The organism is Enterococcus pseudoavium NBRC 100491 (assembly GCF_001544295.1).
GTDB lineage: Bacteria > Bacillota > Bacilli > Lactobacillales > Enterococcaceae > Enterococcus_A > Enterococcus_A pseudoavium.
On record NZ_BCQF01000002.1, the window covers coordinates 1 to 57,671 of the forward strand.

Genomic DNA, 57,671 nt, shown 5'->3' on the forward strand with positions numbered 1-57,671 from the left:
TTGAGGCGAATGATCAAAGTCAAGAGGTGGATGAAACAGAATATGATGCGTTAGGGAATTTGCAATTTCATCATCCAATCAGATATGAAGATTTTACTATAGAGCCACCTACTGCTAGATTTTCTCGAGCAAGTGCAAATACTCAGCATGTGTTCATCAATCAAACCGCACCGTTAGCCAAAAATTTAGCTAACGCCAATGATTTATACGCTTCTGTAATGATTGCTCAAGCAATCGTTGAAAGCGGTTGGGGAAGTAGCGCCCTCTCAAAAGCACCTAATTACAATCTCTTTGGAATAAAGGGAAATTATAATGGACAGTCGGTAACTATGCCAACTTGGGAATATAGCAATAAAGACGGCTGGTACGAGATCATGGCAAAATTTAGAAAATACCCGTCTTTTAAAGAATCTTTGAACGATAATGTCACCATCCTTAAAAAGACGTCATTCTCACCGGGGGTTTACTACTATTCTGGTGCTTGGAAAAGTAAGACGAAATCTTACAAGGATGCGACTGCTTGGTTAACTGGACGATATGCGACGGCTCCAACTTATGCTAGTACACTGAATAATGTGATTGAAACCTATGATTTGACACAATTCGATACTGGTAAAGGTGGAGACGCAACGCCAGCTCTGGTAAAAACAGAGGCAATGTATCGCCTGTATAATCCCAACAGTGGTGAACACTTCTATACAGCAAGTGTTGTTGAGCGTGACTGGGTCAGAAAGGCCGGCTGGCATTATGAAGGTGTGGGGTGGCAAGCGCCAAAAAATGGCACCCCGGTGTATCGTTTATACAACCCAAATGCAGGAGATCACCATTACACGCCTCAGGTATCAGAGAAAAATCATTTAGTAAACGTTGGCTGGCGTTATGAAGGAATCAGTTGGTATTCTGGTGGTAGTCAACCTCTCTATCGATTGTATAATCCAAACGCGAAAGCGGGATCTCATCATTATACATTGCTCCAAAGTGAAAGAAATAATTTGATAAAGCAAGGCTGGCGTAACGAAGGAATTGGATGGTATGGTCAGTAATGCAAAAAGTGGTGTGACAAAAGATTGTCACTCCACTTTTTTTGAATATACAGTATTCCCAACAGAAACTTCTTCTACGATAGCTTTGTATAAAGGGACTACTAAATCTCAATAAATAGAACTAACGAAAGAAAATAAAATGAGCATCTGTAAAAAATTAAAAAAAATTTCAGTCCTAGCAACTTATTTCCTAAAGTTATCCATTTTTCTCACACGCGCTCTTTCCCAACTACATCGGAGATTTCGGAGATGATGAAAAAATTATGAAGATTTTCTATGGCGAGATCATACTTTTTTCCAATTTCACATAGAATCATTTTGTTCGACTCCAGAACAGAATCATTTCCATCATATAAGTTGTCTGTTGGAAGGTGAATTTCGAAAGGTCGTTTGTCATCTAACACCAAAGGTTTCTGAAAGAAATAACCAGCGATCTTTTTCATGAGAATTACTCCTTTACTTATTATTTGTTATATATTACAACAGTAATGTTGATAAAACCAGAAATAAGCTCAATAACCATAGTTATTTAAAAGCACCGTAAAAGTGCGATTCCTAAAATGCCTGTTAGAACAATTTTCATCAGATCATTAGTACGTATACCTACGATGAGAGCAGGTATACAGGCGAGAACTTCAGGCAAGCGAAAGGTAGGGAAATGTCCCGGTTGAAAATTCAAAATGCTTTGCAGTAGTAAGGCAGTTAAAATCGTCATGGGCAAATAACTCAAAAAATTTTCGAGAATCTTTGGCAAAGTGACGGCTTTAGTTAGAACAAATGGCAGGACCCTTGGCAGCCAAGTCACTAGTGCACAACCAAAAATCGTCATTAGATAATAAGAATTACTCATCGTCAATCAACACTCCCGTCAAACAACCTAACAAAGTAGCTAAAATAACAGAAAGCTCTGCCGAAATAAAACGCATCAGCAGAAATAAACTGATAGTCGTGATTCCTAAAATTTTGACTGTCTTGTGTCTCTGAATTTTTAATGGTAATTGAACTTGAAATAGAAATAAGCCTAAAAACATGGCCGTTAAAGCAAAATCAAAGCCCAAAACGGTTGGATCAGGAATAAAGTTACCTACTAATGCTCCGATAACCGTCGATAGAATCCAGACAAGATAAGCTGTAATATTTAAACCGTGCATCCAGTTGCTAGTAACTTTATGATCTTGGGCTAAAGTAGTCATTAATACACCATAGGATTCATCGGTTAATAAAGTGCCAATAGCTATACCGTTTACCAAAGAGTCCTCCTTGAAGTAATGAGCAACGGAAAGGCTCATCAATAAATGGCGTAAATTCACGAGGAAAACGGTAAAGACGATAGAAATAATGGGGGCATGTAATAAGAGAAGCCCACATAAAATAAATTGAGCGCTGCCGGCATAGATCAAGGTAGACATTAGAAAGACTTGCCAAATAGCTAAGTGGGCTGATTTGCCAACGATTCCCATCGCAATTCCGATTCCTAGATAACCCATCACAGTAGGAAGACAGGCCCTAACACCTTCAGAAAAATTAGCAGTTTTTACGATACGATTATCCATCTTTTCTACCTCTCATCTTGTTTTAATTATATTAAAATAAAACTAATGAAAAAACAAGAGGATGGAGACACAAAAAAAGAGCAACAAAACCAACAAAAAGTACTATCTGTTGGTGGGGAAGCTGTTGCTCAATTTATTTTATCATAAAAAACGGTTAAAAAAATAATGAAATTAATTTTTTGAAGTAGTAAACAACAAAAAATAGTATTATTATGTATGATTCTTTTAATTATCTAGAGTATTTGATTTAGGGTATAATTGGTATAAAGGAGGCGTTTTCAATGAGTGGGAGTTATGAGAAAATTCTCGTTGCAGTCGATGGATCAGCTACATCAGCGGATGCATTTAATGAAGCTGTGAGCGTGGCTGAGCGAAACAATGCAAGACTTTTTATTCTTACCGTTGTTGATTTCAAATTTTCGATTGGAGATCCAGCATTTATTAACGATGCATTGAAGTTTCATTTAAACAATGCTGAAATCGAGTTGGAACAGTTAATCGCCAATTCAACAGTAGGCCAAATTGACTATGAAACAAAAATTGATTCAGGCAGTCCCAAACGTAAGATTATCGAGTATGCTCTTGAGAAACAAGCAGATTTAATCATGCTAGGAGCAACTGGACGCGGTGCTGTCGAGCAAGCAATTTTGGGGTCGACAGCTTCATATGTGGTTAATCATGCGAAGTGTAATGTGATGGTTGTTAAACCTTAAAGAAACAAAAAAAGTTTTTGTCCTTAACAAGATAAGGACAAAAACTTTTTTATTGGGATAGTAGGGCTCGAACCTACACTTACCTGATTCAGAGTCAGGCGCCTTACCAGTTTGGCCATATCCCAATGAGAACAGAAAGAATTATAACGCTAGTTTTTCTGTTCTTCAACTATTTTGATTTATTATTTGTTGCTGGCTTGTTTCAAAGCTGCTGAGACTAAATTGCCATCTGCGAAACCGAGATTGATTTTAAGAATTTCTGAGTCGAAATGCAACATTAGACGAATCCCGTTAAGTTTCTTTTTCCCGCTGATTTCTTTGCATTGATAAAGATTATATTTATAAGCTTTTTGTTTACTCAAAGCATAAAGGATATTGCCGGAAATTCCGTAACCGGTCAGACCTTCTTGCTTTTTAACACTTTCATATTTATGAAATCCGATAAAAGAAAAAGAAAAATTTGTTTTGGGAAAAGCTTGCAGGAAATTGTTAAATAAGAGAATTCCCTTTTCCTCATTGGTATTATAGTTAATGCCGTACTTTTTGGTGAATTGATAAAGTTCTTTTGCTGTATTCATGGTAACCTCACTCTTTTTAATATCTTCAGTATAATTGTTTCTTATAATAGAAACAACAGCTTAGCGATTAAAGCGGCGCGTATTAATAAATTCTGAGATAGCCATGGTAATCAATAAGAAACCAAAAATTTGGAAGAGAAGCATTAAACTACTAAAAGGATTGAATAGAAGGAAAAAACCAGCAATAATCATTAAAGCACTATAAATGATTTGACCGGTGACTGGGAAACCATTTCTTTTGGCCTGCCAGCTTTGCAGAAATTGCCCAATCGCAAAAATTAGAATAATAAAACCTAAGAACATCGGCAACAGACTGACGATGCCTTTTGAGAACCACAGAACCACAAAAGCAAGGATGATTCGAATGATCCCGCCAGTCGTTTCAAAACCGACATTTCCAGTGTATTTCTTTGTTTGTAAACCACGAACGACTTGCATGATCCCAAAAACCAATAAATAAAGGAAAACGATGTAAACAATACCGCGGAAAACACTTCGCGGGGAAATCAAGGTTGCAATCCCCAAAATTAAGTAACAGGCACTGCGCAAATAGCCATAACGTTTGATTGAATCGATAAAATTTGACATAGAAATCACTCCTCTGAAATAATTTTACCTGATTTAGTATTTTTTTGCGACTGAAGCGAAGTTTCGATTGTAAACCAATCTATACTTCGGTATAATTGCGAATAACATTGATCCAAAAGCTAGACGAATAAATGAATGTCGATACTGGAGGGCTTACTATGAATGAAGAAGAAATTGAACTTGGAAGAAGTTACCGCTGTCATCCGATTGGGTTTGAGGAGTGCGTAGAAGGCGAAGTCATTTCGAAGATGACAAACTGTGCGGTTGTGCGCATCAATCAATGTGAAAAGGTTGACCAAGAGCAGCGAGATGACAAATCGAACATGGTCGTGGTAAAATACTCTAACTTCATTCCAAGTTAGAAGGCGTTTCTATTGAATATATTTACATTGTTATTGGGAATCTTTACAGTAGTCCTTTATATCTTTTTATTAGTGGCACGCAGAGATGTCGTGATTGCGGTCTTTAAACAACGAAAGCAATATCCGTTTTATCTTTTTTTAACATGCTTGATTTTGTGGATTGGCTTTACTAGCTGGCAGGATTGGAATGGTCGCATTCAGACAGTTTTAGCAGCCCTCGTGATGTTGAGTTTTCTATTGGATAAAAGAGGCTTTACTGAAGATAGTCTAATTTTATTTAGTTTAGATAATCGTGGAATCCCATTGAGTGAGATTGAACGAGTGGTTTTGTTCCAGGAAGAAGATGGGTTTATCAAGCTGAATTATTTTCGTAAGAATCGGCGAGGTCCGATCTTGACCTTTGACTATCCGCTTACAGAATTTGTTGTATTTCTTTCAACACATCTCAATGAAGGCAGTAAATTGGAAATCCTAACAAAAGATGATCAAGATAAAAATGGAAAGTAAGATGGCGGAGACGTCATCTTTTTTTGTAAGAATAAAAAAAGGATGTGACAAAAACTTGTCACATCCTTTTTGATCGCTTTTAAATTAGTGGAATACGCGGAAACGTTCGTCGTCAGCCAAGTATTCTTTTTCGTTAGCTTCAGCTTCTTTAGAACCGAAAACTAATTGAGAGCGTAATTGCCAGTTTGCAGGAATATTCCATTCAGCTGCTACGGCGTCATCGATTACTGGGTTGTAATGTTGTAGGTTAGCTCCTAAGCCAGCAGCAATTAGTGCTGTCCAAGTATTAGCCGTTGCAATCCCATTTGATTGTTCAGCCCAGTCAGGGAAATTGTCGGCGTATAAAGCAAATTGTTCTTGTAAGTTTTTCACTGTGTCGGTTTCTTTGAAGAACATCACTGTTCCTAAAGCATTTCTAAAGCCAGCAATTTTTGCTTGCGTATTAGGGAAAACTTCAGCTGGAGTTAGAGGTTTCAATGCTTCTTCAACGATGTTCCATAATTTTTCGTGAGCTTCACCGAATAGAATAACTGCACGTGGCGATTGGGCGTTAAAAGCAGTTGGACTGTTTTTAACAGCATCCTTGATAATTTCAGTAATTTCTTCTTCTGATATTTTCACGTCGCGTCCTAAAGCATAAAATGAACGACGGTCTTTTAGAGTTTCTAAAAATTGAGACATAATAAATTCCACCTTTTCTTGTATTGTTCTTGTTGACAGTCCTTACTTTAACATCTTACAAAAAGTAAGGAAAGTTATCTGCTCAGCGAAGAGTAATTTTTTTGTAAGGACTCATAATTAACTTTCAATAATCACCGGGGAGTATGATAAACTAATTTTATGAACATGAAAAATGGGGGCAAGTAAATGAACATAAAGGAAGTAGGAAAGACGATTCTTTATTTTTTGATCTTAGCAGCGATTCTAATCGGTCTGCGACATTTTGTTTTTACGCCAGTCGTTGTAAAGGGGGACTCAATGGATCCGACATTGATCGATGGCGAACGGGTCATTGCATTGAAAAATACAGAGGTCAAACGGTTTGATATCGTCACATTTCCGGCGCCGGATGATCCAGGAAAAAATTATATCAAACGTGTTATCGGTCTACCAGGCGACACGGTTGAATATAAAAATGATGAGCTTTATATTAACGGAAAAAAATATGCTGAACCTTATTTAGACGAGTTCAAAGGTCAATTAACCGATCAGCAACCCTTAACTTATGATTTTGACTTGACTGACCTTTATGGTTCGGAGAAAGTTCAGGCTGGGGAGTTATTCGTTTTAGGTGACAATCGGCGCATCTCAAAAGATAGCCGAATCATTGGAACAATTAAAGAAAAAGATATTATGGCAGACGTAAAATTTGTTTTTTGGCCATTGAATCGTTTTGGCACAGTTGACTAGCATAATTGCTAGTCTTTTTTGCATTCTTTGTAAGAATACCAATAAACCAAAAAGAGCTAAATAGTTGGCAGGCAGGCTAGCTAAGACCATGCGTGGTTTTGACTGACCTGTTATAATAAGCAAGTAATAAATATTATAGAAATGAGGGGAAAAGATGCCATTACAATTTTTATTAGGTGCCGGACAGAATGATGCAAAAGAGCGGCTGATTGAAACAGCGCAAGCTTGGTTAGCGCAGAATGCTGAGAATCGGGTATTTTTCTTAGTCCCCAATTACAATAAATTCGAGCAGGAAATCACGCTCCTTTCTACGATGAAACAGCTAACTGGTGAAACAGAGTTTAGTACGCTCCGAACCCAAGTTTTTAGCTTTCAACGATTAGCGTGGTATTTTTTACAACGAGATGGGCAAGTTCCAGGAAATCTTCTGTCTGAAGCCGGCAATGCAATGATTTTGCGAAAAATCTTACAGGAACAACGGGAAGAATTAACGATTTTCCGCGGAGAAGTCAATAAAACCGGCTTCATCCAACAACTAGTAAGCTTTTATCAAGAAATGCAGATAGGCAATGTAACGGTCGATGATTTGTTTGAAACGGGAAATGATCCAGACCAAGCATTGAAATTGCAGGATTTACAAAAAATTTTTGTGGCCTATGAAGCGGCACTACTAACTTATCAAGTAGCCAATCAAGACCCTTTGTTGTTGCTACAAGCCTATTTGAGTCAGCAAGATTTAAGGCGGAATTTGTTTATTGTCAGTGGGTTTGCGCGCTTTAACGCACGGGAGTTAAATGTGCTGAGTGGTTTGATGGCTAGTGGTGAATTGTTAGTCTCATTAGAATTGGATCGAGCGTATCCAAGTGAAGAACCGAATCCGCTAGATCTATTTGCAGATCCGGGAAAAACTTATTTTCAATTGAAGCGAGCAGCCGATAGCCAGCAAATAGCAGTTCGTCCGGATCGCTTTGCCCAGAAAAATGATTCAATCTTCAATCAAGTCGGTGAATTTTGGGCCAATCAAAAAAGGGTGAAACTAAGCGGAACGGATCAACTGCAAATCACCAAATATGCCACAGTGGCTGAAGAAATTCGTAAAGTTGGTGAAGAAATTCGCCGCTTAGTCAGAGAAAAAGGCTATCGCTATCAAGACATTCAGATTTTGTTACGTAATCCGCAAGTCTATAACAGTGTGCTGCCGGATATCTTTCAAAAGTTAGAGATCCCTTTTTATTTGGATGAGACACAGGAGATGGCTGCCCATCCACTGATCGAATTTTTGCAATCTTTGTTTCTGATTGATAGTTATCATTATCGGATCAATGATGTTTTTCGAATGTTACGAACAGAACTGTTTGCCCCTTTTGATTGGACCGCTGATAACTGGTCGACACAACAAAAACAATATCGAGAAATGATTGATCAGGCTGAGAACGTTTGTTTAGCGTATAATTTTCGCGGCAGTGCATGGACGAAAGCAGCAGAGTGGGAATTTGTCGATTATGATTTTGAGACTGATGTCTTTAATGATGCTAAACAACTAGAGGAAATTGCGAATCAAGTTCGCCGTTCTGTTCAGCAAATTTTGCCTAATTTTTTCAAGCAGATTAAACAGGCGAATGATGGACTGGAAGCGGCAACGTTGTTTTATCATTTTTTAGCGGACAGTGGAGTGAAACGGCAACTGCTTTTTTGGCGAGACCAAGAAGTTGAAAAAGGAAATTTGGAAAAAGCCCGTAATCATGAGCAAACGTGGCAAGCCTTGCTGGATCTGTTAGACGAGTATGTCTTGATCTATGGCATGGATTCTTTTGATTGGGCGACCTTCCAAGAAATCTTTTTAGCAGGGTTAATGAATTTAACTTACGGCAAGATTCCAACAGCTATCGACCAAGTCCGAGTCAATGATTTAGAGCTAGCGCGTGTTGATCAAATGAAAGTGACCTTTGCGATTGGTTTGAATAATAATGATTTTCCTGCGCGTTTTGACGATAAGGGATTGCTTTCAGCAGAAGAACGTTCGCTGTTTAATCAGCATTTACCAGAAGGAAAATTTTTGCCGGAGAGCAACAGCTCAAAGGTCAACCGGGAGCCTTTTTTAGCGTATTCAGTTTTCCTTTCGGCGACTGAGCGGCTCTACTTGAGTGTTGCTACAGCAGTAGAAGGCGAAAAAAAATTAGAAGTATCGACTTTTTTACGGCAATTAAGTCAAGGTTTAGGATTGCCGATTAGGGAAAATGAAACCTTGAAATTAACGAGTGAGCCGGAACAACATCTCGGAACGATGCGAACGCTGTTGTCGGATTTGATCGCCCTAAATCGCTTGGCTCAGGATGAAAATCGAGCCTTTTTACCAGCTTGGCGAGAATTGCAAAAATTTATTCAAACCAGCGTCTTAGCTCCGATGGCTCAACGAGTTTTTAAAAGTTTGCAAGAACTCAATGTGCCGCGGGAGTTATTGCCAGAGACGGCGGAATGCTTGTACGGAAAGAATCTTTATGTTTCGGTTTCACGGATCGAAAATTTCTATAATTGCCAATACAAATATTTTGCTAATTTTGGCTTGAGTTTAAAAGAACGGACAGTTTATGGGCTGACACCCGCAGCAGCTGGGGACTTCTATCATGAAGCGTTGGACCATTTTTTCCGTTTGATCAACGAACAGGGCTTGAAATTGGCGGAGTTGCAGGAAGCCGAACGTACCCAATTGGCGGATCAGGTCTTAAAGGCTGTTTTCGGAGAAACGAAATTCGCAATCCTTTCGAGCTCAGCTCGCATGAACTATATTCGCTATCAATTATCACGAACAATTCAAAAGGTGAGTTGGGGATTGGTTCAACAAGGTCAGCGCACAGCCTTCGAGCCACAGCAAACCGAAGTTATTTTTGGCTCGATTGGTGGTCAGAAGGGCATTCCCGGAATTAATCTTCCTTTGTCAAATGGCGGTGAAGTCGCGATTCGTGGGAAGATTGATCGTTTAGACCAACTGCAAAAAGGAGAGCAAGATTGGCTGAGTGTGGTGGACTATAAATCGAGTCCGCATAGTTTCAATGTTTCTGATGCTTATTATGGGATCGCCCTGCAATTGATTACTTATTTGGATGTGGCGGTGACTGATCTTAGTCAAGCACAAGGCAAAGAAATTCGGCCTGCCGGAGCCTATTACTTACATGTTCATAACCCGGTCTTGAAAGAACCAAAAAATATTGAGAAAGATTTATTGAAAGCTTATCAATACGATGGACTATTTGCTAAAGAGCCCGAGCTTTACGATCAACTGGATCAAAGTCTTGGTGAAAAAGAAAGCTCGTTACTCTTTCCGATTAAAAAGGATAAAGATGGACAGACGGTGATTGTTTCGCAGTCCAAAGATAAATTTTATGAACTGGATGAGATCAATCTGTTACGTGAGTACAATCGTGAGAAAATCCGCAGAGCAGGCAATCAGATCATTTCGGGTGAGATCAAATTGAACCCAACGTATAAAGACAATCAACGAATCGCTTGCCAGCATTGTCCGTTTCGCAGTGTCTGCAAATTTGACGCGATGCTGAAGGAAAATAATTATCACCGTTTAGAAAAATTAACTAAAGAAGAAGTCTTGAAACGAATGGAGGAAGAACTGCATGACAAATAAATATCCAATCCCTCCAAAGGCCCCCAATGAAATCTATACTGATTCGCAGTGGCAAGCGATTTATGATCAAGGAACCAATCTTTTGGTCTCGGCTTCTGCTGGTTCAGGAAAAACCGCGGTGCTCGTCAGACGAGTGATCGAAAAAATTAAGCGTCAACAGCTTTCAGTTGATCAACTGTTGGTGGTGACGTTTACGGAAGCGGCCGCTAGCGAAATGAAAGAACGGATCCAAAGCGCCTTGCAAGAAGCGATCAATCAAGAAACGGATCAAGAGTTAAAAAATCATTTCACGCGCCAGTTAGCCTTGTTACCGACTGCGAATATCTCAACACTGCATTCTTTTTGTTCAAAAGTGATCCAACGTTTTTTCTATTTGATTGATTTAGATCCAAGTTATCGAATGTTGACCGATGATACTGAGACGATTTTATTGAAAGAAGATGTTTGGGATGCGTTGCGAGAAACCTTCTATGAAGAGAACCAAGAGATTTTCTACCGTTTGACAGAGAATTTCTCAAATGATCGCAGTGACAGTGGCTTAGAGGATTTGATTTTAGCCATGTATGAATTCGCTCGGGCGAATCCGGAACCCTTTGACTGGTTGGATAGCTTAGTCGAAAACTATCGGGTCAAGGACTTGGCGGAGTCAGCGCTATTTCGACAACTGGTTCAGCCCCAAGTACTAACGACACTCCAAGAAGTCGCTCAGAGCTATCAGTGGTTGATTACTGCCAGTCAAGGAAGCGATGAATTGAAAAAAATTACCATGCTTGGTGAAAATGAACTGTCCCTTATGCGACAGCTTCAGCAAGCCGTAGAAGAAAGAAAAGTAGAAGAGGTATTTCAACTTTTTTCAACGCTGAAATTTCCAGCCTATCCTTCGCCTCGAAAAAAGGAAATCAAAGAACTTTATGGGGATGTGATCGCGGAATGCAAAAATTATCGTGATCAGGCTAAGCAAGCACTGTTGAAGCTCAAAGAACAGTATTTTGCGGTTTCGCCAACAGAACAGATTGAGCGTCTGCAAGCGGCTTTGCCAATCGTTGAAGAATTAGTGCGGGTGGAGAAATCTTTTATTGTTGCTTATTCAGCTAAAAAAAGGGAAAAAGGCATGCTGGATTTCAATGATCTGGAACATTTTACTTTTCAAATTTTACAGAAACAAATCGATGGAAGTAACCCAGCCCAAGAGTACTATCGTCACCGTTTCGCAGAAGTTCTAGTTGATGAATATCAAGATATTAATCAGTTGCAAGAAGCAATTTTGCAGCAACTTAGCAGCGAAACACCTGGGAATTTATTCATGGTGGGGGATGTCAAACAGTCGATTTACGGTTTTCGCTTGGCTGACCCGACATTGTTTATTCAAAAATATCACGAATTTGCGGAAGAAAAAGGTGGTCGGCGGATCATCCTGGCAGAAAATTTTCGCTCTAGAAAAGAAGTATTAGATTTTACCAATTTGGTCTTCTCCCAATTAATGGACCAAACGGTCGGCCAGATCGAATATGATCAGCAAGCTCAGCTGATTAATGGCTTTACGGCTTTTCCTGAAACTGATGATTTTGCTCCGGAGCTTTTGATCTATCAAAAAAATGGCGAGGTTCCTGAATGGATCGAAGATAAATCGATGGGCGAGATTTTTATGACGGCCACTAAGATCCGGCAATTGATCGATCAAGGTTTTGAGATCTACGATAAAAAGAAAAAAGCTTCGCGGCCACTGAAATATGAAGACATCGTCTTATTGACACCAACTCGAAGCCACAATTTGACGATTATGGAAGTCTTTAAGCAATTAGGAATTCCCTTAGCGATCAATGATACTCAAAATTATTTTCAATCAACTGAATTACGAGTAATGATCTCCTTACTGCAGATCATTGATAATCCTTATCAAGATATTCCTTTAGCCGCTGTTTTACGTTCACCAATCGTAGGACTGCAAGAAGAAGAACTGGCACAAGTCCGGCTAGCATTACCGCAAAAGGAATACTATCAAGCGGTTAAGCGTTATTTACAAACAAACGAAGGTAAGACCGCGGAAAAACTGGCGCTTTTTCTCGAACAATTAGACGATTGGCGCGAGTTTGCACGACGGGAAGCTTTAGCGGATTTGCTAGTGAAAATTTACAATGAGACGGCTTACTTGGATTATGTTCTAGGCATGCCAGCTGGCCAACAACGACATGCCAATCTGTTGGCGCTAATCGAACGGGCCAAAGATTATGAACGCAGCAGTTTCCGTGGCTTATATCAATTTATTCGCTTCATTGAAAAAATGCAGGAAAAAGACAAAGATTTAGGTGAGCCACCGACGGAAGAATTGCAAGATGCTGTACGAGTAATGACGATCCATGGAAGTAAAGGCTTGGAATTTCCCGTCGTCTTCTTGTTAGATATGAGTAAAAGTTTCAATGTACAAGATACTCGGAAAAATTATGTGTTTGATGAACGTTTAGGACTAGGGATTCGTTTGTTGACCCCGGATACGCGGATCAGGCAGGATACATTGCTATTTCAAATCATCAAACAGAAAAACCTTAATAAACTATTATCTGAAGAAATGCGCAAACTATATGTCGCTTTGACACGGGCGGAGCAGAAACTATTTTTAGTAGGTTCCTATGATGAGGAAGCAGCGGCCTATAAAGTCTGGAGTAAAGGCGCGTTAAATGAGCAACTTGTTTTAGATGCCGGCCTGCGAAATGGGCAAAATGATAGTTTCTTTGATTGGATTGGGATGACTTTGTTCCGACATCCATTGATGTCAGAATATCAAAAAGAATATGCAATCAATCAACCGGCTATGTTAACACAACATCCTGCTACTTTTAAAGTGGATTTTGTTGATCCTAAGCGAATTACAGCAGCCGTCCAAAACTATCTGCCAGAAATTAAAACATTGGAAATCCCCCAAGGTGTGATCGACATCCAAGCGGTGAAAAAAAGTTTGTTGTTTGAATATCCTTATCCAGAAGCCACCAAAACGACCAGCTATCAATCGGTTTCTGAATTAAAACGATTGTATGATGATCCGGATAATCGGGAGACGTTAGAGCTGACAGCGACTCAGACTCAGTATCGTTTTACGAATGATGAATTAGCTGAGCCAAAATTTTTAAGTACGAAAAAGGAAATTTCAGCAGCTGAGATTGGAACTGCCACTCATTTAGTCATGCAGCTATTACCTCTTAACCAACTTCCACAAAGGTCGGAGATTGAGCGACTCATTGAAGCATTAGTTATACGACGCACTTTGACGGAAGAAATTGCAGAAAAAATTCCGGTTGAGGCTATTTTACAATTTTTAACAACTGAGCTGGGTCAATCTTTGATTCAATCTGCCGATCATCTTTATCGGGAAGAACCCTTTGCGATGCTGTTGCCGGCTGATCAATTATTCAAAGACTATCAAAATCAAGATGAGATCTTAGTTCACGGAATTATCGATGGCTATGTAGAATTCGCCGATCATCTGTTGCTATATGATCTAAAAACGGATTACTATACACCGGAACGGGAAGGCCAATTGATTGATCGCTATCGAGGGCAAATTAATTTGTATAAGACAGCTTTAGAAAAAGCTAAACAAAAACCGGTAACGTCCGCCTACTTAATTTTTTTACAAGGCAATAAAGCCATTAATTTGTTAAAAACTCCTTAGGGCTAGGCAAGTTATACTTATAAAAGGTAAGTGATGTGCTATACTCTCTCTATCGAGGTGAGAATTATGGAACAAGTAGAAGTAATGGACTTTTCGCTCTGTCCGAAATTTGAGAAGGGATTTCAAATTTTAGGAAAAAAATGGAACGGGTTAATTATTGATGTATTGTTAGAACGCGGACCTCAAAGATTTGTCGATATTGCTGCAATGATTCCGGCGGTTAGTGATCGGGTTTTAACCGAGCGTTTAAAAGAATTAGAAGCAGAAGGCATCGTTGGCCGAATGATTGCTTGCGAAAGTCAAAAGCGAATGGATTATTGTCTGACCAAAAAAGGAGAAGCTCTGAGAAATGTGATGAATGAAATACATCAGTGGGGCGAGACTTGGATTACGGATGAAGAATGTAGTTGATAAATTTTTTGATTTCTTGTAGTATTGGGATAGTCAATTGAATAGTTTAAAAAGCGTTGATAGAAAAGAGTAGTCTTTTAAAGTTTGAAGGGAGTGCCTGTCGTTGACTGGGAGCAGGCTAAGCAAGAAAAAGATGAAGTTCACTTCTGGAGCTTGTCGTAAGACCGGCAGAGCCGTTAAAAAAGAGAGAGCGTCAATCAATTTTCAATTGACGAATTAGGATGGTATCGCGAGACCTCGTTCCTTGATAGGAGCGAGGTCTCTTTGTGTTCATTTTATGGGATCTTAAGTGGAATTTTTCACTTTAGCAACAGGGAAAGGAAGAAAACAATGAGTTTACAAGAACAATTAGAAGAGTTAAAAAGTCAAACGTTGGCCAAAATTACGGCAGCGCAAGAACTTGCTGCGGTCGAAACGATTCGGGTAGAGACCTTAGGAAAAAAAGGACCAATCACTGAAGTATTAAGAGGAATGCGGGACCTTTCAGCAGAAGAGCGACCAAAAGTCGGCGCTTTTGCGAACGAAATTCGTGATCTGTTAACAGAAGCGATCGAAGAGCGTAAAGCGACTTTAACAGAAGCCGCGTTAGAAAAACAATTAGCAGCGGAATCATTAGATGTAACTTTGCCAGGAAAACAAGTTTCCCAGGGGACGCGCCACGTATTGACGCAAATCATGGAAGAAATAGAAGATACTTTTATTGGGATGGGTTACCAAGTCATTGAAGGAACAGAGGTTGAATCTGATCATTATAATTTTGAGCGGATGAATTTGCCGAAAGATCATCCCGCCCGTGACATGCAAGATACGTTTTATATCTCTGATGAGATGTTACTACGGACACATACTTCACCGGTCCAAGCGCGAACGATGGAAAAACATGACTTTTCAAAAGGTGCATTGCGCATGATCTCACCAGGAAAAGTTTTCCGCCGCGATACGGATGACGCAACCCATAGTCATCAATTCCACCAAATCGAAGGACTTGTGGTGGATAAAGGCATTACGATGGGCGATTTAAAGGGAACACTGGAAGTCTTATTAAAAGAATTGTTTGGGGCTGACCGTAAGATTCGTCTGCGTCCAAGTTATTTTCCGTTTACTGAACCTTCTGTTGAAGTGGATGTCAGCTGTTTCAAATGTGGGGGTAAAGGTTGTAATGTCTGCAAACATACCGGTTGGATCGAGATTTTAGGTGCTGGGATGGTTCATCCAGATGTCTTGGAAATGTCGGGCATTGATTCTAAAGAATATTCGGGCTTTGCTTTTGGCTTAGGACCGGATCGGATCGCAATGTTGCGTTACGGGGTTAATGATATTCGAAATTTCTATTTAAATGATGTTCGTTTCTTAGAACAATTTAAGGGGGAGTAAGAAGTAATGTTAGTTTCATATAAATGGTTAAATGAGTATGTCAATGTCAAAGATGTGACACCTAAAGAATTAGCCGATCGTCTTTCCTTAACAGGAATCGAGGTTGAAGGTTTAGAATCTCCGGAAGAAGGGTTAAAAAAAATCGTCGTCGGTGATGTGAAAGAATGTATTCCACATCCCGATTCAGATCATTTATCAATCTGCCAAGTGGATATTGGGACAGAAGAATTATCACAGATTGTTTGTGGAGCACCGAATATTAAAGCTGGCGTGAAAGTTATCGTGGCATTGCCGGGTTCGCGGATCGCAGGCAATGTAAAAATTAAAAAAGGTAAAATGCGCGGTCAAGTTTCAAATGGTATGATCTGTTCGTTGCAAGAATTAGGTTATAGTGAATCAGTGATTCCCAAAGAATTTGCTGAAGGCATCTATTATTTGCCTGCAGACGCAAGTGTGGGTGAGCCTGTTTTTCCTTATTTGGAAATGGATGATACGATCATTGATCTTTCAATCACCCCGAACCGTGCAGATGCATTAAGTATTCGAGGGGTCGCTCATGAGGTGGCGGCAATCTACAATAAAAATGTAACTTTTCCAGCTGTGGAATTAACGGAAACGGATCAAAAAGCGAGTGATCGAATCAAGGTATCAGTAACTGATAAAAATGATGCGCCCCACTATGAAATCCGCATTATCGAAGATGTAAAAATTGGGCCTAGTCCTCAATGGTTACAAAATCGCTTGATGAATGAAGGGATTCGACCTATCAGCAATGTGGTCGATGTGACAAATTACATTTTATTATTATTCGGTCAACCATTACATGCCTTTGACTACGATAAATTAGGCAGTCAAGAGATTGTAGTGCGTCGTGGAAAAGAAAATGAAGCTTTCACAACCTTAGATGGGGTGGAACGCAACTTGAATCCAGAAAATATCGTCATTACAAATGGTGAAGTGCCCGTTGCCTTAGCAGGAGTCATGGGTGGTTTGGATTCAGAAATTTCAGCTGAGACAACAACGGTTGCGCTAGAGATGGCGATGTTTGACCATACCTCTGTGCGTCGGACTTCACAAAGTTACAATTTACGCAGTGAATCTTCCATGCGCTTTGAAAAAGGGATCAACCAAGGCGACATTAGTTTAGCTGGTGAAGTAGCCGCAGCGATGATCGCGGAGTTGGCTGATGGAAAAGTTTTACAAGGTGCCGTCAAAGGGAGCGAAATTCAAGCAAAAAATGTGGAAGTAAGCACAACCCTTGAACATGTTAATCGCTTTTTAGGGACGGAGCTGAGTCAAGAACAAGTAAATGATATCTTTAAAGCCCTTGGTTTTGCCACGAGTGTTAACGCAGGTGTGACGACGGTTAGCGTTCCGCCTCGTCGTTGGGATATTACGATTGAAGCAGATTTAATGGAAGAAATTGCCCGCATTTACGGCTACAATAATTTGCCTTCGACATTACCGGAAGGTCAAACCGTTGCTGGCTTTTTAACAGAAGCTCAAAAAGCAACTAGAAAAGTTCGGAATCTTTTAGAAGGTGCGGGTTTGACAGAAGCAATCAGCTACGCGCTTACAACTGAAGCAAAAGCCCAACAGTTTTTATTGGCAGAAAGCAAAGTGACGCGGGTGGCTTGGCCAATGAGCGAAGACCGTTCAACGATGCGTTTGAATTTGATCAGCGGACTTTTGGAAGATTTAGCGTACAACGTTGCTCGGAAAAATAATGATGTAGCTTTTTATGAAATCGGTCATGTGTTCTACCAAGACAACGATCCTAAAAAAGATCTGCCGATCGAACAAAATCATGTTGCTCTTGCCGTGACCGGCAATGCAGTGGGTAAAGCTTGGTCAAATAAAGCGGAAGCTTATGACTATTACACAATTAAAGGCATGGTTGAAGCATTAATTGAAGGATTAGGCTTGACAGAAGAAATTTCTTATCAGGCGCTTCAAATAACTGAAATGCATCCTGGTCAAACGGCAGGAATCTACTTAGACGAAACATTAATCGGTTTTGTTGGTCAAGTCCATCCTAAGATTGCGAAGAGCTATGAATTGAAATCAGCCTTTGTTGCTGAATTGAATTTAGATGCTTTGATCACATTCGAAAAAGCACCGCTAGTTTTTGAAGCTGTTTCAAAATATCCAGCGGTCAGCCGTGACATTGCTATGTTAGTAAATGAAGAAAATACCAATGCGGAAATTGCCGAAGTTATTCAAGCTGCTGCCGGGAAATTTTTAACGAAACTTCAAGTTTTTGATGTTTATCAAGGTGAAAACATCGAAGCGGGTAAAAAATCGATGGCTTACAATTTAACTTTCGCAAATCCTGAAGCAACTTTAACCGATGAAGAAATCAATCGTATGATGACGAAAGTCACAAAGAATTTAACAGAAAAATTACAAGCGGTTATTCGTTAGTAAAAGGACAACATAAAACAACAGCCCACAAAAGTTCTTCTTTTGTGGGCTGTTGTTACTTTTAACTGGCGGCAATTTCACTAGTAACAACCACATCAACACCAGTATTTAACAGGTTTTTGATCGCGATATCACCGATGTTGACCGGAGCTTGTAGTTTCACTTGGTTGATTTCTTCCATCACTTTTAAAACTGAATCTTTTGGGATGGCATCGGCAGTTTTGACCGAACAAACGCGGGCATTTCCACCTTTTACAGAAACCGTTGAAGTCACTACTCGAACGGGATTGGTTGCTTCAGCTTGACCGTATTTTACGCCTTTATTACAACTGTTTCCGCTAACTAGATAATCATGATCTTCATCGACTGTCAAGTGACAGCCTTTTGGACACATGATACAAATAAATTGTTTCATGCTTTTACTACCTCCTCAACACAAATTTCGATTTCACCATTTAGGGCTTTGTCTAAGACTTTTTTTGAAAGCTTGATTTTTTCCATTTCACCAGGCACAATGTAACTTTTTTTCTGTTTAGCTAAGACTTCGCCTTGTGATTTGATTAAAATTTGGCTATCAGCGAAGACTTGATTCACTCGGAAGAAGACTTCAACTTTTCGTTCCACCTGTTCGCTGCGAATTTTTTGCGGAACAACATAAGTCACATGTTGACCATTTTGGACAGTGAGGCAATTGGTGGGTGCTAATTTTTGTTCTAAAATATATTCAGCCGCGGCACTGCCGGCTCGAATGCTTTCGGCAGTCACGAAATCGACTAGATCATGGACGTGTACGACATTCCCGCAGGCAAAAATCCCCGGCACCGAAGTTTCCATATTTTCGTAAACGAAGGGACCGCTCGTTTTACTATCCAAAGCGAGATTAGCATCACGGCTAAGTTCGTTTTCGGGAATCAAGCCCACCGAGAGTAAAATCGTATCGCAATCAAAAGTCTGTTCAGTTCCAGCTATCGGCTGGCGTTTTTCATCGACTTTTGAAACAACGACTTGCTCTACACGGCTTTTACCGCGAATCTCAGTAATCGTGTGAGATAGCAGTAGTGGAATTTCATAATCATCTAGACATTGAACAATATTACGAGTTAGCCCGCCAGAATAAGGCATGACTTCAACGCAGGCTAAAACTTCTGCACCTTCCAATGTCATTCGGCGCGCCATAATTAATCCGATATCACCAGACCCTAAAATAATGACTTTTTTTCCAACTAAATACCCTTCCATATTTACATAGCGCTGAGCGGAGCCTGCGGTATAGACCCCCGCTGGACGGCTGCCGGCAATTCCGATTGCACCGCGAGTTCGCTCGCGACAGCCCATTGCAAAGACCACTGCTTTGGTTTTTAAAATTTGATAACCGCGCTCTTTGTTAACAAGGTGAACTTCTTTTTCTTCAGTAACTTCTAAAACCATTGTATCTAAAAGAACTTGAATATTCGTTGCTTGGATTTTAGTGATAAAGCGGGCAGCATATTCCGGACCAGTTAATTCTTCTTTAAAATAATGTAGCCCAAAGCCATTATGAATACATTGATTTAAAATACCACCAAGTTTTTGGTCACGTTCAATGATTAAAATATCTTTTACACCTTTTTCATAAGCGGCTATTGCGGCTGCTAAGCCAGCGGGACCACCGCCAATTACGATTAAGTCATGCATTCTTAACGGGCTCCTTTCGTTGTCGCGACTAAGATTTGACTACCTTCGCGATCTTGTAAAATTTCTAAAGGCGTTTTATTTAATTCATCAGCTAAAATATCAACGACTCGTGGTCCGCAAAATCCACCTTGACAGCGACCCATACCAGCATTACAGCGGCGCTTGATACCGTCTACTGAAACCGGTGGAATAGGGGAGTGGGCAGCAGCTCTGATTTCACCTTCAGTGATTGTTTCACAGCGACAAATCACTCTACCGTAAGTGCTGTCGTTAGCGATTGCTTCATTTTTTTCTGGAATAGTTAATTCCTGAAAGAAAAGTTTTTCTCGAGAATCAATAAATGCGCTCTTTTGCTCGAACCGCTGACCGATCGAGTGTTCTAATAACTCGATTCCGTAGACAGCGATTGCCGGAGCGGAGGTGAGGCCCGGCGATTTAATGCCAGCTAAATCAATGAATCCAGGGGCTGCCACTTGGATAATGAAGTCGTCTCGAGTACTGTTGGCACGAACACCAGAAAAATTTCGAATGGATTGTCGCAAATTTAGTTCGGCAACTGATTTACGAGCCAATTCTGCTACGTTTCGTAAGCCGGCAGCAGTATTGCCAGTGTCTATTCCACTATCGAGTTCATTACGTTCTAAAGCTTCTGAATTTGGCCCTACAATCAAGTTTCCATGGACAGTCGGGCTGACTAAAACACCTTTTCCGATCTTAGAAGGGCACTGAAAAACCACGTGTTTAACGACAGTTCCTTCAGATTTATCCAATAAATAATATTCGCCGCGATTGGGTGTGATTTCAAAATTGGGTTCAGCAATCAGGTTATGAATATCATCGGAATGAACGCCTGCTGCATTGAAGACGTATTTTGTTTGAAAAACCCCTTGATTTGTTGTGATTTCGTATCCTGCTTCAAATTGTTCGATTTTAAGCACGCGATTATTTAAGGCGATTTCGACGCCATTTTTGACAGCTGTCTCTGCTAAAGCGAGGCAAAATTCCCAAGGATTTACAATCGCGGCAGTCGGGGCATAAAGGGCACCTTGACTTTGTTTTGAAAGATTCGGTTCTTTTTCATGGAGCGCTTGTTGGTCCAATAATTCCAGATCTTTTACGCCATTTTGGATTCCACGCTGATACAGTGTTTGAAGCAGTTCTAATTCTTCTTCAGAAAAAGCGACGACAAGAGAGCCGATTTGATTGTAGTGAACTGAAAGTTTTTGGCATAATTCTTTAGCCCGCTCAGCACCTTCAACATTTAATTTAGCCATCAAAGTCCCAGGTTCAGGATCGTAACCGGCATGCAAGATCGCACTGTTTGCGCGTGTTGCCCCCAAACTGATATCGTTTTCAGCTTCTAAAACAAGTGTTTTTAAATCAAGTTTGCCTAATTCGTAGGCTGTGGCTGCACCAACAATTCCGCAACCGATTACAATTACATCATACATAAATATTCCTCCCGCATAGTTGAGCTATTCCTCATTATATTTTCAGTGAAATGAGTACAATAAAAAAGAGTATAGGAAACAGCCGCCAATGTCTGTTGGCGTTTGTTTGCTATACTCTTTTTATCTCTTCTAGCTAGTATTTAATTATCTGTAGTATAACACCTTTATAAAGCCTCAACAATCATTAAATTGACCAAATGCTACTTTCTGTAGTCGAAACTGCTAGGCTGCCAGCCCCCAAAGCACCCATAATGTCTTCTTTATCACGAATCAAGCCGCCGACAATCAGTGGTTTTTTGGCATGGGTCGCCAGCTCTTTGATGATTTTTGGCGAAACATTAGGCAATACTTCGACTAAGTCAGCTTCCGTAATATTCAACTGGCGATCGATATTTGCTAAAGCAGAAGAATCTAACAAAAAAAAGCGCTGAATCGCTAATAATTGATGTTTTTTTGCCTGTCGAATAATGGCAGGCTTGGTTGAAATGATGCCATCAAAGGCAGTAGCTTGTTTGATATAGTCGATAGCCTTCTCATCGGAGGATAAACCTTTGACTAAATCTGCATGCAAAATTGCTATTTTACCTCTAGCTTTGATTTTCGCGGATAGTTCAGCTAACTCCATTAAATGAGATTGGAGAACAAAAATAACTTCGCTTTCTGAATTAAGTGCAACGTTTAGTTCAGTTTGATTTTTCAACGCTGCAATAACCGGAGCTACTTCTAATTTTTGATATAGTTCATGACTGTTCATCGTTTATAACTCCTTAAATTTACTCACAATTCATTTTACCATGATAAAAAAAGAAGCAAAAGGGGAATCCAGTTTAGCGCGTGCTCCTGAAGGCTATTTTTTAAACTATTTTAAAAGAGCTGAAGCGAAAAAAGGTAGCGCTCTAACAAAAAAATGTGTCTTCGAGTCGTGAAGCGCTTTGGGCAAATTAGGAGCAATAAGTCATGCTTGAGTTTATCCGAAAATTATCTCTGATAAATTAGTAAAAGAACTATTTTATAGGAAAAAGCGCTCGAGTAATCGAGCGCTTTTAGTTTAGTTAAAATAATTGATGCCCATCGCTTGTTTTACTTCACTTAATGTTTTAGCAGCGACTGCTTGGGCTTTTTCACTGCCGCCTTTTAACATTTCCATAATTGCTTCTGGATCTTTGGCATATTCTTCACGCCGAGCGCGAATCGGTCCAAACTCAGCTTCTAAAACGTCAATCAAGTAACGCTTGATTTTGACATCTCCAAGTCCGCCGCGGCGGTAATGTTCTTTTAGTTCAGCGATTTTTTCTTTATCTGTTCCGAAAACGTCTAAATAAGTAAAAACCATATTGCCTTCAACTTGACCAGGATCTTCAACGTGAATATGATTTGGATCGGTATACATACTCATAACTTTCTTCGCCAATACATCAGCTGAATCTGCTAAATAAATACCGTTTCCTAATGACTTACTCATTTTACCATTACCGTCAATGCCAGGTAAACGACCTTGGCCTTTTTCAGGGAAGACCCCTTTTGGCTCTACAAGGACATCTCCATATGTGTGATTGAAACTTTGAACGATTTCTTGCGTCTGTTCTAACATAGGTTTCTGATCTTCACCAACAGGTACAAGATTTGCTTTGAAGGCAGTGATATCAGCGGCTTGAGAAACCGGATAGATAAAGAAGCCCGTAGGAACACTTTCACCGAATTTTTTTTGTTCAATCTCAGATTTTACGGTTGGATTGCGACGAACCCGACCGACACTGACAAGATTTAAATAGTACATCGTCAACTCTGCTAATTCCGGAATTTGTGATTGGATAAAGAGGGTTGAACGTTTAGGATCAAGTCCGACTGCTAAGTAGTCCAAAGCTACTTGTAAAACATTTGAAGAAACTTTTTCCGGATTTTTTGCATTATCGGTTAATGCTTGCATATCAGCAATCATGATAAACAATTCATTTTCAAGATCTGCTTGCATCTTTACACGATTTTTTAACGAACCAACATAGTGGCCTAAGTGTAATTGGCCGGTTGGTCGATCACCGGTTAGAATGATATTTTTCATTAACTCACCTTTTCATAAAAATTCTATCGCTAGTCTCTTCAAATCTTACCTTTTTTTTTCAAACATGACAACTCTTATTACTATTTTTATCAAAAGGAAAAACTGGTCTTGTGTAACAAAACCTAACATAAGGATGAGAAAAATTGAAAGACTTTTTGCTTAGGGCGAGTTTTTTTCTTTACAAATTAAAAAAACTTCGCTTATAATTAAGCTTATATTGGAAAGATTAGAAAATACTAAGGATAATGGGGTGGTTAGACATGCCAATGGTTGAATTTAAGCATGTAGAAAAATACTATGGAAAGTTTCATGCGTTGAAAGATATTAATTTGACTTTCGACAAAGGTGAAGTCGTTGTGGTAATCGGACCATCTGGGTCAGGGAAAAGTACCATGTTACGCTGTATCAATGGTTTAGAAGAGATTACTTCGGGTCAATTATTAGTGAATGGAAAAGATTTACACAGTAAAGAAGTGAAGCTGAAAGAAGTTCGTAAAAATATCGGAATGGTCTTTCAACATTTTAATCTTTACCCGAACAAAACGGCCTTGGAGAACATTACGATGGCACCGATTAAGGTTTTAAAACAATCTCCAGAGGAGGCAACTAAAGCGGCCGAGAAATTATTAGATCGAGTAGATATGTTAGATAAGAAAGATTCTTATCCTTCGATGTTATCCGGTGGTCAGCAGCAGCGGATTGCTATTGCGCGTGGCTTGGCAATGAATCCTGACTTGTTGCTTTTTGATGAGCCAACGTCAGCGCTCGATCCAGAAATGATCGGTGATGTTTTAAATGTTATGAAAAAGATTGCTCGTGACGGAATGTCAATGATTGTGGTAACTCATGAAATGGGCTTTGCAAAAGAAGTTGCCGATCGCATCATTTTCATGGCGGATGGCGAAGTCTTAGAAGAAACAAGAGATGTCAAAGGCTTCTTTGAAAAACCACAAGATGAACGAGCGCAACTGTTTGTCAGCAAAGTAATCAATCACTAGGAGGCGGCTTATGTCGAAGATGAAAAGAATAATCTCTTTGCTATTTCTTCCGTTGCTGCTCATGCTAGTTTTGTCTGGATGTAAAGGAGAGAGCGTTGCCAACGAGAACATAGCGAAACGAATAAAAGAAGAACCCACAATTATTTGGGGAGTAAAATATGATACGCGTTTATTCGGGATGATGGATATTAAAACGCGGCAAGTAGAAGGTTTTGATATCGACATTGCCAAGGCCATCACAAAAGAAATTCTTGGCGAAGAGGGTAAAGCCGAATTTGTTGAAGTAACTTCAAAAACCCGGATTCCCTTGCTGAAAAATGGGAATATCGATGCGATTATCGCGACGATGACGATTACCGAGGATCGGAAAAAACAAGTTGATTTTTCTGACATTTATTTTGATGCTGGTCAATCTTTATTGGTTAAAAAGGGCAGTCCGATCAAAAGTGTCAAAGACTTGACGGCTGATGATACTGTTTTAGCTGTTAAAGGTTCAACCTCCACCATCAATATTCGCAAGCATGCACCAGATGCTAAAATTTTAGAATTAGAAAATTATGCTGAAGCATTCACAGCGTTACAGTCTGGTCAAGGTCAGGCGATGACGACAGATAATGCGATTTTATTAGGAATGGCCTCAGAAAATGATAACTATGAATTAACTGGTGGAACATTTACCAATGAGCCCTATGGGATTGCAATCAATAAGGGGCAAGACGACTTTCTTGAGGAAGTCAATCAAGCCTTGCACAAAATGCATGATAACGGCACCTACAACAAAATTTTTGAGAAATGGTTCCCTAAAGATGCAGAAGGTCGTGCGAAGAAGGGGGCACAGTTCTAATGACAGAATTATTTCAAACCTACTCAGCTGATTTTGTCAGCGGCTTTAAGTTTACGATTTACGCAAGTTTGTTAGCTTTGTTCTTTAGTTTGATTATCGGAACGCTGATGGCAATTTTGCAATTGTCCCATAATCGAATTATCCGCAGTTTGGCAAAAGCCTATGTTGCATTTTTCCGAAACATTCCATTACTGATTATTGTGATGTTTTTCTACGTTGTAGCACCGCTGTATTTCTACAGCTTCGACGGGTTTCAAGCCGGAACAATTGGTTTGACGATTTACACGTCAGCCTTTATCGCAGAAACGGTGCGTTCAGGGATTCAAACAGTCCCTAAAGGGCAAATGGAAGCGGGGCTGTCTTCGGGCTTTTCTTACAGCGAAACATTACGTTATATTGTTTTGCCGCAAGCTTTTAAAATTGTCGTACCGCCATTAGGGAATCAATTTATCAACTTGATCAAAAACTCCTCAATTTTGGCGATGGTAGCCGGATTAGATTTGATGTATCAAGGGGATTTAATTGCCAGCAATACATTCAATACATTTGATACGTACATTATCGTCGGCCTGTTTTATTTGATCTTGACACTGCCATTATCTTATCTAATGAATTATTTGGATAAGAATTGGGCCAATGCCTAAAGAAAGGAAGGAATAACATATGAGTGATGCTTTTTCATGGATCAATATCCGATTCCTTTTGGATGGGCTATGGGTAACGATCCAGGTCTCGATTGTTTCAATTATTTTCAGTATGGTTCTGGGGGGGATTGCTGGAACCGTCCGCTATAGCAATATCCCAGTTCTTTCGAAGATTGTCGGTTTGCTAGTAGATATCATTCGAAATTTACCATTATTACTGATTATTTTCTTCACCTATTTCGCTTTACCACAAATTGGAATCAAGCTGAATATTTTTTGGGCAGCAGTTGCGGCCTTAACGATTTTTGAGTCGGCGATGCTATCTGAAATATTCCGTGCTGGCTTGAATGCAGTGCCGGAAGGTCAAACAGAAGCAGGTCTGTCATCCGGTTTTACTTATGTTCAAACTTTGACACTGATTGTGATACCTCAAGCGTTTAAATCGATGTTGCCAGCAATTTTGAGTCAATTGATCTCGTTGATCAAGGATACGTCTTTAGCGGTAATTATTTCATTACCTGAATTGACACATAATGCCAAAATTATTTATGGTCAAAACACCAATTATGTCATCCCAATGTTTATTGCGATGACTGCGATGTATTTTGTAGTATGTTACTTGTTATCGTTAGTTTCTAACTTTTTAGAAACTAGTAAATACAACTATTAAAAAAAGGCGAAGCTTTCTACTAAATGAGAGAGCTTCGCCTTTTTATTCAATCAGGGGGTAGTTTTCCCGCCCTTTTATTCTTTTTCTTCTTCTGTTTTTCGTTCGGTTTCTTTCATTGCAGGATCTTCGTAAACAGCTCCTGCTTGTGTTTTACCTAATTTTTCTAGCGTACTTGGTTCATGGTCTGTGCTGTCTTCTTGCTTTTTCTGCTCAACAGCTTTTTCGGTAGCTTTGCTAGCAGGGTCTTGATTACGGGCGCCAGCAGAAACTTTTCCTAAATTTTCAGTCAGTTCTTTTTTGTCCATTTTCATCAACTCCTCTTAATAATAAGTGTAGCATTGATTGTTATCCATTCAAAAGAAAACGCTTTTTTCTTAATGAAGTTCTGGGGCTTGAAATATTTTGTCAAAAAGTGGAAAATAGGGTGATACTTGGAACTAGATGGAGATGAGCATTTTTGGCAAATGAAAGACCAATTGGATTTATCGATTCTGGTGTCGGCGGGTTGACGGTTGTCAAAGAAGCAATGCGTCAGTTACCAAATGAAGAAATTTTGTATTTAGGAGACACGGCCCGTTGCCCATACGGCCCCCGACCAGCAGCACAAGTGATTGAATTTACTTGGCAAATGACCCGCTTTTTATTGAAAAAAAATATAAAGCTGCTAGTAATTGCCTGTAATACAGCAACGGCAGTAGCATTAGAAGAAATCAAACAAACTATTGATATTCCCGTTATTGGTGTGATTCAACCTGGCTCTCGAGCCGCCTTAAAAGCAAGCGAGACCGGTCGCGTCGGGGTAATTGGTACTTTAGGAACGGTTAAGAGTGGTTCTTATGAAAATGAATTACGTAAGAAAGCTCCTGAGACATATGTGTCTAGCTTAGCCTGCCCTAAATTTGTACCGATTGTTGAAAGTAACCAGTTTAATAGTTCTGTAGCCAAGAAGATTGTTTCCCATACATTGGCCCCTTTGAAACGGGAAAAATTGGATACCTTGATTATGGGCTGCACCCACTATCCTTTGTTGCGGCCGATTATTCAAAACGTAATGGGACAAGAAGTTATCTTGATTGATTCTGGAGCAGAAACGATCAATGATGTCAGCACATTATTGGATTACTTCAATTTGAATAATTATCAACACGCTGCCACAAAGTCTAGAATTTTTTATACAACTGGCTCGCCTAAAATGTTTAAAGATATTGCAAGTGAATGGTTGAATATTCGAGATTTAGCAGTGACACATATTGATTTAGGAGGAGAATAAACTTGCGACATGATGGAAGAAGCGCCCAACAATTGCGGCCGATAAAAATCGAAACGAATGTATTTAAACATCCAGAAGGGTCGGTAGTTATTTCTTTTGGTGATACTAAAGTCATCTGTTCCGCGACTTTAGAAGATTCAGTCCCGCCTTTTTTAAGAGGAAGTGAGACGGGCTGGGTGACTGCGGAGTACAGTATGCTACCTCGAGCAACGAATACACGGAATCGCCGTGAAAGTGCCAAAGGAAAGTTGACTGGACGAACGATGGAAATTCAGCGGCTAATTGGTCGTTCTTTACGAGCTGTGATTGATTTAGAAAAACTAGGTGAACGCAACATCATCGTTGATTGTGATGTTGTCCAAGCCGATGGCGGTACACGTACAGCTAGCATTACTGGCGGATTTGTTGCATTGCGTTTAGCAATCAATAAGTTATTGGCAAGTGGTGAATTAGCTGAAGATCCGATTAAGGAGCATTTAGCAGCTATCAGTGTTGGAATCTTACCTGATGGAACAGTGGTCACCGATTTGGACTATCAGGAAGACTCAGCAGCTGCAGTGGACATGAATCTAGTGCTGACTGAGTCAGGGCGTTTTGTTGAAATTCAGGGGACGGGTGAAGAATCTACTTTTGATGATGATGAATTGAACGCGTTGATTCTACATGGAAAAACGGCGATTGAAGAATTGATTGCCAATCAAAAAGAAGCACTGCTTACAGAAGTTGAAACGGCTGATAAAACAATTGTAATTGCTACCCGTAATCCAGGAAAAGCTAAAGAGTTTGCTGCACTTTTTGCAAAAGCAGGATATCAAACGAAAACCTTATTGGATTATCCAGATTTGCCAGATGTTGAAGAAACGGGGAAAACTTTTGAAGAAAACGCGCGTTTGAAGGCGGAAACGATTGCTCAAATTTTACAGCAGCCAGTTTTAGCTGATGATTCTGGGTTAGCAGTGGATGCCTTAAACGGTTTACCGGGAATCTTTTCAGCGCGTTTTGCCGGGGAACGGAAAAGCGATGCTGCAAACAATGCGAAATTACTGCATGAATTGACCGATGTTCCTGATGAAAAGCGGACGGCTCATTTCCATTGCACATTAGTTTTTGCTGCTCCACAAAAAGAAAGTTTAGTAGTAGAGGCGGATTGGGATGGTCGGATCGGCCGAATTCCCCAAGGAGATAATGGCTTTGGTTACGATCCATTATTTATTGTACCTGGCTTTGGAAAAACTTCGGCTGAATTGTCCAGTGAAGAAAAAAATCAAATCAGTCATCGAGGAATGGCGGTTAAAAAACTTGAGCAGGTTTGGCAGAATTGGTTGGAGGGAAATAAATGAAATATTTAGTTGTTAGCGATAACCACGGTGATCGTAATATTTTGGTTGAAATCGTGAATCGCTATGTCGATCAAGTAGACCATATGTTTCATTGCGGTGATTCAGAGTTAAAAGCTACCGATGAACTTTGGCAGCACTTTACAGTTGTTACTGGCAATTGTGATTACGATCCTGGTTACCAAAAAGAACAAGTTGTTAAAATTGGCGATGATACGATTTACCTGACGCATGGTCATTTATCTAATGTACGCTTTGGTTTGACGATGCTTTCGTTACAGGCACAAGAAAAGGGCGCAAACATTGCTTTGTTTGGACATATTCACCAAGCGGTAGCTGAAATGGACAAAAACATCCTCTTTGTCAATCCGGGAAGTATTTCACAGCCACGCGGTCCAATCCAAATCCCTAGCTATGCAATTATTGACAGCGAAGAAACAAACTACCACGTTCAGTTTTATAATCGATCGCATCAAGTGATTGAAGAATTAGCAGCTGATTTTGAACGTTAGTTCCTAATTTTTATTAAATATTTGGGTAAAAAGCGTTTTCTTATAGCTGTTGAGGTAAAATTGAAATAGAGAAATTAGAACGGAGGCGTCATATGATTAGTCCCGCAATTGAACAATTGATGAGAGATCATAAAGAAAATATGATGATCCCAGCAGAAAATGTTGCTAACGTAATAAAGGAACATCCTTTAGAACATGCCTTACTGCTTTTATCGCAGGCAGGCTATTCAACCATCCCTGTGCTGGATAGAGAAGATCATTTTGTTGGTTTACTGAGCTTGAATGATATTGTCAAAAAGATGTTGGGGATCGATGGTATTGATATATCCAATTTAGAAGAATTAACAGTAGCTGATGTTATGAAGACAGAGGTTGCTGTCATGCGTCCTGATGCAGAATTGGAAGATGTACTGCATCTTTTAGTCGATGCATCATTTTTACCGGTTTTAGATAATGAGGGTGTCTTTTGCGGGATTGTGACTCGTAGAGAAATTTTAAAAGCAGTTAATTACACTTTCCATACAATCGAAAGGAAAAATCCTGAAACTAAATTGATTTTTCATGCCAATTCACCAAGTTAAGTCAAAAGATCCTGAAAAGGGTCTTTTTCTTTTGCTCAAAATAGTGTCGTAGTAAGTGTCCGGTAGCGATAAATTGACAAGTAAAAGTGAACATGCTATTTTAATCAAGTGTTTAAACAGTAACGATTACAGTTAAGTTCACTAAATAAATCAAGAACAAACAAAATTAAGAGAGGTATTGAAATGGCAAAAAAAGCAAAAATCATTAAAATGCAAAAGCAACAGGCTTTGATTGAACAATATGCAGAACAACGGGCAGCTTTAAAAGCAGTTGGCGATTATGACGGATTAGCAAAATTACCCCGTGATTCAAATCCCAACCGGTTAAAGCGCCGCGATTTGATTGACGGCCGGCCAAGAGGGTATATGCGTAAATTTGGCATGTCTCGTATTAAATTCCGCGAATTGGCTCATAAGGGTCAAATTCCCGGTGTCAAAAAGGCTAGTTGGTAAAATCAGCATGAAACAAAAAACCGACATACGAATGAATTCGTCTGTCGGTTTTTTTGTTTTTATAAATGTTCTATTTCACAGGTGTAATCGGCACGCTTGGGATAGTGAAATCATTTTGAGTCAATGTTTTTACATAAGCCTTTAGAAATTCTTCCTGTAGCTTAAATTGTTTTCCGTTAGTTACATATAAAACCGTGCGAATGGCGTAATTACTATTGCCTAAGTCGACCAGTCCAAAGATAGTCGGTCCATCAAAAATATCTGCTTGGAATTCTTTCGCTAGTTTTTGATTGGCTTCTTCAATCAAGTGGCTGATGCGATCATATCCTTCGTTCGGTTCGATCCGCACCTCGACTTTGACTTGCATATGCGCCCGCGAGAGATTACTGATGGTCGTAATATTACGATTAGGGATAAAATGAACGGTTCCATCGGATGACTTCATTTGGAGCATTCGAATGCCCACTGAGGTCACAGTTCCTTCGATCTGAAGGTTCGTTAAATGAATATAATCGCCGACATCGATTTGTTGTTCCATAATCAGGAAAAAGCCGGTGATAATATCATTAGTGAACCCTTGTGCACCTAACCCAATGGCGATCCCGGCGATCCCGGCACCTGCCAACAGTGAACCAACTGGAATCCCTAGCGTATCCAGAATTGAATAAAGGAAAAAGAAGAACAGTGTATAAGAAAAAATATTCATTGTCAGAGCATGAATCGTTTCGATCCTAGTAGCATTATCAACCATTTTTTTCTTTTGCCGATCAAAAGATTGGGTGATCAAGAAGCTCCCGATTTTTCGGATTAGATAGAATAGAATCAACACTGCTAAAATGGTGAATCCTTTTTGAATCAAAATAGAAAATACTTGATCCCAATCAATCGTCTGCCAGTATCTTTGCCAAGCAGACAGCTGTTTCGTTGCTTGATCAACGACATTGACAGTACTAGAGTCAACAGTTTGTGAAGTCATTAAAAACATAACGCACTCCTATCTTAAACTTTAAGAAAGTAAATTTTTAGTCCATTAGGCAAATCTGTCAGAGAGGAGGAAACGCTCCCCACAGAGCGACCTTTAGAATCACGACTTAATTGCTATCAGCGAATAAAAATAGTGTAACAATTTTCTGTATTTCTGTCGACTAATGTAAAAAATAGTTTTTTCAGAAAATTGAAAAAATCCATGACAATGATGAAAGAAAGTGATAGACTTACCATTAAATAAGAAGGAGATGATAAAATGGTGGATATAAAATGGGAAGAATTAGGTTTTGATTATATTAAAACGCCTTTCCGCTATATTTCTCATTGGAAAAACGGGCAATGGGATGACGGCGTATTGACAGAGGATAATACGATCACCATTAATGAAGGCTCTACCTGTCTCCATTACGGCCAAGAATGTTTTGAAGGCTTGAAGGCTTATCGTCGTAAAGATGGAAAAATCAATTTATTTCGACCGGATGAAAATGCTAAGCGTTTAAACAAAAGTGCGGAACGTTTGCAGATGCCAGCTGTTCCCGAAGAGAAGTTTATTGATGCAGTGATGCAGGTAGTACGCGCGAATGAAGAGTATGTTCCACCATATGGAACGGGAGCAACTTTATATTTACGTCCGTATTTAATTGGTGTCGGTCCTAATATTGGGATTATCCCCGCACCAGAATATTTATTTGGGGTCTTCTGTATGCCAGTAGGTCCGTATTTCAAAGGTGGGATGTCGCCAAGTAATTTTATCGTTTCAGAATACGACCGAGCTGCGCCTTATGGAACCGGGGCGGCAAAAGTCGGCGGAAACTATGCAGCCAGTTTATTACCGGGGCAAATCGCTCACGACCGGAACTTTTCGGACTGTATCTATCTGGATCCCGCCACTCATACAAAAATCGAAGAAGTGGGCTCAGCGAATTTCTTCGGAATTACTCATGATGATCAATTCATTACGCCAAAATCACCGTCAATTTTACCAAGTATTACAAAATACTCGCTATTGTATTTGGCAAAGGAACGCTTCGGACTGGAAGCGATCGAAGGGGACGTGCGATTAGCGGAATTGGATAAATTTGCAGAAGCAGGGGCCTGTGGAACTGCGGCAATTATTACTCCGATTGCCGGAATCCAAAATGGTGATGATTTCCATGTATTTTACAGTGAGACGGAAGTAGGTCCAGTCACTAAAAAATTATATGATGAACTAGTTGGGATTCAATTTGGGGATGTTAACTCACCTGAAGGTTGGGTTTTTGAAGTTTAAGATAAATAGAAAAAACGCCGTTCATGTAGAATGGCGTTTTTTTGAATGGTTGAAAAAGCTAGGAGAATTTCTTAGCTCAAATGAACCCCTTTATCGACGTAAATAATATCGCCAATGATTCCAGTTGCCAAGGGGCTAAGCAGGAAGGCACATGAATTTCCGACTTCTTCAATCGTTACCGCTACTTTATCCGGTGTCCGTTCTTCAGATAAGTTCAATAAGGATTGGTAATCTTTCACGCCGGTCACAGCCAATGTTTTAATTGCTCCTGCTGAAATAGCGTTAACGCGGATATTTTTTGGCGCAAGTTCAGTTGCTAAGTAGCGAACTTCAGCCTCTAATGCAGCTTTGGCGATTCCCATCATGTTGTAATTAGGGATTGAACGCTCAGAACCCATATAGGTCATCGTCACGATGCTGCCACCGTCAGTCATTAAAGGTGCTGCATATTTTGAAACAGCTAATAATGAGTAGGCACTGATGTCTTGGGCTAATTGGAAACCGTCACGAGTGATCTCCGTCACGTTTCCTGATAATTCTTCTTTGTTGGCAAAGGCAATCGAATGAACCAAACCATCAATTGAGCCGAATTGTTCTTCGATTAAAGCAAAAGCAGCTTCAATTTTTTCATCACTAGCAACATCTAGTTCGAACATGTGGGCATCTTCGCCAACTAATTTTACTAAGTTCTTTTTCATCCGCTCATTTTGATACGTATAAATTATTTCTGCTCCTTGATCGGCGATGGCTTTAGCACAACCCCAAGCAATACTTTTTTTATTGGCAACGCCGGTCACGATAATTTTTTTTCCAGTTAAAATTGACATTAAATGACACACTCCTAAATAATATAAAAAATAATATGCTCTCATTATGTTGTAAAAAGCTTTGATTGTCAAACTATTTTTTGATTATTCCAATAGACCTTGATTAAAACATTAGAATATGATAGTTTGATAATCAAATGAAATATTCAGCGAGGTGCAAAATGAAAAAAATTATGAATGTCGAAGAAATCATGGCTGCGATTCCTAATCGCTTTCCCATTTACTATTTAGATGCAGTCACAGAGTTTGAAGATGAGAAGCATATTACAGCGGTAAAAAATCTAACAATGAATGAGGATTTTTTTCAAGGCTATTTTCCGGGCGAACCAATTATGCCAGGTACCTTGATCGTAGAAGCGTTGGCTCAAGCAGGTTCATTGCTGATTTTGAAATCAGCGGCCTTTGAAGGGAAGACTGCTTATATCGGGGGCATCAACAAAGCGCAATTTTTGGAATTCGTCCGTCCTGGAGATACTTTGTTCCTGAATTTTGATATCCAAAAAGTCAAAGGACCAGTAGGAACTGCCAAGGCTTGGGCCACAGTAGCGGACAAGACTGTAACTGAATGTGAATTCACTTTTATCGTAGGGGACAAAGAGCAAAAAAAATAAATTAAACAAAGAAGCAAAAACCGATTTTCCGGATTTTGCTTCTTTAGTTTATTTTTTTGGTTCTTGTAATATTTTAATTTCACTGACTTTTACGGGTTTGGTAGGAGTAGATTTTTCGCCAGATCCACTGTCTTTTACCTCGCCAGCAGCGATTTTATCAACGACGTCCATTCCTTCGGTGACTTGACCGAAAACGGTGTATTCGCCATCAAGGTTAGGAGCGCCGCCTTTTTTATATTGTTCGATAATTTTTTCCGGATAGTATTGGATTGCCAGTCCATCGCTGACATCTTCTTTATTCGTTACGATGAAGAACTGACTGCCATTGCTATCCCGTGATTGAGAGCGGGCCATTGAAAGGGCGCCCCGGATATTGTACAGTTGATTGGAATTTTCAGTGTCAAAGCCCGCTTTCCAAATGCTTTCACCGCCAGTGCCGTCACCTTTTGGATCGCCACCTTGGATCATGAAATCTTTAATTACACGGTGAAAAGGCGTATCTTTGTAATAACCATCTTTGGCGTGTTTTACAAAGTTTTCTACCGCTTTGGGAGCTTGATCAGGGAAGAGCTTTAGCTTGATTGTCCCTTCAGTCGTGACCATTTCGACTAAATATTGATCGTCAGCTACTTTATCAGTCAGCTGAGGTAACTCTAGTTTATTTAGGTCAACGCTCGATGCTGTGGTTTTTGTAGCACTGTCTTTTGTTTCTTTAGTTGCAGAATCACTTCCGCAAGCAGCCAGCAAACCGACTGATAACGTCAGACTGACCCCAATCATTAATTTTTTTAAGCGCATAGTATTCTCCTTTTTAAGTTGTTGTCCATTTCATGATAGCAAATTTTTAAACAACTTCCTATGAAAAATCCGTAACTTTTTGTTCAAAAAATGAATCAATTTAAGCCAATAAAAAAAGGAGATCAAAAATGATCTCCTGAAATATCAGCTGACTCTTATAAGTTAGCAAATTTTTCTAACAAACGAATCATTTGGCAAGTAAAGCCGTATTCGTTGTCGTACCATGCAACTGTTTTGACTAATTGGTAGTCACCAGCTGAAGTTACTTCAGTTTGAGTTGGGTCAAAGATTGAACCTTGAGTTGTTCCAATCACATCGCCAGAAACGATTTCGCGATCGTCGTAACCAAATGATGGGTTATCAATGGTATGTTTTTTGATTGCTTCGTTAACTTGGTCAGCTGTTACTTTTGTATTAAGAATTGAAACCAATTCAGTCAATGATCCGTCAACTACGGGAACACGTTGTGCATGTCCTTGTAATTTACCATTCAATTCTGGGATAACTAAGCCAATTGCTTTAGCAGCACCAGTTGAATGTGGGATTGTATTGTCAGCAGCAGAACGTGCAGCACGTAAGTTGCCACCTTTAACAGGTCCGTCCAACAACATTTGAGTTGAAGTATAAGCATGGACAGTTGTCATTGTTCCAACTTCAATTCCGAATTCTTCATTTAAGAAGTAAGCCATTGGAGCTAAACAGTTTGTTGTACAAGAACCAGCTGAGATGATTTTATCATTTGAATCTAAAGTATCATCGTTTACGTTATAAACGATTGTTTTCATTTGTCCAGCAGGAGCTGAGATAACGACACGTTTTACACCAGCGTCAATATGAGCTTGTGCTTTTTCTTCAGATGTATAAAAACCAGTACATTCAAGCACAATGTCAACCCCATTTTCTTTTACCCAAGGGATTTTACTTGCATCTGGTTCAGCATATACACGTGTTTTTTCGCCGTCAACAACGATTGAATCTTCTGTCGCAGTAACTGTGCCAGGGTATGTGCCGTGTGTTGAATCAAATTGTAATAATTGTGCCAACATTGTAGGACTTGTTAAATCGTTGATTGCTACTACTTCAATATCGTCAGATACTTCTTTAATCCGGCGAAAAGCTAAACGACCAATACGTCCAAATCCATTAATACCTACTTTTACTGTCATAACCAAAAGTTCCTCCTTTTTTATGTCAAGCAATGCTTGATGCCTTACCATTTAATTGTGCTACGCATCAAAAATTTTGTCAAAAGATATATCTTGTCACTTAAAATTTAAACGATCAATTCCTAAAATAAGGCAGAAAAAAGAAAAAAACTTTAAGCTTCTATCAATAAGAATGGACTTTTTCGACTAATCTAGCTACAATAAACAAGACTTTGTTTAGTGTGGAGATTCAGTAGTCAGAAGAATAAAGAAATAAAGGAGGACACCAAGATGTCCATGTTTTTAGATCAAGTAACAATCGATGTCAAAGCTGGTAAAGGCGGAGACGGAATGGTTGCCTTTCGTCGTGAAAAATATGTTCCTGACGGCGGACCTGCCGGAGGCGATGGCGGTCGTGGAGGAGATGTTATTTTAGTTGTCGATGAAGGCTTAAGAACCTTGATGGATTTTCGTTATAATCGACATTTTAGAGCTATTTCAGGCGAAAATGGAATGAGTAAAGGCATGCATGGCCGCGGAGCCGAAGATACGTATGTTAGCGTTCCCCCAGGTACGACCGTTCGGGATGCTGACACCGGAGCGTTAATCGGTGATTTAATTGAAAATGGTCAAGAACTAGTTGTTGCTCACGGCGGCCGCGGTGGTCGGGGCAATACGCGTTTTGCTTCACCACGAAATCCAGCACCAGAATTAGCTGAAAATGGTGAGCCCGGTCAAGAACGTAATATTGAATTAGAATTGAAAGTCTTGGCGGATGTCGGTCTGGTTGGTTTCCCATCGGTGGGTAAATCAACGATTCTGTCAGTAATTTCATCTGCTCGTCCTAAAATCGGCGCGTATCATTTTACTACTTTAGTGCCTAATTTAGGAATGGTCACAACTAGTGATGGTCGCAGCTTTGCAGCAGCGGATCTGCCTGGTCTGATTGAAGGGGCCTCGCAAGGGATTGGCTTAGGGACACAATTTTTACGTCATATCGAGCGGACCCGGGTCATTTTGCACGTAATCGATATGAGCGGAATGGAAGGCCGTGAGCCTTATGAAGACTACCAAGCCATCAATAAGGAATTGGCTTCCCATAATTTGCGTTTATTAGAGCGTCCGCAAATTATTGTCGCAAATAAAATGGATATGCCAAATGCAGAAGAGAACTTGAAAAAATTCAAGGAAGCTTTGAAAAAAGACAAAGAAGATGAATTTGCAGATGATATCCCAGTCTTTGCGATTTCGGCGATTACGAAACAGGGACTAGATAATCTATTGAATGCGACCGCTGATTTATTGGAAGTAACACCAGAATTCTTGTTATATGACGAGGATCTTGAAGAAGACACGGTTAATTATGGTTTCCAATCAACTGAACCAGAGTTCACAATCACTCGCGAACCAGATGCAACTTGGGTACTTAGCGGTGAAAAATTAGAGAAACTATTTAAGATGACGAATTTTGATCATGATGAAACTGTCATGCGTTTTGCGCGACAACTACGTTCTATGGGTGTAGATGAAGCCCTACGCGCTCGCGGAGCGAAAGATGGCGATCTTGTTCGCATTGATAAGTTTGAATTTGAATTTGTTGATTAGAAGTAAGTAAAAAATAGTTTTTATAATCATGGACATCTCCATTGAGTTGGAGGTGTTTTTTTGTCATGCAATAAAAAAGTTTAGTCAATCTCAGAAAGTAAAGCTCACTAGGGTCCGTTATAAAAGAGGATGATTATTAATTTACTTTTAAAAGAAATTTTTGATTGAAGAATGTTAAGCACTAAAAAAAACAAAAACGTAATCAGTAAAACAGATAATCGATGTTATTTTAAAATGTATAAGCTTCTATTTTTTTAATTTTTTAGAGTATAAATGATGAAAAATTTTCTTTTTTAACGACGGTTAAAATAGTTTGGTACCGCTCCTTGCAAAAGCGTTATCTAAATAACGGAACTTGTTTAAATAGTAATAACTATTAGTTAAAAGAAATAAAGAGATTCCGAATTGTTAATTAAATACGCTAAAAGATTATGAGGGTTATATTTTGAGCAATTTCGTTAATCCAGAAACAAAATGTTCTTTAAAAATGATAATTGCATTATTTTATCCGGGGAAAAGTTTTTTAACCCAATTTTTTTATCAATAATACTAATTGTGAGTAGTTAATTATAAACTTTTTTGTGGCGTTACAAAGTATTGCGGTGTAAACTGACTGTATAACAAGTAATAATTATATTGTTAATTATTAAATATTTCCGATTGTAACTTACCGGATGTTTATTTTTAATAGTAAAAAAGGGGAATAATGCGATGCAAGTATTAATTTTAACACACAATATTTTGGTTGAGCGACCTTTAGTTGAGAAGCTACAACGCCTGAATATCGAGGTTTTAAGTTCGGCAAAATTGCTTACTATGTTGCAGGCCAAACAGATACCGCTAGAAGTTATGAGTTTTTTCGATGTTTTAGTCATCAGTGAAACTATTTCTGATCAAGAATTAATGGTTATTCTTGAAGAAGTTGGTGAAAAGTTCACGATTATCAGAGAAACCGATCAAATGCCATTAAAAGAAGACAAAGCTGAATGGGAATCCCGTGGAGTGGATGAATGGTTGCTTGAAGATGAAACACTTAGTGGGTTAAGAGAGAAGCTTGCTGAGAAGACTTTGAAGGAATCGGTTTATTCCATTGGTTTTGGCATCAGACCACAACAAGAAGCAAACGAATATGAGAAGCGCCCAATCCCACTTTGGAATTTGACACGCTCTGAGCGTGAGATGTTAAGTACGTTGATTTCAACTAAGGAAGCACCAATCAGTCGAAATGATTTAGCTATCAAAATTTGGGGAGATAGCGATTCCGCCAGTCATATGACGCGCTTGTCGACAATTATCAAACACTTGCGCAATAAATTGAAAATTGATGGCGTCGAATACGACGTGATCCGGACGAATTGGGGCGAAGGCTACCAGCTATCAAAAGCCTTTTTTGATCATTACGTAGTGGATGATCGGATTATGGAAGAAATAAAGACCGGAAATTAATTCCGGTTTTTATTTTGCATTTATTTGGTTTACATAAATAATTTATTTGTCACAGACTCTTTCTGTTTTCCAAAAGGTCGTTTTATTGCTAAACTAAGATTAAAAGAAGAACGGAGTGAGATGAGATGGAAAAACGAGTAATTATTATGAATTTCGATGTAGAATCAAAAGCGTATGAGGCTTTTTCTAAGACCAAGCGGCTACATGCTAGCAAAGTATTGAAAGGGGAGCAAATGGCGGTGGTTCACCATTCCGATGATGGCGAGCATAAGTTTGAAATTGAAGATTTTTTAGATTTTACCGGCAGTAACAAAAGTTCAACAGGTGGTTTGATCGGTATGATGGTGGGGATTCTCGGTGGACCGATTGGTGTATTGCTGGGGTGGTTCACTGGCGGAATGATCGGAGCTACCCAAGATGCTAAAGAAGTTCGCGATGCCACCGGTGTCTTTGAGTTTTTAGTGGATAAAATCGGGGAAGGCGATACAGCGTTGCTTTTGATCGCTGAAGAGGATGATAATCGTCCATTGAATCAATTAATCATGATGGAATTAGGCGGAGAAATTACCCGACTTGAATATGAAGAAGTGGAAGCGGAAGTGAAAAAAGCGCAAGAAATGGCAAAAGCATCTAAAGAGAAAGCAGTCGATGATAGCGATCAGGGAAAGTAATCAAGGATGAATAAGATTTCCTTTATTTAGATTGCGCTGAGCAGGACTTTCTTCTAAAATAATAATAATTTGATAGAAAGTCAGGAGAATTATGGAGTTAGAATTTTTAGGAACAGGTGCAGGTGTTCCCGCAAAGCATCGAAATGTCAGTGGGCTAGCACTAAAATTATTAGATGAACGAAATGCAATTTGGTTATTTGACTGCGGTGAAGGAACTCAAATGCAGATTTTACGAACAAATATTAAACCACGGAAAATTGAGAAGATTTTTATTTCTCACCTCCATGGCGATCATATTTTTGGTCTACCCGGCTTATTGAGCAGTCGCTCCTTCCAGGGCGGCGAGGAGCCAGTCGAAATTTATGGACCCGCTGGACTGGAGAATTATGTAAGAACTTCTTTACAAGTAACTAAGACCCATCTAGCCTATTCATTAAAATTTATTGAACTTAATGAAGGCGTGATTTTTAAGGATAAGCAATTTACGGTTGAGTGCATGTTGCTAGATCATGGGATTGAAAGCTATGCTTTTCGTGTGGTTGAAGCAAATCATGAGGGCATGCTTCAAGTTGATAAGTTGACAGAGTTAGGTATTCCAGCTGGACCGCTATACGGAAAACTAAAACAAGGTCAGACCGTAACTTTGCCAGATGGTCGGGTCATTGATGGTAAAGATTTTGTCGGTGAAAGCAAAAAAGGCCGGATTATCACCATTTTTGGCGATACTCGCCTTACGAAAAAGTCTAGTCAGTTCGCCAAAGATAGTGATGTGATTGTCCACGAAAGTACCTTTAATAAAAATGAAGCAAAACTTGCGCGAGCTTATTTTCACTCGACTACCCAGCAGGCGGCGACTATCGCCAAAGAAGCGAAGGCTCAAAAGTTAATGCTGACGCATATTTCAGCTAGATATTTAGCCAAGGAAGCAAAAGAACTGGAAGAGGAAGCAAAAGAGATCTTTCCAAATACACAATTAGCTAAGGATTTTGATATCGTGGATGTCCCATTTTCATCGTAAGCACAGGGAATCGGATGCTCTACAGAAAGAAGGAAACGCAATGGATTTAACAGATAAGGTGGTTGTAGTAACCGGTGGCTCGGCTGGTTTAGGAGAACAAATTTGCTATGAAGCAGCAAAACGTGGAGCAATTGTGGTTACTTGTGCGCGTCGGATCAACTTAATCGGACAAGTAAAGGAACATTGTAGCGAGTTAAGTGGCAAAGCAGCTTATGCTTTTCAACTAGATATCGCAGATCCTGCTAGCGTTGAATCAGTAATCGAGAAAATTGCAACTGAAGTCGGGCAAGTAGATGTTTTAGTAAACAACGCTGGTTTCGGTTTGTTTGATAACTTCATTGATGTTGATTTAGCGATTGCTAGAAAAATGTTTGAAGTTAATGTCTTAGGGATGATGTACTTTACACAAAAGATTGCTCTTTCAATGGTTACTAACCAGCAGGGACATATTTTTAATGTGGCTTCGATGGCTGGCAAAATGGCAACACCTAAATCAACCATTTATTCCGCAACAAAATTCGCTGTCTTAGGATTCTCCAATGCGTTACGTTTGGAATTGCGGCCAGAAAATGTTTCTGTAACAACAATCAACCCAGGTCCAATTGCAACTGAATTTTTTGATAAAGCTGATCCAAGTGGCAATTATTTAGAAAATTTAGGTGGCATCGTATTGGATCCCCATAAATTGGCAAAAACGATTGTAAATAAGATGGGGAAACCCACTCGCGAAATCAATCGTCCCTTCATTATGGAAGGAGCGAGTCGTTTTTATGGGCTGTTCCCCCATATCGGAGATTTTTTAGCAGGAGGATTATTCAATAGGAAGTAGGACGGCGTATGAAGAAACAATGGAAAGTTTTTTTAGGTTTTATTTTGGTTTTGCTAATCGTGATTTTTGCACTTTCAAATAGTCAAGAAATCCCGGTTAATTTCTTGATCAAGAAAATTTATCTATCACTAGTGCTGGTGATCATTGGTTCCGCATTAATCGGAGCCTTGGTGGTTTTATTAACCTCAGGCGCCAGTTTGTTTCAACAACGAAAAGAAATCAAAAAATTAAAACAAACGATTCAAGGTTACGAAACTGATAACGAGCAGAAGTTAGCAGAAGAAAAAGCGACTTTTCAACGTGAACAAGAAAATGAAATCGCCTTGTTAAAGGCCAATTATGAAAGTTTGTTAAAAGAGAAGGATCAGGCGTTGGCTGCACTAGAGGATTCCCAAGCAGCAGATACGTTAAAGAAGAAAAATCCACCAGTTGATTATTACGATTAATCAGGCCGTGACAATCACCCTTTGTTAAGAGATAATCTTTGATGGATTTTAGCAAGAAGCAGTTGTGACAAAAGTGGTCAGATTCAAGAAATTTCGGCTTATTTCCGAAGAAGTAACTTTTGAAACACCGTTTATTCGGAACAAGGAGGTGTGACAATAATTTTGTCACACCTCCTTCTCTTTCTTGTCTGATTTTTTTTTGCTATACTAGTACGGTTGGGAAGTGATACAGTGAAAAAAGCGAACTTTGACTGGCAATATCGAGCAGGATCACCAATTGATCCGACATTTAAAGCTGAAATGATTAAACAAGGATATAGTGATTTATTTACCGAGTTACTTTGGAAACGAAACATACATACATTAGTGGAATTTTCACAGTTAACCAAGGCTAGTATTGAGGATTTACATGATCCATTCCTCATGTATGACATGGATAAAGCGGTTGAACGCATTCAAACCGCTGTCATGGAAGGTCAGCCGATTTTAGTTTACGGAGATTATGATGCTGATGGGATTACCAGTACCTCAATAATGTTGGAGACTTTAGAAATGATTGGGGCGGATGTTCATTACGTTTTACCTAACCGCTTCATTCATGGGTATGGACCCAACAAAGAACTATTTGCTGAAAAAATCAATGAAGGAATTCAATTGATTGTGACAGTCGATAATGGAGTTGCTGGTAATGAGGCAATTGCATTTGCCAATTCACAAGGGGTTGACGTGATTGTCACTGATCACCATGAGTTGCCGTCCGTTCTACCAGAGGCCTACTGCATTATCCATCCGCGCCATCCAGAAGGGAAATACCCTTTTGGTGAACTAGCTGGAGCAGGGGTGGCCTTCAAATTGGCTACCGCCTTATTGGAAGAAGTTCCCTTAGAAATGTTGGATTTAGTGACGATCGGAACGGTTGCGGATCTCGTTTCCATGACAGGTGAAAATCGTAATTTAGTAAAACTAGGATTACAGGCCATTAAGCAGACACAGAGGCTAGGTCTTTTGGAATTGCTGAAAGTCAGCGGAGTAGATTTACAAAAACTGGACGAGACTAGTATCGGATTTTCCCTAGCCCCCAGATTAAATGCGATTGGTCGTCTAGGAGATCCAAATCCAGCCGTAGAATTAATGACGACTTTTGCGGAAGATGTCGCTCATGAGCTAGCAGAAAAATTAGATCAGATTAACAATGAGCGTAAACAAATCGTTCAAGAAACTACGGCGGCGGCGACCGCATTAATTAATCCTGAAGATTCTGTTAACGTGATTGCTGGGAAAAACTGGAATCCCGGTGTTTTGGGAATTGTTGCCGGCAATATTTTGAAACAGACGGGGCGACCAGCGATTATTTTATCGATTGATGACACAGGTACTGCTAAAGGATCCGGTCGTAGTATCGAAGCATTAGATTTGTTCGCCATGTTGAATACGATGAGATCCGAATTTACGCATTTTGGGGGCCATGCAGCAGCTGTGGGCTTAACGCTACCGGCTGAGAATATCGCTACTTTACAAACTAAAATTAATACTTTTATTACGGAAAAAGATATCGATTTAAGTAAAGGTGCGACGCTCTTGATTGACGAGACACTCCCACTGGATAAAATCGAATTAAAATTTGTTGAAGAATTAAAAAAATTAGCGCCGTTTGGGACGGATAATCCGGCTCCGCATTTTTCAGTAGATGGAAATGTTAGTTTCGTTAAACGAATCGGTGCCGATCAGCAACACCTGAAGTTCACCCTGGAAAAAGAAACGAGCCAATTAGATGCCATCGGTTTTGGATTTGGCGCTGAAAGCGAAGAAATTCAACAACCAGAGACGCATTTCGTCGGTGATTTAGAAATTAATGAGTGGAATGGTCAGAAAAAAGTTCAGTTACGTTTACTGGATTTTGCTTCTGAGGGAATGCAGGTGATTGATCGTCGAGCAAAATATACTTGGAATCAAAAGATCGAGGGGAGTAAAGTTCTATATTTGGCCTTTCGTTCACAAAGTCAAAAGTTTTTTACTGAGGAATTGCAAATGCCAATCACGCTGTATGACCAACAAATTGCCTGGAATGATTACGATCAATTGGTGGTGTTGGACTGTCCAGATTATAAAGATACATTAAAAGAATTGATCAACGAAAGTGTTTTCGATCGAATCTATTTATATTTATATAGTCCAGATGAAGCCTATTTGAATGGGCTGCCCAGTCGCCAACAGTTTGCCAAACTTTATCAATTTTTCCGGAAACAGCCACGAGTCGACATTCGGTATAAACTTAAAAATGTTTCAAATTACTTAAGAATTCCAGAAAAATTATTAGTATTCATGATTCACGTGTTTTCTGAGCTAAAATTTGTTACAATAGACGACGGCGTTTTACAGATGGTAGAGGCTCCTGAAACCCGTGCGTTTGAAGAAAGTGCTATTTATCAAAAACGCATGGCTCAGATTGATAGTGAAGAGTTTTTATTAATGAATGATATTGATACCATTAGAAATTGGCTGAAAGCCTAGGAGGAACAATCAAAATGAACTTGAAAGATTATATTGCTAGTATCACTGATTACCCTAAAGAAGGGATTATTTTCCGGGATATCTCTCCCTTGATGGCTGATGGAGAAGCTTATCGTGAAGCGACAAAACAAATTGTCGATTATGCCAAGGAAAAACAAATCGATATGGTCGTTGGTCCTGAAGCGCGTGGCTTCATTGTAGGGTGCCCAGTCGCATTCGAATTAGGTGTGGGTTTTGCCCCTGTTCGTAAACCAGGTAAATTACCTCGTGAAGTGATTTCAGTAGAGTATGAAAAGGAATACGGTACGGATACATTGACGATTCATAGCGACGCGATTAAACCAGGCCAGCGAGTGTTGATTACTGACGATTTGCTAGCGACAGGTGGAACCATCAAAGCGACAATCGAGTTGGTTGAGCAACTTGGCGGAATTGTCGTTGGTTGTGCCTTTTTGATTGAGTTAGAAGAACTACATGGTCGTGATAAGATTCAAGGATATGATATTTTAACTTTAATGGACTACTAAGAGAAAATGCTAATTAAAAAAAGCTGTCAGAAAACTGACAGCTTTTTTGGTGATCAATTAGATTAAGCGGACTTATGATAGTGATGATCATAAGTCACGTAATAAAAATCTTCGGCAGGCTCTTTGTAATAAAATTCTTCCTCAGGTTGATCTTCGGGATGGTGTTCAGCATAATGCTGAGCATATTTACGTTCGTCCCACAACATAAACCATACAAGAAACAAGCCAGAAAAAATGACGATTGCTGCTAACGATCCCAACTTACCTATCAATAAACCTAACAACAAAACGGCGATAATCAAACCAAATCTTCTTACTGCTTTCATCAATAATCACTCCTACTTCGTATTAACGAACTCACTTTCCCAAAAAGAAAGATGTTTCTTGCGCGTATTAACTAAATAAAACGCGAACGTGTGTTTGTGTATTCATTATACGAATGTTTGTTCGTTTTGTAAAGAAAAAAATAATCGGAAAGTTAATTCCGATTAATAAATATGATTGCGGTAGAGGCCAACTACTTTTCCTAAAATAGAAACATTGTCAAAAATCAAGGGTTCTAATTGGTCGTTTTCAGGTTGTAAGCGAATATGATCTGATTCTCGATAGAATCTTTTACAAGTGGCTTCATTCTCATCAGTCATGGCGATTACAATTTCACCATTTGTGGCTGTTGATTGCTTTCTAACGATTACGTGATCACCATCGTAAATACCAGCATTGATCATACTTTCACCGCGAATGGTTAACATGAAGAGGCTACCTTCTTCGCTAGACAAATCTGGCGGCACTGGGAAGAAGTCAGAGGCCTCTTCAACCGCTAAGATTGGTTCTCCGGCCGTAACGACGCCGAGCATAGGAATCACTTGCGGTGTTGCGCCAATTTTTTCTAGTCCCGTCATGGTCAACTCGATTGCTCGCGGTTTCGTCGGGTCGCGCAAAATCCAGCCCTTCTTCTCCAGTCTAGATAAATGACCATGAACCGTAGAAGTAGAAGAAAGATTCACGGCTTCTCCAATTTCTCTAACAGTGGGAGGATACCCTTTATTTTCAACGCGTTCATGAATGAAGCGCAAAACTTCTAATTGTTTGGTTTCCGTTCTTTTTGCCAATGACCGCACCTTCTTTCGTTTTTTTTAGTGTAGCATAGATAACCGAACAAATCAAACAAGCGTTCGTATTGGTTAATACTTTCAACTTATTGTTTTTTATGTATAATTAAATAGGAAAAGAGGTGCTCAAGATGATTAATGATGAAACAATTGCACGAATTAATGAATTGGCTAAAAAGAAAAAAAGTGTTGGCTTAACGGATGCGGAAGCACACGAACAGAAAGTCTTGCGAGAAGAGTATATTGCTTCATTTCGTAGCGGGATGCGCCATCATATCGAAGGAATGAAAGTCGTTGATCCGGAGGGAAACGATGTCACACCTGAAAAATTGAAGAAAATTCAAAAAGAAAAAGGATTGCATAATAGAAAATAGATATTTTCTGGAATAAGTGATTGAAAACTAAAAATAAATCGGTTACAATAGACAGAGAATTAAAGTATTTTTTACCAAAAAAGGAGGAACTATCTTGTTCGACAACATCGATCAATTAGGTGTAAACACAATCAGAACTTTAAGTATTGAAGCGATTCAAAAGGCAAATTCAGGTCATCCAGGCTTACCAATGGGTGCGGCTCCAATGGCTTATGCATTATGGACGAAACATTTAAATGTGAATCCAGCAACTTCATTAAATTGGCCAAATCGCGACCGGTTTATTTTATCAGCGGGTCATGGATCAGCAATGCTATATAGTTTGCTGCATTTGGCGGGTTATCAAGTAACAATTGATGATTTGAAAAATTTCCGTCAATGGGAAAGCAAAACCCCAGGACATCCTGAATATCATCATACAGATGGAGTTGAAGCAACTTCTGGACCTCTAGGCCAAGGTATTTCTACTTCTGTAGGGATGGCAATGGCGGAAGCTCATTTAGCTGCGACTTATAACCGTGACAGCTTTAACGTTATGGATCATTACACTTATGCACTATGTGGTGATGGCGACTTAATGGAAGGAGTTTCTGGCGAAGCTAGCTCAATGGCTGGTCACTTAAAATTAGGTAAATTGATCGTTTTATATGATTCAAATGATATTTCTCTGGATGGACCAACTTCAAAAGCCTTTACTGAAAATGTGGGTGCCCGTTATGAAGCTTACGGCTGGCAACATATTTTAGTAAAAGATGGCAATGACTTAGAAGCGATTTCGAAAGCTATTGATGAAGCGAAAGCTGAAACAGAAAAACCAACCTTAATCGAAATCAAGACGGTCATCGGTTACGGCTCACCAAAAGAAGGAACTTCAGCAGTTCATGGTGCACCATTAGGTAAAGAAGGCATTGATGTTGCAAAAGCTGTATATGGTTGGAAATATCCAGATTTTACAGTGCCAGAAGAAGTGGCGCAACGCTTTAAAGAAGAAATTAATGACAAAGGTGCCAAAGCTGAGGCTGACTGGGATACAATGTTTGCCAACTACGCAAAAGTACATCCAGAATTAGCACAACAATTCAAAATGGCCTTTGCGGGTGAACTACCTGAAAATTGGCAAGAAGCTTTACCTGTTTATGAAGAAGGCACTGCTCAAGCAAGTCGTGTATCAAGTAAAGATGCGATCCAAGCAATCGCTAAAGCAGTTCCAAATATTTGGGGCGGTTCAGCCGATTTATCAGGTTCTAATAATACTACGATTGCTGGTGAAAAAGAATTCCAACCAGATTCTTATGAAGGCCGTAATATTTGGTTCGGCGTTCGTGAATTTGCGATGGCCAGTGCAATGAACGGAATCCATTTACATGGCGGAACGCGTGTTTATGGCGGAACATTCTTCGTCTTTACCGATTACTTACGTCCTGCGATTCGGATGTCTGCAATTCAAGATCTACCGGTTATTTATGTATTGACTCATGATTCGGTGGCTGTTGGTGAAGATGGTCCAACGCATGAACCAATCGAACAATTAGCTAGCGTGCGCTGTATGCCAAATGTTCAAGTCATTCGTCCAGCCGACGGAAACGAAACTTCTGCCGCTTGGATTCAAGCGTTAGAAACACAGAATAAGCCAACTATTTTAGTTTTAAGTCGTCAAAACTTACCAGTCTTGCCAAATAGCAAAGACTTGGCGAAAACAGGCGTAGCTAAAGGTGGCTATGTGATTTCTAAAGCTGAATCTGACACACCTGAAGGTATTTTGATTGCAACAGGTTCTGAAGTGAATTTGGCGGTTCAAGCGCAAAAAGAATTAAAAGCACAAGGAAAAGATGTTTCCGTTGTTTCTTTACCAAGTTTTGATTTATTCGAAGCGCAAGACGAAGCTTATAAAGAATCTGTCTTACCTAAAGCAGTAACTAAACGAGTAGCGATTGAAGCAGCATCTCCATTTGGTTGGGAACGTTACATCGGTACTGAAGGAAAAATGATCGGCATTGATCACTTCGGCGCTTCAGCACCTGGTGATTATGTATTAGAACAATTTGGTTTCACCGTTGAGAATGTAGTAAATACATTTAACGAATTATAATCAGTAAAAGTTGAGAGGGGATACCTTCTCAACTTTTTTTGTGGAAGTTAAAAACCAAATGAATGTTTACATAATGTATTACTTTTAAACCAACGGCGAATTCACCGCTTTCAATTTTTTAGTAGAATAAAAATAAATGCGTATTCGTGAGCAAATTAATTTAGACAGAATTTATATTCTGTTATACTGTCCTTGTGCAAATGATTGCAATTAAAAAAAAGAACGAATGAGAGTGGGATGACAATGAAAGTAGTAGTAGTAGGATGTACGCATGCCGGCACTGCAGCCGTAAAAAATATTTTAGCCAATCACCCAGATGCTGATGTAACAGTCTTTGAACGGAATGATAATATTTCTTTCTTATCTTGTGGAATCGCTTTATATGTTGGTGGCGTGGTTAAGGATCCAGCTGGTTTGTTTTATTCTAACCCAGAAGAATTAGCCTCTCTAGGTGCAAAAGTGAACATGGAACACGATGTAACGAACATTGACACAGAAGCTAAAAAAGTAACAGCAAAAGATTTAAAAACCAACGAAGAAAAAGTCGTTGATTATGATAAATTAGTAGTAACAACTGGTTCTTGGCCGATTATTCCGCCAATTAAAGGAATTGAATCGAAGAATATTTTATTATGTAAAAACTATAACCAAGCCAATAAAATTATTGAACAAGCCAAAGAAGCAAAAAAAGTCGTTGTTGTCGGTGGCGGTTATATCGGGATCGAATTGGTAGAAGCCTTTGCTGAATCTGGCAAACAAGTCACATTGATTGATGGGTTGTCACGGATCTTAAATAAATATTTAGATGAACCATTCACAAATATCTTAGAAAAAGAATTAGTTGACCGTGGTGTTACGTTGGCTCTTGGCGAAAATGTCAGCGAGTTTGTTGCGGATGAATCAGGAACCGTTACTAAAGTCGTTACGGCGAGTCAAGAATTTGAAGCGGATATGGTTATCTTATGCGTAGGTTTCAGACCTAATACTGACCTATTAAAAGGAAAAGTTGATATGTTACCAAGCGGTGCGATCATTGTAAATGAATACATGCAGTCAAGCGATCCGGATATTTTTTCTGCGGGTGATTCAACCGTGGTTCATTACAATCCAACTGGTAAAGAACAATATATTCCACTAGCAACTAACGCTGTTCGTCAAGGAATGCTAGTAGGTCAAAATTTAACTGAGCAGAAAATGAAATATCGTGGGACACAAGGAACTTCTGGATTATACTTATTTGGTTGGACCATCGGATCAACTGGATTAACCAAAGAAAGTGCAGCATTGAATGAAATTGATGTGAATGTCACAGTGATTGAAGACAATTATCGTCCTGAGTTTATGCCGACAACCGAGAAGGTCTTAATGGAAATCGTTTCAGAAAAAGGAACCAATAAAATTTTAGGCGCACAATTCCTTTCGAAATATGATATTACTCAATCAGCCAATACTTTATCTGTGGCTATTCAAAATGACATGACGTTAGAAGATTTAGCCTTACAAGATTTCTTCTTCCAACCACATTTTGATCGTCCATGGAACTACTTGAACATTTTAGCCCAAGCGGCATTAAAAGAAGCAGAATAAAACAAAAACAGGAAGGAGCTCCTTCCTGTTTTTGCTTGTTTACTGAAGAGGTCATCTATTGGATTTCCATTTTTTTTAGTGTAAACTAAAATGGGAAATGGAGGATTTTAAATGATTTCATTGAAAGATTATCTAGCCGGTGGCGAGACGACAATCTCTAACTTGCTGTTACAAAATTATTCCAAACTAGGGTTAACTACAGAAGAATTTATGCTGTGGTTACAGCTTTACGCTGCGCAGCAGATCGGTGATGAGTTTCCTGATTTAACAGGAATTGCTAAAAATATGGGGAGCACAACTGAAAAAGCTTATAAAGCGTTAAACAATTTAGTGGAGAAAGAGTTTGTTACTTTAGAAACAAAATTAGATGACCAGGGACGACAAAGTGATCGTTACAATTTACTGCCAGCCTTTGAGAAATTGTCGAACTTGAAGGAACAAGCCCGCTTTGAGGCAGAGGAGCAAAATGATTTAGCAGCCCAAAAGAAAATGTTGCGTTCTTTTGAACAAGAATTTGGCCGGCCGCTTTCACCGATTGAGTACCAAAAGATTGGTTATTGGCTGAACGAAGACCACTATACGCCTTCATTGATCGAGTTAGCGTTGCAAGAGGCCGTCTTAAATCAAGCCTATAATTTTAAGTATATCGAGACAGTACTTCAAAGCTGGGAAAAGAAAAATATCCGTTCAAAGGCGCAGGTCGAAGAAGAACAGCGTCGTCGTAAACAAATCTTATTGCAAAAAGAAGAGCAGAATCAAACCGAAGAACTTCCTAAAGTTTCTTTGTACAATTGGCTAGAAAGGAAAGATCCCGATGCTGAGTAAAGAAAAGACGATGGAAGCTTTGTCGCGAATGTATGAAATGTTTCCTGATGCAGTGGGAGAACTTCACTCTGATTCTCCTTTCCAATTACTAATTGCGGTGATTCTAAGTGCTCAAGCGACAGATGTTTCAGTCAATAAAGCGACCCCGGCACTATTTGCGGCATATCCGACTCCGGAGGCATTAGCCCAAGCACCACTAGACGATATCATCGCAAAAATCAAAACGATTGGATTATATCGCAACAAGGCTAAAAATATTAAAGCTTGTGCGCAAATGCTATTGGATAATTATGACGGAGTTGTTCCTCAGACAAGAGAAGAATTGATCAAGCTACCGGGAGTCGGAAGAAAGACTGCTAACGTTGTATTAGGGGATGCCTTTGGTGTACCGGCAATTGCAGTAGATACCCATGTTGAGCGTGTAACGAAACGCTTGCGGATAGTTAAACTGAATGCTTCTGTAACTGAGGTAGAAACGACGTTAATGCGCAAAATTCCAAAAGAATTGTGGGTGAAGAGTCACCATACACTGATTTTCTTTGGTCGTTATCACTGTACGGCACGCGCGCCAAAATGTGAAATTTGTCCATTATTAGATCTATGCCAAGATGGTAAAGAACGTTTAAAAGCCACTCGAAAATAATTCGAGTGGCTTTTTTTAATTGCTACCTGATGGTTGGCTTGGTTCCGGCGTCGGATCTGGTGGAGCCGCACTAGATGAAGGTTCCGACGGTTGTGGTGCACTGGATGAAGACGGCGTTGGTGCAGGTTCTGAACTTACCGGAGTATCAGTACTTGCTGGTGTCTCAACTGTAGATGACTCTGAAACACTTGGCACTGTCTCAACACTGCTACTTGGTTCGGTTGATTGACTATAGGAAGTATTATTGTAATAAGGATTTTGAACAGATGAACGAGGAGCCACCGGCACATTTGCTGCCCCTTTAACATAGAGCTCGTTTCCATTTCTAATCACATCATCGGGCATTACCCAGTCTTCGTTAGAGACACTTTCTGAAGCGTAGCTCATCATCTCTCGGTAAACATATTGTGCGATATTTTCAGATTCAGAAGTGATCGGTGTCATACGATTGTCATAGCCCGCCCAGATAGATAGTGAGTAGTGAGGGGTATAACCTGTAAACATGACCTCTGGTGAAATGGCTCCTGAATGGGGTATTTTAGCTAGTTCATCATCTGTGTAATTAGATGTTCCGGTTTTACCAGCTTGGAACAAATTAGGAATTTGTGCATACGCTCCAGTTCCCTTAGCGATAACATCTTTCAAGATATCAGTTATCATATACGCTGTGTAAGGTTCCATTGCTTTTTTACCTTCACTTGAGAAAGTCTGTTCAGACCCGTCTTGATATTTGATTTTGTTGATATAAAGCGGTTCATTGTAAGTTCCGCCATTAGCAAAGGCTGCATAAGCTGCCGCCATCTTTTCAGTAGAAATCCCATATTTTGTGCCGTCTTGTGTTTCTGTATTACTTGAAATCGCATTGGCTTGTTGAATTTCTTTATACTGAATGCCTAGTTTTTTCAAGAATTTTGCTACATTGTCTGGCCCAACTTCGTTGAAAACTTTTACCGCTGGAACATTTCGCGAATCATATAGCGCCTGCCGTAAAGTAATGCGTCCTTTATAGGAAAGATCCCAATTTTTCACTTCCGTTTTGGTACCTTCATAATAGTAAGGTGCATCATCAATATAGGTTCCGGTAGATTGTTGTTTGTATTCAAAAAGCGGACCATAATCAGTGATTGGTTTAACAGTAGAACCAAAATCACGGGAAGTGTTGACTGCTCGGTTCATCCCAAGATAAACATCATCGGGAATATTACGGCCGCCAATTTGTGCTGTAACTTTACCAGTTTGACTATCGACTAAAGTAGCTGCGATTTGCAATTCTTCATCTGGATACTGAACATATTCGTCACCATTGACAATCGAATAGAGTCGATTCTGGGCAGCAGTGTCCAAATTAGTATAAATATCTAAACCATCGGTATAAACATTTTTACCGGTTTTTTCTTCAACTTGAGCGATGACTTCTTTGACGTAATTATCCGCCACTTTTCGTTCTTGATTATCCGCCTCTAGAGGTAATAACCCTTGATCAATGGGCTCTTGGGTTGCTTTATCATATTCGGCTTGAGTAATTTTTTTGTTGGTCTGCATCGTATACAGTACGGTATCACGTCGTTCCTTTGCCGCTTCCGGATGTCTATATGGATCATAGGAGTTAGGGGCTTGAGGCATCCCGGCTAATAAGGCGGTTTGAGCAATGGTTAGATGCTGTAATTCTTTTCCAAAATAGGTTTCTGCGGCTGTTTCCATGCCGTAGAGACCATTTGCCATATAAACTTTATTGATGTAATAAGTCAAAATCTCTTGTTTTGAGTGTTTCTTTTCTAATTGAATAGCTAACCAAGCTTCTTGTGCCTTGCGGCGTAAAGTTTGATCGGAAGCTTTGGTTGAGAAAAAGGAAAGTTTTACTAGTTGCTGGGTTAAGGTACTCCCACCTTGTAGTCCGTCTTTATTGGTAATATTGTGGACGAGTGAGCCCATGATACGGACAGGATCTACGCCATTGTGTTTAAAGAACCGTCGATCCTCAACTGAAACGATGGCATCATCTAATTCCTGTGGGATTTCGGTAGCACTAACTTTTTCCCTTTTTTCAGCACCTAGATCTTCAAATATATTTCCGTCTGTGTCATAAAGTTTGGATGAAACAGTAGCATCCAATTTTTTTTCGCTTAACTCAGGAGCATCTTTTACATAGAAGAAAAAGGTTCCAATACCAGCTAGTAAAGCTATACAAAGTAAGCTGACAATTCCAATCGCGATCTTCAATCCAATATGACGACCTGCTTTATTTTTTTGTTTAAGTTTCGGTTTCTTACCTGAAGAGGTTCGCGAATTTTTTTGCGAACGAGAGGTATTAGCCATGTGATTTACTCCTTTTTTCAAGATATTGTTCCACTGCTGCTAAGTAGGGGATTCTTGGCGCAATCTTCGGTGCGATCTCGATACCAACTTCTTCGATTGTTTTCAGTGGTATTGATTTTTTACCATTTTCTTGGCTATCCCAGAAAAATATCAATTCTTCGGCAGCAAGAAAAAAGCAGCGGCTTAAGCTTGAGAACCAAAGTAACACAAAACAAACGGCATCTTGTCTCAAACATTGCTGCATATGGGTGATTTGATGCTGATGAAAATTCTTCAAGGGGAAAGAAGCTTTATTTTTAGTTTCTTTTGCTTCAAAGTCTAAATAGTAGCCATGATAGACCCCGTTATAATCGGTAGTTGAAGCTTGTCGAAAATAAGCCTCTTTGATAACGGCGGCACTGCGCTTCGGGTAATCAACTTTAACAATTTGAAGTGGAGTTGGCTTTTTATGGACAACTGCCTTATCATGAGTTAAGTAGTATTCATTGCTTTGATTGATTGCGTCTTCAAAGCGCATCCCCCGATTAGCAAACGTCGTCTCTTTTTGCAATGAGTGTTCTCCTGAATTCTTTTGTGAAAATAATTGACCGTTAGGATAGTGGAAGGCCATGTTTTTATCACACTCCTGTTTGCTATTATAGCAAATTTTTTTAGAAAATATTTTATTTTTAAGTGAAAGTAAGGAAAATGAAATGAATGATACAATTCAACGATTATACGTAACTGGATATCAAAGCTATGAACTAGGAATTTTTAGCGAACAGGACCCTCGTGTCCAAGTCATTAAGAATGTTTTAAAAAGAGAATTGATTGGTTTAATTGAAAACGGGTTAGAGTGGATCATGATCAGCGGCAGTCTCGGCACAGAGATATGGACAGGACAAATAGTCAACGAATTAAAGCAAGACTATCCCGAAATTAAATTAGCAATTATTTTTCCTTTTGAAAGCTTCGGAAATAACTGGAAAGAACAGAATCAATTACTTTTAAGTGAAGTGAGTCAGACCGCCGACTTCGTTGATGCAGTCAGCCATCAACCCTATCAAAATCCCGGACAATTTAAAAATCATGTAAATTTTTTGTTGCAGCATACAGATGCTACACTGTTGGTATATGATAATGAGTATCCTGGCAAAAGCAAATTTTTCTTAGCAGATGTCGAAAAATATCAAGCGCAAAATTCTTATGAATTACTTACAATCACCATGGATGATTTAGAAAATTCCTCAGACTTTGGGGATAGTGTTTGATTTCCTCAAGTATATCGGCTAGAATATATTAGAAAGTAAATTAAGTTTAGATTTAATGAGGTGGAAAAATGGCGAATGTAATCTATACTCCAAACGATATTCTGGAGCAAGAATTTAAAACAAAAATGCGCGGCTACGATCCGATCGAAGTTGATGAATTTTTGGACAATGTAATAAAAGATTATGAAGCTTATAACAAAGATTTATTAACTTTAAGAGAAGAAAATGACCGGTTAAAAGCCAAGATTGAACAACTATCAAAAGCTCAGCCAGCACCTTCACGTGTGAAAGAAGCAGCGCCTAAGAGTTCTGCGGTTACGAATTTTGATATTTTAAAACGGTTATCAAATCTTGAAAGAGAAGTATTTGGTAAAAAATTGGATCAGCAAGCATCAGCTCAAGCTAGTTCTTCTGATTTAAGTCAAAATTATACCCAAGATGAGAACGACATCGAAAAAACTCGCCAATTTTAAATTTGAATGATGCAATTTTCGGGTGATCGCGGTTTGCTATACGCAAGCTGAGGAAAGTCCATGCTCGCACAGACTGAGATGTTTGTAGTGTTCGTGCTTAGCGAAACCATAAGCTAAGGTACTTCTTAAGAAGTAACGGCAGAAAAAAGGGCTAAGGAGCAATCTATGCCTGAGTATTCTTGAAAGTGCCACAGTGACGAAGCATTTTGAGAAATCAAAATGGTGGAACGCGGTAAACCCCTCGAGCGAGCAACCCAAACAATGGTAGGGGCGCTTTTTCTAAGGAAATGAACGATGAAAGAGACGGCAATTATGCCGGAGATAGATGATTACCACGACGATCACACTTCCCTGAGTTGATCGCCGTACAAAACATGGCTTACAGAAAATTGCAGCAATTCAGGGTGTGCCTTCCAACTTTGTTGTGAAGGTTTTTTTATTGGAAAATCCAGTACCAACTTATAAGGAGAAATTATGGGAAAACAATACAATTTAATTGCGACTGCCGCAGCCGGAATCGAAGCACTAGTCGGCAAAGAACTTAGAGATTTAGGCATTGATTGCCAAGTTGAAAATGGCCGGGCCCGTTTTAAAGGGGATTTAGAAACAATCGCCACGGCCAACTTATGGTTGCGCACCGCCGACCGGGTAAAAATTATCGTTGATGAGTTTGATGCGTATACATTTGATGAATTGTTTGAAAAGGTAAAGGCAATCCCGTGGGAAGACTTTCTACCGCTAGATGCGGAATTTCCCGTAGCCGGCCGTTCGATTAAATCAAAATTGTACAGCGTACCGGATTGTCAATCAATTACTAAAAAAGCAATTGTTGAACGTTTGAGAGAGGTATATCATCGACCAGCAAGAGTTCCATTGCCAGAAACAGGTGCTTTATTCCAATTGGAAGTGGCCTTGTTGAAAGATCACGTAGTTTTAACCATCGATACGACTGGACCAAGTCTCTTCAAACGCGGGTATCGTTTAGAAAAGGGTGGAGCACCGTTGAAAGAAAATATGGCGGCCGCCTTAGTTTTGCTGACTAATTGGCGGAAAGATCGTCCTTTTTATGATCCAGTCTGCGGTTCAGGAACGCTCTGCATTGAAGCTGCCTTGATTGGTCATAACATCGCGCCAGGATTTAATCGCGAGTTTGCCTGTGAGGCGTGGGAATGGTTTGATTCAAGTGTCTTTGAAAAAGTACGCGCAGCCGCAGATGAAGCCGCTGATTATGATATCGAATTAGATATTGAAGGCTCTGATATCAATGGACGAATGGTTGAGATTGCTCGGGCGAACGCAGAAGAAATCGGTTTAGGCGATTCTATCAAGTTTAAGCAGCAAGCAGTCAAAGATTTTAAAACGGAAAAAGAGTACGGTGTCATTGTAGCCAATCCTCCTTACGGTGAACGTTTGGGTGAGGAAGAGCAAGTCCGCGACTTGTATCGCGAGATGGGCGATGTTTTCCGACCGTTAAAAACGTGGAGTAAATATATTTTGACGAGTGATTTAGCATTTGAGGAATTTTACGGAGCTAAAGCCACGAAAAAGAGA

At 39.6% G+C, this 57,671-nt stretch carries 57 protein-coding genes, 1 tRNA gene, 1 other RNA gene and 1 other annotated feature (1 of these 60 running past the window's edge); of the genes, 38 read left to right on the top strand and 21 right to left on the bottom strand.

Annotated elements, in window-relative coordinates:
• On the top strand, positions 1 to 1,043 hold a 1,043-nt coding region (locus EP1_RS01105; RefSeq protein ID WP_067622039.1), incomplete at its 5' end, for a glycoside hydrolase family 73 protein.
• A 209-nt stretch (positions 1,044 to 1,252) separates the two neighbouring features.
• On the opposite strand, the gene EP1_RS01110 is transcribed toward EP1_RS01105, so the two are convergent.
• From EP1_RS01110 to EP1_RS01120, 3 genes are all read right to left on the bottom strand, one after another.
• Positions 1,253 to 1,486 (bottom strand): hypothetical protein, encoded by a 234-nt coding sequence (locus EP1_RS01110; RefSeq protein WP_067622042.1) that lies wholly within the window; start codon positions 1,484 to 1,486, stop codon positions 1,253 to 1,255.
• A gap of 86 nt (positions 1,487 to 1,572) precedes the next feature.
• Positions 1,573 to 1,893, bottom strand: coding sequence for an AzlD domain-containing protein (locus tag EP1_RS01115; protein ID WP_067622045.1), 321 nt, complete (start codon positions 1,891 to 1,893; stop codon positions 1,573 to 1,575).
• On the bottom strand, positions 1,886 to 2,596 hold the full coding sequence (locus EP1_RS01120; protein ID WP_067622050.1) for an AzlC family ABC transporter permease: 711 nt from the start codon (positions 2,594 to 2,596) through the stop codon (positions 1,886 to 1,888). Before EP1_RS01120 ends, EP1_RS01115 begins: the two co-directional genes overlap by 8 nt.
• Positions 2,597 to 2,877: 281 nt before the next feature.
• Here EP1_RS01120 and EP1_RS01125 point away from each other — a divergent pair, with 281 nt between their 5' ends.
• Positions 2,878 to 3,309, top strand: a complete 432-nt coding sequence (locus tag EP1_RS01125) for a universal stress protein (protein ID WP_067622053.1) — start codon at positions 2,878 to 2,880, stop codon at positions 3,307 to 3,309.
• A gap of 52 nt (positions 3,310 to 3,361) precedes the next feature.
• Here EP1_RS01125 and EP1_RS01130 read toward each other — a convergent pair.
• From EP1_RS01130 to EP1_RS01140, 3 genes are all read right to left on the bottom strand, one after another.
• Positions 3,362 to 3,434: transfer RNA gene (locus EP1_RS01130), tRNA-Gln, on the bottom strand.
• A 57-nt stretch (positions 3,435 to 3,491) separates the two neighbouring features.
• Positions 3,492 to 3,887, bottom strand: coding sequence for a hypothetical protein (locus tag EP1_RS01135; protein ID WP_067622056.1), 396 nt, complete (start codon positions 3,885 to 3,887; stop codon positions 3,492 to 3,494).
• A gap of 60 nt (positions 3,888 to 3,947) precedes the next feature.
• On the bottom strand, positions 3,948 to 4,475 hold the full coding sequence (locus EP1_RS01140; protein ID WP_067622058.1) for an HdeD family acid-resistance protein: 528 nt from the start codon (positions 4,473 to 4,475) through the stop codon (positions 3,948 to 3,950).
• A gap of 158 nt (positions 4,476 to 4,633) precedes the next feature.
• On the opposite strand from EP1_RS01140, the gene EP1_RS01145 reads away from it, so the two are divergent.
• A complete protein-coding gene (locus EP1_RS01145; RefSeq protein WP_067622061.1) occupies positions 4,634 to 4,837 on the top strand; it encodes a hypothetical protein in 204 nt (67 codons plus the stop codon).
• A gap of 12 nt (positions 4,838 to 4,849) precedes the next feature.
• The gene (locus tag EP1_RS01150) at positions 4,850 to 5,344 is read left to right on the top strand and encodes a hypothetical protein (protein WP_067622063.1); all 495 of its coding nucleotides are present in this window, start codon (positions 4,850 to 4,852) and stop codon (positions 5,342 to 5,344) included.
• Between the two features lie 84 nt (positions 5,345 to 5,428).
• Here EP1_RS01150 and EP1_RS01155 read toward each other — a convergent pair whose 3' ends face one another.
• Entirely contained in the window at positions 5,429 to 6,025 is a 597-nt protein-coding gene (locus EP1_RS01155; RefSeq protein WP_067622066.1) for a nitroreductase family protein, read from the bottom strand.
• A gap of 186 nt (positions 6,026 to 6,211) precedes the next feature.
• Between EP1_RS01155 and lepB the strand changes: the two genes are divergently transcribed.
• The 6 genes from lepB to pheT all read left to right on the top strand — a co-directional run bounded on the left by lepB (position 6,212) and on the right by pheT (position 18,267).
• On the top strand, positions 6,212 to 6,754 hold the full coding sequence (gene lepB / locus EP1_RS01160; RefSeq protein ID WP_067622069.1) for a signal peptidase I: 543 nt from the start codon (positions 6,212 to 6,214) through the stop codon (positions 6,752 to 6,754).
• Positions 6,755 to 6,908: 154 nt separating this feature from the next.
• On the top strand, positions 6,909 to 10,391 hold the full coding sequence (locus EP1_RS01165; RefSeq protein ID WP_067622072.1) for a PD-(D/E)XK nuclease family protein: 3,483 nt from the start codon (positions 6,909 to 6,911) through the stop codon (positions 10,389 to 10,391).
• Positions 10,381 to 14,058 (top strand): helicase-exonuclease AddAB subunit AddA, encoded by a 3,678-nt coding sequence (addA, locus tag EP1_RS01170; RefSeq protein WP_067622075.1) that lies wholly within the window; start codon positions 10,381 to 10,383, stop codon positions 14,056 to 14,058. Before EP1_RS01165 ends, addA begins: the two co-directional genes overlap by 11 nt.
• A 66-nt stretch (positions 14,059 to 14,124) precedes the next feature.
• Positions 14,125 to 14,469, top strand: coding sequence for a winged helix-turn-helix transcriptional regulator (locus tag EP1_RS01175; RefSeq protein ID WP_067622078.1), 345 nt, complete (start codon positions 14,125 to 14,127; stop codon positions 14,467 to 14,469).
• Between the two features lie 47 nt (positions 14,470 to 14,516).
• Positions 14,517 to 14,717: a binding site (T-box leader), on the top strand.
• A gap of 82 nt (positions 14,718 to 14,799) precedes the next feature.
• Complete coding sequence (pheS, locus tag EP1_RS01180) at positions 14,800 to 15,843, top strand: phenylalanine--tRNA ligase subunit alpha (protein ID WP_067622081.1); 1,044 nt, start codon at positions 14,800 to 14,802, stop codon at positions 15,841 to 15,843.
• A gap of 6 nt (positions 15,844 to 15,849) precedes the next feature.
• Positions 15,850 to 18,267 carry a phenylalanine--tRNA ligase subunit beta gene (gene pheT, locus EP1_RS01185; RefSeq protein ID WP_067622084.1) on the top strand — a complete coding sequence of 806 codons (2,418 nt, stop codon included), beginning with the start codon at positions 15,850 to 15,852 and terminating at the stop codon, positions 18,265 to 18,267.
• Positions 18,268 to 18,328: 61 nt separating this feature from the next.
• On the opposite strand, the gene EP1_RS01190 is transcribed toward pheT, so the two are convergent.
• The 5 genes from EP1_RS01190 to trpS all read right to left on the bottom strand — a co-directional run bounded on the left by EP1_RS01190 (position 18,329) and on the right by trpS (position 23,451).
• Positions 18,329 to 18,682, bottom strand: a complete 354-nt coding sequence (locus EP1_RS01190; protein WP_067622086.1) for a DUF1667 domain-containing protein — start codon at positions 18,680 to 18,682, stop codon at positions 18,329 to 18,331.
• A complete protein-coding gene (locus EP1_RS01195; protein WP_067622088.1) occupies positions 18,679 to 19,941 on the bottom strand; it encodes an NAD(P)/FAD-dependent oxidoreductase in 1,263 nt (420 codons plus the stop codon). The genes EP1_RS01190 and EP1_RS01195 overlap by 4 nt, the downstream gene beginning before the upstream one ends.
• Positions 19,942 to 19,943: 2 nt before the next feature.
• The gene (locus EP1_RS01200) at positions 19,944 to 21,392 is read right to left on the bottom strand and encodes an NAD(P)/FAD-dependent oxidoreductase (RefSeq protein WP_067622090.1); all 1,449 of its coding nucleotides are present in this window, start codon (positions 21,390 to 21,392) and stop codon (positions 19,944 to 19,946) included.
• A gap of 184 nt (positions 21,393 to 21,576) precedes the next feature.
• A complete protein-coding gene (locus EP1_RS01205; protein WP_067622092.1) occupies positions 21,577 to 22,146 on the bottom strand; it encodes a glycerol-3-phosphate responsive antiterminator in 570 nt (189 codons plus the stop codon).
• Between the two features lie 294 nt (positions 22,147 to 22,440).
• On the bottom strand, positions 22,441 to 23,451 hold the full coding sequence (trpS, locus tag EP1_RS01210; RefSeq protein WP_067622095.1) for a tryptophan--tRNA ligase: 1,011 nt from the start codon (positions 23,449 to 23,451) through the stop codon (positions 22,441 to 22,443).
• 260 nt (positions 23,452 to 23,711) lie between these two features.
• Here trpS and EP1_RS01215 point away from each other — a divergent pair, with 260 nt between their 5' ends.
• From EP1_RS01215 to EP1_RS01230, 4 genes are read left to right on the top strand one after another with little or no spacing between them, the layout of a single operon-like run.
• Positions 23,712 to 24,449: an amino acid ABC transporter ATP-binding protein gene (locus EP1_RS01215; protein ID WP_067622098.1), complete on the top strand. Its 738-nt coding sequence runs from the start codon at positions 23,712 to 23,714 to the stop codon at positions 24,447 to 24,449.
• Positions 24,450 to 24,459: 10 nt separating this feature from the next.
• Positions 24,460 to 25,293 carry a transporter substrate-binding domain-containing protein gene (locus EP1_RS01220; protein WP_067622101.1) on the top strand — a complete coding sequence of 278 codons (834 nt, stop codon included), beginning with the start codon at positions 24,460 to 24,462 and terminating at the stop codon, positions 25,291 to 25,293.
• Positions 25,293 to 25,937, top strand: a complete 645-nt coding sequence (locus EP1_RS01225; RefSeq protein WP_067622104.1) for an amino acid ABC transporter permease — start codon at positions 25,293 to 25,295, stop codon at positions 25,935 to 25,937. The genes EP1_RS01220 and EP1_RS01225 overlap by 1 nt, the downstream gene beginning before the upstream one ends.
• A 19-nt stretch (positions 25,938 to 25,956) precedes the next feature.
• The gene (locus EP1_RS01230; protein WP_067622107.1) at positions 25,957 to 26,607 is read left to right on the top strand and encodes an amino acid ABC transporter permease; all 651 of its coding nucleotides are present in this window, start codon (positions 25,957 to 25,959) and stop codon (positions 26,605 to 26,607) included.
• 74 nt (positions 26,608 to 26,681) lie between these two features.
• Here EP1_RS01230 and EP1_RS01235 read toward each other — a convergent pair whose 3' ends face one another.
• A complete protein-coding gene (locus EP1_RS01235) occupies positions 26,682 to 26,912 on the bottom strand; it encodes a hypothetical protein (RefSeq protein WP_067622110.1) in 231 nt (76 codons plus the stop codon).
• Between the two features lie 152 nt (positions 26,913 to 27,064).
• Between EP1_RS01235 and racE the strand changes: the two genes are divergently transcribed.
• The 5 genes from racE to rpsN all read left to right on the top strand — a co-directional run bounded on the left by racE (position 27,065) and on the right by rpsN (position 30,760).
• Entirely contained in the window at positions 27,065 to 27,877 is an 813-nt protein-coding gene (gene racE, locus EP1_RS01240) for a glutamate racemase (RefSeq protein WP_067622113.1), read from the top strand.
• Between the two features lie 2 nt (positions 27,878 to 27,879).
• Entirely contained in the window at positions 27,880 to 29,217 is a 1,338-nt protein-coding gene (gene rph / locus EP1_RS01245) for a ribonuclease PH (protein ID WP_067622116.1), read from the top strand.
• A complete protein-coding gene (locus EP1_RS01250; protein ID WP_067622119.1) occupies positions 29,214 to 29,726 on the top strand; it encodes a metallophosphoesterase in 513 nt (170 codons plus the stop codon). The genes rph and EP1_RS01250 overlap by 4 nt, the downstream gene beginning before the upstream one ends.
• A gap of 92 nt (positions 29,727 to 29,818) precedes the next feature.
• The gene (gene cbpB / locus EP1_RS01255) at positions 29,819 to 30,307 is read left to right on the top strand and encodes a cyclic-di-AMP-binding protein CbpB (protein WP_067622122.1); all 489 of its coding nucleotides are present in this window, start codon (positions 29,819 to 29,821) and stop codon (positions 30,305 to 30,307) included.
• A 183-nt stretch (positions 30,308 to 30,490) separates the two neighbouring features.
• Positions 30,491 to 30,760, top strand: a complete 270-nt coding sequence (rpsN, locus tag EP1_RS01260) for a 30S ribosomal protein S14 (protein WP_067622125.1) — start codon at positions 30,491 to 30,493, stop codon at positions 30,758 to 30,760.
• Between the two features lie 70 nt (positions 30,761 to 30,830).
• Here rpsN and EP1_RS01265 read toward each other — a convergent pair whose 3' ends face one another.
• Positions 30,831 to 31,745 carry a mechanosensitive ion channel family protein gene (locus EP1_RS01265; protein ID WP_067622127.1) on the bottom strand — a complete coding sequence of 305 codons (915 nt, stop codon included), beginning with the start codon at positions 31,743 to 31,745 and terminating at the stop codon, positions 30,831 to 30,833.
• A gap of 258 nt (positions 31,746 to 32,003) precedes the next feature.
• Between EP1_RS01265 and EP1_RS01270 the strand changes: the two genes are divergently transcribed.
• Entirely contained in the window at positions 32,004 to 33,017 is a 1,014-nt protein-coding gene (locus EP1_RS01270; protein ID WP_067622130.1) for a branched-chain amino acid aminotransferase, read from the top strand.
• Positions 33,018 to 33,088: 71 nt separating this feature from the next.
• Here the strand turns inward: EP1_RS01270 and fabI are convergent, their stop codons facing one another.
• Positions 33,089 to 33,844, bottom strand: coding sequence for an enoyl-ACP reductase FabI (fabI, locus tag EP1_RS01275; protein WP_067622133.1), 756 nt, complete (start codon positions 33,842 to 33,844; stop codon positions 33,089 to 33,091).
• A 161-nt stretch (positions 33,845 to 34,005) separates the two neighbouring features.
• Here fabI and fabZ point away from each other — a divergent pair, with 161 nt between their 5' ends.
• Positions 34,006 to 34,455, top strand: a complete 450-nt coding sequence (gene fabZ / locus EP1_RS01280; RefSeq protein WP_067622136.1) for a 3-hydroxyacyl-ACP dehydratase FabZ — start codon at positions 34,006 to 34,008, stop codon at positions 34,453 to 34,455.
• Between the two features lie 48 nt (positions 34,456 to 34,503).
• Here the strand turns inward: fabZ and EP1_RS01285 are convergent, their stop codons facing one another.
• Together EP1_RS01285 and gap are read right to left on the bottom strand one after the other, a co-directional pair.
• Positions 34,504 to 35,253, bottom strand: coding sequence for a peptidylprolyl isomerase (locus EP1_RS01285; RefSeq protein ID WP_067622138.1), 750 nt, complete (start codon positions 35,251 to 35,253; stop codon positions 34,504 to 34,506).
• 155 nt (positions 35,254 to 35,408) lie between these two features.
• On the bottom strand, positions 35,409 to 36,419 hold the full coding sequence (gap, locus tag EP1_RS01290; protein ID WP_067622141.1) for a type I glyceraldehyde-3-phosphate dehydrogenase: 1,011 nt from the start codon (positions 36,417 to 36,419) through the stop codon (positions 35,409 to 35,411).
• 270 nt (positions 36,420 to 36,689) lie between these two features.
• Between gap and obgE the strand changes: the two genes are divergently transcribed.
• The 8 genes from obgE (at position 36,690) to EP1_RS01330 (ending at position 45,451) form a co-directional block, all read left to right on the top strand.
• Positions 36,690 to 38,003, top strand: a complete 1,314-nt coding sequence (gene obgE, locus EP1_RS01295; RefSeq protein ID WP_067622144.1) for a GTPase ObgE — start codon at positions 36,690 to 36,692, stop codon at positions 38,001 to 38,003.
• A 711-nt stretch (positions 38,004 to 38,714) separates the two neighbouring features.
• Complete coding sequence (locus tag EP1_RS01300; protein WP_067622147.1) at positions 38,715 to 39,449, top strand: winged helix-turn-helix domain-containing protein; 735 nt, start codon at positions 38,715 to 38,717, stop codon at positions 39,447 to 39,449.
• 125 nt (positions 39,450 to 39,574) lie between these two features.
• Positions 39,575 to 40,120 (top strand): DUF456 domain-containing protein, encoded by a 546-nt coding sequence (locus EP1_RS01305; protein WP_067622150.1) that lies wholly within the window; start codon positions 39,575 to 39,577, stop codon positions 40,118 to 40,120.
• 91 nt (positions 40,121 to 40,211) lie between these two features.
• Positions 40,212 to 41,138, top strand: a complete 927-nt coding sequence (gene rnz, locus EP1_RS01310; protein ID WP_067622153.1) for a ribonuclease Z — start codon at positions 40,212 to 40,214, stop codon at positions 41,136 to 41,138.
• 40 nt (positions 41,139 to 41,178) lie between these two features.
• Positions 41,179 to 41,967, top strand: a complete 789-nt coding sequence (locus EP1_RS01315; protein ID WP_067622156.1) for an SDR family NAD(P)-dependent oxidoreductase — start codon at positions 41,179 to 41,181, stop codon at positions 41,965 to 41,967.
• Between the two features lie 8 nt (positions 41,968 to 41,975).
• A complete protein-coding gene (locus EP1_RS01320; protein ID WP_067622159.1) occupies positions 41,976 to 42,413 on the top strand; it encodes a LapA family protein in 438 nt (145 codons plus the stop codon).
• A gap of 231 nt (positions 42,414 to 42,644) precedes the next feature.
• Positions 42,645 to 44,924 carry a single-stranded-DNA-specific exonuclease RecJ gene (recJ, locus tag EP1_RS01325; RefSeq protein ID WP_067622162.1) on the top strand — a complete coding sequence of 760 codons (2,280 nt, stop codon included), beginning with the start codon at positions 42,645 to 42,647 and terminating at the stop codon, positions 44,922 to 44,924.
• Between the two features lie 14 nt (positions 44,925 to 44,938).
• Positions 44,939 to 45,451 (top strand): adenine phosphoribosyltransferase, encoded by a 513-nt coding sequence (locus tag EP1_RS01330; RefSeq protein ID WP_067622165.1) that lies wholly within the window; start codon positions 44,939 to 44,941, stop codon positions 45,449 to 45,451.
• A gap of 62 nt (positions 45,452 to 45,513) precedes the next feature.
• Here EP1_RS01330 and EP1_RS01335 read toward each other — a convergent pair whose 3' ends face one another.
• Together EP1_RS01335 and lexA are read right to left on the bottom strand one after the other, a co-directional pair.
• Positions 45,514 to 45,777, bottom strand: coding sequence for a hypothetical protein (locus EP1_RS01335; protein WP_067622168.1), 264 nt, complete (start codon positions 45,775 to 45,777; stop codon positions 45,514 to 45,516).
• 162 nt (positions 45,778 to 45,939) lie between these two features.
• A complete protein-coding gene (gene lexA / locus EP1_RS01340; RefSeq protein ID WP_067622171.1) occupies positions 45,940 to 46,563 on the bottom strand; it encodes a transcriptional repressor LexA in 624 nt (207 codons plus the stop codon).
• A 131-nt stretch (positions 46,564 to 46,694) separates the two neighbouring features.
• Here lexA and EP1_RS01345 point away from each other — a divergent pair, with 131 nt between their 5' ends.
• From EP1_RS01345 to nth, 5 genes are all read left to right on the top strand, one after another.
• On the top strand, positions 46,695 to 46,937 hold the full coding sequence (locus tag EP1_RS01345; RefSeq protein WP_067622174.1) for a DUF896 family protein: 243 nt from the start codon (positions 46,695 to 46,697) through the stop codon (positions 46,935 to 46,937).
• A 94-nt stretch (positions 46,938 to 47,031) separates the two neighbouring features.
• Positions 47,032 to 49,026 (top strand): transketolase, encoded by a 1,995-nt coding sequence (tkt, locus tag EP1_RS01350; RefSeq protein WP_067622178.1) that lies wholly within the window; start codon positions 47,032 to 47,034, stop codon positions 49,024 to 49,026.
• Between the two features lie 243 nt (positions 49,027 to 49,269).
• Positions 49,270 to 50,613, top strand: a complete 1,344-nt coding sequence (locus EP1_RS01355) for an FAD-dependent oxidoreductase (protein WP_067622182.1) — start codon at positions 49,270 to 49,272, stop codon at positions 50,611 to 50,613.
• A gap of 111 nt (positions 50,614 to 50,724) precedes the next feature.
• Positions 50,725 to 51,438, top strand: coding sequence for a DnaD domain protein (locus EP1_RS01360; RefSeq protein WP_067622186.1), 714 nt, complete (start codon positions 50,725 to 50,727; stop codon positions 51,436 to 51,438).
• A complete protein-coding gene (gene nth / locus EP1_RS01365) occupies positions 51,428 to 52,081 on the top strand; it encodes an endonuclease III (protein WP_067622189.1) in 654 nt (217 codons plus the stop codon). The genes EP1_RS01360 and nth overlap by 11 nt, the downstream gene beginning before the upstream one ends.
• Positions 52,082 to 52,096: 15 nt before the next feature.
• Here the strand turns inward: nth and EP1_RS01370 are convergent, their stop codons facing one another.
• Positions 52,097 to 54,397: a PBP1A family penicillin-binding protein gene (locus EP1_RS01370; protein ID WP_067622193.1), complete on the bottom strand. Its 2,301-nt coding sequence runs from the start codon at positions 54,395 to 54,397 to the stop codon at positions 52,097 to 52,099.
• Positions 54,390 to 55,007: a Holliday junction resolvase RecU gene (recU, locus tag EP1_RS01375; protein WP_067622196.1), complete on the bottom strand. Its 618-nt coding sequence runs from the start codon at positions 55,005 to 55,007 to the stop codon at positions 54,390 to 54,392. Before recU ends, EP1_RS01370 begins: the two co-directional genes overlap by 8 nt.
• Before the next feature lie 82 nt (positions 55,008 to 55,089).
• Between recU and EP1_RS01380 the strand changes: the two genes are divergently transcribed.
• The 4 genes from EP1_RS01380 to EP1_RS01395 form a co-directional block, all read left to right on the top strand.
• Positions 55,090 to 55,647: an SLOG family protein gene (locus EP1_RS01380; RefSeq protein WP_067622200.1), complete on the top strand. Its 558-nt coding sequence runs from the start codon at positions 55,090 to 55,092 to the stop codon at positions 55,645 to 55,647.
• A 68-nt stretch (positions 55,648 to 55,715) separates the two neighbouring features.
• Entirely contained in the window at positions 55,716 to 56,120 is a 405-nt protein-coding gene (gene gpsB / locus EP1_RS01385; protein WP_067622204.1) for a cell division regulator GpsB, read from the top strand.
• Between the two features lie 14 nt (positions 56,121 to 56,134).
• An RNA gene (rnpB, locus tag EP1_RS01390) (RNase P RNA component class B) lies at positions 56,135 to 56,507 on the top strand.
• Positions 56,508 to 56,594: 87 nt separating this feature from the next.
• On the top strand, positions 56,595 to 57,671 hold the 5' portion of the coding sequence (locus EP1_RS01395; RefSeq protein ID WP_067622208.1) for a THUMP domain-containing class I SAM-dependent RNA methyltransferase. Its footprint extends 87 nt past the window's final position; only the first 1,077 of its 1,164 coding nucleotides appear in the window; its start codon is at positions 56,595 to 56,597; its stop codon lies beyond the right edge, outside the window.

Coding starts and splice junctions, on each gene's coding strand:
- EP1_RS01110 (WP_067622042.1), bottom strand. CDS start 1,486: ATGAAAAAGATCGCTGGTTATTTCTTTCAGAAACCTTTGGTGTTAGAT.
- EP1_RS01165 (WP_067622072.1), top strand. CDS start 6,909: ATGCCATTACAATTTTTATTAGGTGCCGGACAGAATGATGCAAAAGAG.
- EP1_RS01305 (WP_067622150.1), top strand. CDS start 39,575: ATGGAAAAACGAGTAATTATTATGAATTTCGATGTAGAATCAAAAGCG.
- EP1_RS01215 (WP_067622098.1), top strand. CDS start 23,712: ATGCCAATGGTTGAATTTAAGCATGTAGAAAAATACTATGGAAAGTTT.
- EP1_RS01115 (WP_067622045.1), bottom strand. CDS start 1,893: ATGAGTAATTCTTATTATCTAATGACGATTTTTGGTTGTGCACTAGTG.
- EP1_RS01265 (WP_067622127.1), bottom strand. CDS start 31,745: ATGTTTTTAATGACTTCACAAACTGTTGACTCTAGTACTGTCAATGTC.
- EP1_RS01250 (WP_067622119.1), top strand. CDS start 29,214: ATGAAATATTTAGTTGTTAGCGATAACCACGGTGATCGTAATATTTTG.
- EP1_RS01285 (WP_067622138.1), bottom strand. CDS start 35,253: ATGCGCTTAAAAAAATTAATGATTGGGGTCAGTCTGACGTTATCAGTC.
- pheS (WP_067622081.1), top strand. CDS start 14,800: ATGAGTTTACAAGAACAATTAGAAGAGTTAAAAAGTCAAACGTTGGCC.
- EP1_RS01190 (WP_067622086.1), bottom strand. CDS start 18,682: ATGAAACAATTTATTTGTATCATGTGTCCAAAAGGCTGTCACTTGACA.
- EP1_RS01220 (WP_067622101.1), top strand. CDS start 24,460: ATGTCGAAGATGAAAAGAATAATCTCTTTGCTATTTCTTCCGTTGCTG.
- nth (WP_067622189.1), top strand. CDS start 51,428: ATGCTGAGTAAAGAAAAGACGATGGAAGCTTTGTCGCGAATGTATGAA.
- EP1_RS01230 (WP_067622107.1), top strand. CDS start 25,957: ATGAGTGATGCTTTTTCATGGATCAATATCCGATTCCTTTTGGATGGG.
- addA (WP_067622075.1), top strand. CDS start 10,381: ATGACAAATAAATATCCAATCCCTCCAAAGGCCCCCAATGAAATCTAT.
- obgE (WP_067622144.1), top strand. CDS start 36,690: ATGTCCATGTTTTTAGATCAAGTAACAATCGATGTCAAAGCTGGTAAA.
- EP1_RS01125 (WP_067622053.1), top strand. CDS start 2,878: ATGAGTGGGAGTTATGAGAAAATTCTCGTTGCAGTCGATGGATCAGCT.
- EP1_RS01380 (WP_067622200.1), top strand. CDS start 55,090: ATGAATGATACAATTCAACGATTATACGTAACTGGATATCAAAGCTAT.
- EP1_RS01300 (WP_067622147.1), top strand. CDS start 38,715: ATGCAAGTATTAATTTTAACACACAATATTTTGGTTGAGCGACCTTTA.
- EP1_RS01155 (WP_067622066.1), bottom strand. CDS start 6,025: ATGTCTCAATTTTTAGAAACTCTAAAAGACCGTCGTTCATTTTATGCT.
- EP1_RS01200 (WP_067622090.1), bottom strand. CDS start 21,392: ATGTATGATGTAATTGTAATCGGTTGCGGAATTGTTGGTGCAGCCACA.
- EP1_RS01315 (WP_067622156.1), top strand. CDS start 41,179: ATGGATTTAACAGATAAGGTGGTTGTAGTAACCGGTGGCTCGGCTGGT.
- pheT (WP_067622084.1), top strand. CDS start 15,850: ATGTTAGTTTCATATAAATGGTTAAATGAGTATGTCAATGTCAAAGAT.
- EP1_RS01345 (WP_067622174.1), top strand. CDS start 46,695: ATGATTAATGATGAAACAATTGCACGAATTAATGAATTGGCTAAAAAG.
- EP1_RS01145 (WP_067622061.1), top strand. CDS start 4,634: ATGAATGAAGAAGAAATTGAACTTGGAAGAAGTTACCGCTGTCATCCG.
- EP1_RS01195 (WP_067622088.1), bottom strand. CDS start 19,941: ATGCATGACTTAATCGTAATTGGCGGTGGTCCCGCTGGCTTAGCAGCC.
- EP1_RS01120 (WP_067622050.1), bottom strand. CDS start 2,596: ATGGATAATCGTATCGTAAAAACTGCTAATTTTTCTGAAGGTGTTAGG.
- EP1_RS01330 (WP_067622165.1), top strand. CDS start 44,939: ATGAACTTGAAAGATTATATTGCTAGTATCACTGATTACCCTAAAGAA.
- EP1_RS01205 (WP_067622092.1), bottom strand. CDS start 22,146: ATGAACAGTCATGAACTATATCAAAAATTAGAAGTAGCTCCGGTTATT.
- fabI (WP_067622133.1), bottom strand. CDS start 33,844: ATGTCAATTTTAACTGGAAAAAAAATTATCGTGACCGGCGTTGCCAAT.
- gpsB (WP_067622204.1), top strand. CDS start 55,716: ATGGCGAATGTAATCTATACTCCAAACGATATTCTGGAGCAAGAATTT.
- EP1_RS01270 (WP_067622130.1), top strand. CDS start 32,004: ATGGTGGATATAAAATGGGAAGAATTAGGTTTTGATTATATTAAAACG.
- EP1_RS01370 (WP_067622193.1), bottom strand. CDS start 54,397: ATGGCTAATACCTCTCGTTCGCAAAAAAATTCGCGAACCTCTTCAGGT.
- EP1_RS01140 (WP_067622058.1), bottom strand. CDS start 4,475: ATGTCAAATTTTATCGATTCAATCAAACGTTATGGCTATTTGCGCAGT.
- EP1_RS01135 (WP_067622056.1), bottom strand. CDS start 3,887: ATGAATACAGCAAAAGAACTTTATCAATTCACCAAAAAGTACGGCATT.
- rnz (WP_067622153.1), top strand. CDS start 40,212: ATGGAGTTAGAATTTTTAGGAACAGGTGCAGGTGTTCCCGCAAAGCAT.
- trpS (WP_067622095.1), bottom strand. CDS start 23,451: ATGAAAAATATCATTCTAACCGGTGATCGACCAACCGGCCAATTACAC.
- rpsN (WP_067622125.1), top strand. CDS start 30,491: ATGGCAAAAAAAGCAAAAATCATTAAAATGCAAAAGCAACAGGCTTTG.
- EP1_RS01225 (WP_067622104.1), top strand. CDS start 25,293: ATGACAGAATTATTTCAAACCTACTCAGCTGATTTTGTCAGCGGCTTT.
- EP1_RS01355 (WP_067622182.1), top strand. CDS start 49,270: ATGAAAGTAGTAGTAGTAGGATGTACGCATGCCGGCACTGCAGCCGTA.
- EP1_RS01335 (WP_067622168.1), bottom strand. CDS start 45,777: ATGAAAGCAGTAAGAAGATTTGGTTTGATTATCGCCGTTTTGTTGTTA.
- EP1_RS01360 (WP_067622186.1), top strand. CDS start 50,725: ATGATTTCATTGAAAGATTATCTAGCCGGTGGCGAGACGACAATCTCT.
- EP1_RS01320 (WP_067622159.1), top strand. CDS start 41,976: ATGAAGAAACAATGGAAAGTTTTTTTAGGTTTTATTTTGGTTTTGCTA.
- EP1_RS01175 (WP_067622078.1), top strand. CDS start 14,125: ATGGAACAAGTAGAAGTAATGGACTTTTCGCTCTGTCCGAAATTTGAG.
- recU (WP_067622196.1), bottom strand. CDS start 55,007: ATGGCCTTCCACTATCCTAACGGTCAATTATTTTCACAAAAGAATTCA.
- EP1_RS01235 (WP_067622110.1), bottom strand. CDS start 26,912: ATGGACAAAAAAGAACTGACTGAAAATTTAGGAAAAGTTTCTGCTGGC.
- gap (WP_067622141.1), bottom strand. CDS start 36,419: ATGACAGTAAAAGTAGGTATTAATGGATTTGGACGTATTGGTCGTTTA.
- cbpB (WP_067622122.1), top strand. CDS start 29,819: ATGATTAGTCCCGCAATTGAACAATTGATGAGAGATCATAAAGAAAAT.
- lepB (WP_067622069.1), top strand. CDS start 6,212: ATGAACATAAAGGAAGTAGGAAAGACGATTCTTTATTTTTTGATCTTA.
- fabZ (WP_067622136.1), top strand. CDS start 34,006: ATGAAAAAAATTATGAATGTCGAAGAAATCATGGCTGCGATTCCTAAT.